This is a genomic window from Streptomyces sp. NPDC014882 (genome assembly GCF_043081325.1).
Taxonomy (GTDB): Bacteria; Actinomycetota; Actinomycetes; order Streptomycetales; family Streptomycetaceae; genus Streptomyces.
On the sequence record NZ_JBIBWL010000006.1, the window covers coordinates 198,473 to 241,366 of the forward strand.

The window sequence follows — 42,894 nt, forward strand, 5'->3', positions numbered from 1 at the left end:
GGTCCGTGGTTCTTCGGTCCGTGGTTCTTCGGTCCGTGGTTCTTCGGTCCGTGGTTCTTCGGTCCGTGGTTCTTCGGTCCGTGGTTCTTCGGTCCGCCGGACCTGGATCCGCCGGACCTCGGTCCGTCGGTCCTGGGTCCGTCGGTCCCGGGACTCGTGCTTCGGTCCGTCGGTCGTCGGCCGACGGACCGTCGCTCCCGGTCCGCCCGGTTCTCAGACGGTGGTGCCCGCGGGGCGGTGGCCGCGGCGGCGGCCGGCGCTCCGCTCCCGCTCGTCGCCGCCCGCGGCCGCGCGGACCTTGGTGAGGGTGTAGACCAGCGCCGCGGCGGCCACGACGGCGAGCAGTGCGAGACCGGCCGCGTAGGTTCCGTACGCGCCGTACAGCGAGCCCATCACCAGCGGCGGCAGGAATCCGCCCAGGCCGCCCGCGGCGCCGACCACGCCGGTGACGGAGCCGACCTGGCTGGCCGGGGTGAGGAGGGCCACCAGGGCGAAGGTCGCGCCGCTGGCCGCGCCGAGCGCGGCGGCCATGGCCAGGAAGGCGATGGTGCCGACCGGCGCCAGTGCCGGGGTGAAGGACTGGGTGACCGCGCCGACCACGACCACGGCCAGCGAGCCGGCCAGGACCCGGACCGGGCCCATGCGGTCCGACAGCCAGCCGCCGATCGGCCGCATCGCCACCGCCAGCAGCACGAACCCGGCCATCCGGTTGGCGGCGTCGGCCTGGGTGAGCCCGTAGCCGGTCTTGAGGTAGGTGGGCAGGTAGACGGAGAAGGCGACGTAACCGCCGAACCCGACCGCGTACAGCGCCGACGCCTGCCAGGTGATGGGCAGCCGGGCGGTGGCGGCCAGCCTGCGGGCCAGCGGCTCGGTCGGCACGGTGCGGCCGGGCGCGTCGCGCAGCAGCAGCGCGGCGGCCACGGCGTACACGGCCAGCACCGCGGCGGTGATCAGGAACGGGGTGGCCATGCTGTTCGCGTCGACCAGCTTCACCGTGGTCAGGGCACTGATGGCGGTGCCGCCCATGCCGGCGCCGAAGATGCCGATGGCGAGCCCCCGCCGCTCGGGCGGGAACCAGGCGTTGACGAGCGGCACGCCGACGGCGAAGGCGGTGCCGCCGATGCCGAGGAAGAACCCGCCGATCAGGAGGGCCGTGAGGGAGGAGTGACCGGCCAGCCCCAGGTAGAGCACCGGCACGATGGTGGCCGCGGACACGATCGGGAACATGACCCGTCCGCCGAACCGGTCGGTCAGGGCGCCGACCGGGATGCGGCCCAGCGATCCGACCACGACGGGGACCGCCACCAGCAGCGACTGTTCGAAGGACGACAGGTCGAGGCTGTCCTTGAACCGCGGGCCGAGGGGGCTGAGCAGCGCCCAGGCCCAGAAGTTCACCGCGAAACCCACGGTGGACAGCGCCAGCATCAGCCATGCCCGGCGGGACACCGGCGCCTGCGACGCTGCGCTGCCGCTCTTCGACTTCGACGGCTGGACCATGTTGTCCGTCCCTTCCCTCTTCAAGGTGGTGCTCGGCCACCGGGAATCGCACACGTCCCGCAGGCCTCTTGCCCGGGAAACGGAATCCCAGGACCACTGTGCGCGCCGGGACGCGCCGGAGGCATGGGCCAAGGGTCCCTGCCGAAGGACGGACGGCCCTCACCTTCCGGGCCGGCCGTCCCCGCACGACTCCGCCTCACCGACTTGCCCGCACGCCTCCCCCGAAACACCGGCCGGGTCCGGCGGTCCGGACGGTGCGGGGAAAGGGCCGGTCGGCCCTACCCCCGCGGTACGGCCCCGGGGACGATGGACGGATGTCCCAGATCGACGCCTTTCGCGCACTCGACCGGCAGGAGTGCCTGCGCCTGCTCTCCAAGGTCCCGGTCGGCCGCGTGGTCTACACACGACAGGCACTGCCCGCGGTCCTCCCCATCAACTTCTCCCTGGCCGCCGACCACTCCGTGCTGCTGCGCACCTCGCCGGACTCCGACCTCGTCCGCGCCATCGACGGCGTCGTGATCGCCTTCGAGGCCGACGAGTTCGACGCGGCGACCCAGTCCGGCTGGAGTGTCGTCGTCACGGGACGGGCCACCGTGGTGACCGACCCCGCCGAGCACGAACGGCTGTCGCAGTCCGGTCCCGTCTCCTGGATGCCCCTGCGCGACGGGGTGTTCGTGCGGATCGACTCCGAGATGATCAGCGGGCGTGAACTGAAGGGGACGCGCGGCACCGGGTGAGCGACGGCCCGTGGGGCCCCTGGAGGCGCCACGGGTGAGAGCCGGGCCGATGGTGGTGCACCGTCGGCCCGGCCCTTTTCATGCCTCGTCCGGCGCCGGGGGATCGCATGCCTCGTCCGGCGCCGGGGGATCGCATGCCCCGTCCGGCGCCGCGGGATCAGGGGTGCGGCGTGCCCGCGCGGGGGGTGCGCCCGCCCTCGGGGCCGTACCCGAAGCGGATCAGCAGCTGCGGGCAGCAGCGCCGCCTCGGGCCGGCGATCGCGGACCGCAGGTCCGGCCACTCCATCGCCTGGTGCAGCATCGACGTGCGCAGCCCGTGCCGGGTCGCCGTGAGCAGGACGCGTTCCAGTGCCTGGCCCGCGCGCACCCAGTCCTCCCGCCGGTCCCAGGACGTCCACAGCAGCGCCACCTGCGCGTGGCGCTCGAACCGCAGGGCCGGCAGCCAGCGGGCGGGCAGCGCCCCGGTGAAGTCCCGCACCGGTATCCGCCCGGAGGCGTCCAGCGGCCCCAGTGCCGTGGCCGGAATGCCGTAGGGGGCCTCGGTTCCCGGAGCGGTGATCCAGCCGCGCGCCTCGGTCACCCGGTCGCGGTGGACGGTGTTGCGCATCTCGGCCGCCTGGGTCAGGCGCAGCAGGCGGCGGGTTCCCAGGATGTCGGGCACCTCCAGGTGCGCGCCCTCGGCGCGGGCGGAGCCGATCATCTCGGCCACGATCGGCTCCGGAACCGGGCGTCCGGTGAACGGCATCCGGCTCGTGTGGCGCCGCTCGACCGCGTCGTACAGGTCGAGCAGGGGCGGCGGCGGGTCCACGCGGTGCTCCGCCAGCTGCACCGTGGCCAGCAGGTCCGGGTCGTCCACCGCGGGCAGCAGCCGGACCAGGGGGTCCCAGCCCAGGTGCGCGGCGGCCACCCGGAGGTTGAGGACGGCCGCGCCCACCGACAGGTGCAGGGCGCGCAGATCGGGGTCGGCCACCGGCAGTCGCCTCCGCCGGTCCACCCGGACCTCGATCGACCGGCTCCGCGGGTCCAGGCCGAACCGCCAGGGCTGCGTGTTGTGGATCGAGGGCGCGGCCACCGCCGCTGCCAGCAGGGCCTGAACGGCTGGGGCGTCGACTTCCTTGGTCTGCATCACGGCTCCTTCACCACGCTTTCCTCTGTGTTGCCGAGCCTGCGTCGCGGTGCCCGGTCCGCGGGAGGGTTGACCGGTCCCGTTCCGGGGGCCGTACGTCCTCGGTTTCCCGCGGCGCCCGAGGACGTACGGCGGCATCCGTGGTCCCCCTCCGTGGTTCTCCTCCCCCGCCATGGCCGCCGCTCAGGTGGCGGGCAGGGCCGTGGCGAGCAGGACGACGCCGAGGGAGCCGACGAGGGAGACGACCGCCAGGGCGCGGGCCAGGTCGGCGCGGCCCCGGGCGTGGGCGATGCCGTGTCCCGCCGCGGCGAGCATCACCACGACGAAGAGGGCGAGCTTGGTCGCCAGGGTGCGGCCGTAGCCCGGCTCGGCGAGCGAGGCCCAGGTGACTCCCCGGTGCCAGGCCATGGCCCAGCCCGTGGCCAGTTGCACGGGCAGGAACACGGCCCCGGTCAGAAGGCCGAACCGGCGGCCCGCCGCGGCGGTGAAACGGTCCTTGGCGTCCGGGGCGAGCAGGTGGCGGGCGAGCGGCAGGACCACCAGGGAGAGGGCCAGCTGGCCCCCGACCCACAGGGCGGCGCCGGCCACGTGCGCGAACCGCACCAGGGACCACAGGCCGACGGTGTCCATCAGCCGCTCACCTCCACCATGCCGTGGGCACCCGCGTCGGCGTGGCGCATGTCGTGGTCGACGAAGGGGTAGTGGCCGGCCTCCGGGAACGTCGTCTCCACGAAGCCGCCCTGCGCGGCGGCCAGGTCCAGTACCTGCGCGCCGCCCGCCCCGCCCGGTTCGAGGAGGTACGCGCCCTCCTTGTACACGGTGTCGAACACGGTGCCGACGACGTGGAAGGCGACGCCGTCGGCGGGCCCCGCGGCGACCACCCAGAAGCGGGCCCGTTCACCGGCCCGCAGCTTCAGCGGCTGCTTCGCGTACTGGTTCGCCATGCCGTTGAACACCCAGGCGTCCGGTGTGTTCTGCCGCATCTTGGCCACCTGGGCGGTGCTGCCGGGGGTGCCGAGGTACAGCGCGGAGGAGACCAGCACGTATGCGTGGTCCACCTTCGCCAGGCCGGGCGGGTCGATGACGACGGCGCCGTACATGCCGTTGCCCATGTGCTGGAGCATCGGCGCGGTGCTGCAGTGGTACAGCCAGGCCCCGGCGCGCTCGGCGCGGAAGCGGTACACCAGGCGTTCGCCGGACCCGATCGTGCGCATGGGCCGGTCGGGGGCGAGGGAGCCGGCGTGGAAGTCGATGCCGTGCCCCATGCCCGGGTCGTCGTTGACGAGGGCGACCTCGAAGACGTCGCCGACCTTGCCGTGCAGGGTGGGGCCGGGGGCGGTGCCGCCGAAGGTCCACATCTGCTGCTTCACCCCCGGCGCCACTTCGACGGTGGTGTGCGCGGCGTGCAGTTCGACCCGGTGGAGGGTCCCGCCGGGCGCGGGGGCCAGGGTCGCGTCGCGTGGCCGCCAGCCGGCGGAGTAGTCGGCGGAGAGGTCGGGGGCGCCGTGGTCGTCGGGGGCGGCGGCCGGGGCGTGGCCCTGGTGGCCGCCGGCGGTGTCCGTCGCCGTGCCGTCCTTCACGACGATGTCCATGGTCATCCCGGCCGCCCGGTGGCCCGGCAGGGTGCACCAGGCCTGGCGGTCGCGGGTGACCGGCCCGAGGTCGAGGACGCGGGTGTCGCCCTTGGCGAGCATCGGTGTGGCGGGACCGTCCTCGACCTTGAGGTCGTGGCGCTGGGCGTCGTCGTTGGTGACCTCCAGCCGCAGCGAGGTGCCCGCCGCGACCTCGACGCGGGCCGGCCGGATGCGCATGTCGGCCATGGTGACGGCGACCGTGCGGGTGGCGCCGTCGCCCGCGCCCGCCGTCCCGGCGGCGTTCGTCCCGCCGGCCGGGTCTCCGCCGCTGTTGGCGGCCAGCACGGCCAGCACGGTGAGGACGACTCCCGCGGCGGTGCCCCACAGCGCCGGGCGCCGGGACGCACCGCCCGGGCCCGCGTCCGCCGGCAGCCCCTTGCCGCTCCGGACGAGCACCGGCGCGACCAGGGCGAGGAACGCGCCTCCGGACAGTGCCGCCAGCAGCAGGCCCGCCGTCGGGACCGGGCCGGGCAGCGGGAGGGCCGCGAGCGCGACGCCGGTGTTGAGCGCCACCGCCCTCGCCTGCCAGCCCCGTTCGAGCCGTGCCCGTACGGCCGCGCGGTCGCGGGGACCGGTGCTGAGGACGACGGGCAGCAGGTAGGTGAGCGCGCCGAACAGGACCTGGGCCACGAAGCCGACGAGCAGGGCGGGGAGCAGGGCGTCGATCGCGGTCTGCGCCGCGGCGAGCGGCCCGGTGGCCAGCCGGACGAGGTCCGCCGCCACCGCGACCGTCAGCCAGCAGGTGGCGGCGGCGAGCGTCCAGGCCGCCGCCGCGGAGACGGGCCGGCTGCGGCGCACGGTACGGGCGAACAGGTGGGCGGCGAGGGCCACTCCCGCCAGGTACAGGGCGAGGCCCGCCACGGCCGGCCAGCGCCGGCCGAGTGCCAGAGCGGTGACGGCCGTCACCAGTCCGCTGCCGGCGAGCCACAGCACCCGTCGGGACACCTTCGTGGTGCGGTCCTTCATCCGTACTCCGAGCACGGTGGGCCACAGCATGAACAGCGTGCCGAGGACGGGCAGCCCGATCCAGCCGAGCAGCGTGACGTGCAGGTGCGCCAGGCGCAGCCCGGCGTACCGGTCGGGCCCGCCGGCCCCGCCGGTGGCCAGCAGCGCGCCGAGGACGGTGCCCGCGATCAGGGCGGCCGTGGCCGCCCGGTAGTAGGAGACGATCGGCTTGAGCCGTCCGCCGAGCGTGCCCCGGCCGAGGCGGACCAGCACGACCAGGTGCGCGGTGGCGGCGGCGGCCAGGGCCACGGCGGCGACGGCGGTCAGCAGCGGCCGGGCGGCCCACACCCCGACGAGCAGCCCGGCCACGGCGAGGTTGGCCGTGACCAGCCGGGCGGTGCTCCAGCGCTCGTCGGGGACCTTCGCGTGCAGCAGGGCGACGGCGAAGTGCTCGCTCCAGATCAGGACGGCGGTGGTGACGGCGCCGAGCAGGAACATGTGCACGGCCAGCCAGCGGGCCACCGGCAGCGCCTCCTGGGCCGCGACCGCGGCCAGGGCGAGGCCCAGCCACGCCACGACCAGGACGTGGGCGCGCAGGTGGCGGGCCTTCACCCCGGACGCCCGGAACCGGCTCGGGTACCTGCCGGCTCCGCTCGCGTCGCCGGCCGGTGCCGGTCCCCCGACGACGGCGGTCATGCCGCTCCCCCGCGGTCGGTCGTGCCCGTGCCCGTTTCCGTCCCTGCTGCCATGCTCGTTCCTGTGCTCGTTCCTGTGCCTGTGCCTGTGCCCGTGCCTGTGCCTGTGCCCGTGCTCGTGCCGCTGTCCTGCCGCGGCGCGGCGCCGCCCGTCGGCCGGTGGGGCCGCCCGCTCTCCGGGCCGGCGCCGGACAGCAGCGCGGCCAGTTCCCGCCGGCGGGGGAAGGAGCCGGGGACGTAGCCGCACCAGGGCTCCTCGGCGTAGGGGTCGCCGGTGACGCCGTAGGCCCGGGACCGCGAGCCGCCGCAGACCCGGCGGAACTCGCACGCGCCGCACCGGCCGCCCAGCCGGTCGGGGTCCCGCAGCCCGGTGAACAGCTCCGAGGTGCGGTAGATCTCCGTCAGCGGTGTCTCGCGGACGCTTCCGGCGCCCAGCGGCAGGAATCCGCTGGGGTGCACGGTGCCGGTGTGCGACACGAACACGAAGCCGCGGCCCGCGTTGACGTCGAGCGGCGGGCGCCGTGTCCGGCGCGCTCCGGCGTCCAGGCCCAGTGCGGCGGCCCGGTCGCGCAGCTCCCGGTACAGCGGGCCCAGTCCGAGCACCGCCACGTGGTCGTCGCCGGCGGCGGCCAGGATCTGGCGCTGCAGGGCGACGCGGCGGAAGTGGTGGGCCTCGGTGGTCTTGGCCGGCACGGTCAGGCCCACGTCGTGGACGAAGTTGAGGACGTCCTCCACCTCGCCCGGGGTGAGCGCGCCGAGGCCGCGGCCCCGGCCGGTGGGGACCAGGAAGAAGGCGCTCCACAGCATCGCGCCGTGCTCGGCGACGAGGCGGACGATGTCGGGCAGGTCGTGCAGGTTGTGCCGGGCGACCGTGGTGTTGATCTGGACCTTCAGGCCGAGGGCGCGGGCGGCGTCCCAGGCGTCCAGGGTCCAGCGGAACACCCCGGGCACCCCGCGGAAGGTGTCGTGGACCTCGGCGGTGGAGCCGTCCAGACTCAGTGAGAGGCCGACCGCACCGGCCGCGTGCAGGTCCCGCAGCCGCTCCGCGGTGAGCGTCGGGGTACCGGACGGGGACACCGCGACCCGGACGCCGGTCTCGCGACCGTGGGCGACGAGTTCGTTCAGGTCCGGGCGCTGGAAGGGGTCGCCGCCGGTGATCACGAACAGCGGGGCGGGCTGCCCGAAGGCGGCCACCTGGCCGAGCAGGTCCTTGGCGGCGGCGGTGTCCAGTTCGCGCGGATCACGGTCGGACACGGCCTCGGCACGGCAGTGCAGGCAGGCCAGCGGGCAGGCCCGGGTGGACTCCCAGATGACGATGAAGGGCCGCTCCCCCGCGTCGTGCCGCTGGTGGCGGATGGCGTGAGCGGGGTGGGCACGGGCGGCGCCGGGCCGGGCGGGAGCGGGGTCGGCGGGTGCGGGGCCGGCATGGGTGGTGCCGGCACGGGCGGCGTCGGCAGGAGCGGAAGCAGCACGGGTGAGGTCGGTCATCGCGCGGTCCTGCCCAGCGCCCTGAGGCTGTGTCCGGCCGCCCTGGAGTCAGGGCAGACGAGGCGGGCGGCCGGACGGTGACCGGGCCGGACCGTGCGCGGCACCCATCGCGGGTGACATCGATGGGCTCGGCCTCGAGGGCGGTCGGCGTGGTCGTGCACGGTGTACCTCCGGATCGGTCGCCGTCAGCATCCACCGGCGGCGGTGGTCGGCGCGGCGGCCGATGGTCTTCTCCACCAGGGCCGACAGTCCCTCTCCGGCGGTCGCGAACAGGGCCGGACGGGCCACCGGGGCGGACGGGCGCGGGTGCGGGTGCGGGACGGCGTGCCACGACGGGCCACGGCACGCCGAGGGGGCAGCCCCGGGCAATGGGCCCGGGGCTGCCCCCTCGGAAGGGATCCGCGGTCCCGTCCGTGCTCGCCGCCGTCGCGGGTCAGGAACGGTGCGGGGAGCTGGACGTCAGGGCGTCCGCGGTGACCACCAGGGTGACGCCCAGGCCGGTCAGGGCGGCGCCGAGGCCGGTGACCAGGGTGGTGAGGTGCCACGCCTGGTACGCGGACATCAGCGAGGCGCGCAGGGACTGGCCCATGAACGCGGTCTGGCGCAGCTCGGCGAGTTTCTCGTCGTCGCCCGCGGCGTGCAGCTCCGCGCTGAGTTCGGCGTAGGTGCGGCCGCCGGTGGCGTGGGCGAGGTTGCCCTTGATGAACTCCGCGTACGCGTGCGCGTCGGGGCCGGTCTCCACCGGGCGGCCGGCATGCGCGGCGAGTTCGGCGGGCAGGCCGCGGTCCGGGAAGGTGATCTTCTGGGCGGCCAGTTCTTCGCGTATCTCCTTCCTGCCGCCGCGGCCGCGCCACAGCATGACCGGTCCGGCGACTGCCAGGGCTGTCCCGACGGTCCCGAGCAGGATGCCGGCCCGGCGTGGTGATCCGTCCATGACGTGTCGTCCTTCTTTCCTCAGGTTTCCTCGGGTCCCGGTTCCTCGGGTTCAGGTACCTCGGGTTCAGGTTCCTCGGGTTGTGGCGGTACGGAGCTGTCCCGCCGGGGAGTCGGGTGGGCGGTCGCGGTTCAGCGGTGGCTGAGCCGCAGCCGCCAGGCCTCGGGGCCGCGTTCCAGGTACTCCACCGAGAAGACCCCCGGCTCGCGCTGTTCGATCTGCGCGAGCAGCGGCAGCGGGTCGTGCGGTGCGACCAGGACCACCGCGGTGCCCGCCGGGACGGCGTCGAGCGCGCCGAAGACCGCCGCGTGCCGCAGCGAGTGCGGAACCTCCCGCACGTCCAGTTCGGGCTCGGCCGCCTCCTCGGCGCCGCCGCAGCCGCAGACCCCGCCGCAGCCGCCGGGCTCGTCGGTCTCTCGTCCTCGCATGTCGTGTCCTTCCTCGTCGTCCTGGGTCTGCGGGGCGTCGTCGGCCGCCGTACCGTCCGCGAGCCGGTGGTGCATGTCCGCGAGCAGCGCCGCCAGGGAGACCTCGGCCGTCGTCGCGAGCAGCGGGAGCACCAGGCCGTTCTCCTTGGCCACGTGCTCCTCGAACAGCACCTGCAGGGCCCGGGCGTCGGCCGCCGCGGCGGCCGGACCGGGGGCGGAACGCAGGGCGTCGACGAGCGCGGTGAGACCGCGGTGTTCGCCGACGAGGCTCTCGATGAGCAGGCGGGCCTCGGGCAGGCGGTGGGCCGCGGGGTAGAGAGCGGCCTCCTCGACGGCGGCGTGCGGCAGCAGCGAGCGGTCGCAGAAGGCGACGAGACCGGCGTGGATCCGCTCGGCGGCGGCCGGGTCCCGGTCCACGGCGGTCAGCAGCATCGTCACCCGTCCGGCCAGCTCACCGGCCAGGCGGGCGTGGTGCGCCTCGGCGCCTTCGAGTGCCGCGGCCTCCTCGGGGGCCGAGGCGAGGGTGAGCATGCTCATGGGGGTCTCCAGCAGGTCGCGGTCGGCTCGGCCGGCCGGTGGCGGTGGCGGTGGGGCAGGTCGTACGGGTCGCACGGGACGTCCGAAGTCGTACGGGCGGTACGAAGTCGTGGGTGGCCGTGCGGGTCGTACGGGTCGTACGTCGCCGTGCGGTACAGCCGTGTCTTCGCGGCTGCCGGCGTCGGTCGGCCCGGGTCGCCCCGGGTCGGCGTCGGCCGGTGCTGCTGCGTCCGGCCGCGAGCGGCGGCCGGACGCACGACCGAACCGGGCCGCGCTCCGTACGCGCCGCGCCCGCGGCGGCCGGGGACGGGGGATGCGGCCGCCCGGCAGGCGCGGAACGCGGTCGTCCGGAGGGGCCTGCGCGGTTCGATCTGTGCCCAGCATGCACCTCGGGTCCCCTCCGCTCCCCGGCCGACCGGGCCCCGTCACCAGGGCCGTTCGGCCCTGGTGCGGCCGACCGGATGGGGCCGGAAGGTCGCCGGGCAGGGACCGCAGGCCCCAGGTGCGCCGTGGTGCGCGCCCCCTAGCGTTCCGGTCATGGAGAACGATCAGAGCGCGCCGCGTCAGGCGCCGCGTACCGGTGAGGGCTGGCCGCTGGCCGCCCGCAGACTGCTCACCCGCCGCGAGGTGTCCGCGGACGGGCGCGCCGTGTTCGGCGAGGGGGACCCGGCCTGGGAGGGCTTTTACCGCGACCGCTGGGCGCACGACAAGGTGGTGCGCTCCACGCACGGGGTCAACTGCACCGGTTCCTGCTCGTGGATGGTGTACGTCAAGGACGGCATCATCACCTGGGAGCACCAGGCCACCGACTACCCCTCGATCGGTACGGACTGCCCCGAGTACGAGCCGCGCGGCTGTCCGCGCGGGGCGTCCTTCTCCTGGTACACGTACTCACCGAGCCGGGTCCGCTACCCGTACGTGCGCGGTGCCCTGCTGAAGCTGTGGCGCGAGGCCCGCAAGCGGCTGGGCGACCCGGTGGCGGCCTGGGCGGAGATCACCGGTGATCCGGCGAAGGCCCGCGCCTACAAGCGTGCGCGCGGCAAGGGCGGTCTGGTGCGGGCCGACTGGGACGAGGTGGCCGAGCTGGTCGCGGCCGCCCATGTGCACACCGTCAAGCAGTACGGCCCGGACCGCGTGGTCGGCTTCTCGCCGATCCCGGCGATGTCGATGGCGTCGTTCGCGGCCGGTTCCCGGTTCATGTCGCTGATCGGCGGCACCCTGCTGTCGTTCTACGACTGGTACGCCGACCTGCCGGTGGCGTCCCCGCAGGTCTTCGGCGACCAGACCGACGTGCCGGAGGCCGCGGACTGGTGGAACGCCGGCTACCTGATCATGTGGGGCTCCAACATCCCCGTCACCCGCACACCCGACGCGCACTTCCTGACCGAGACCCGCTACAACGGCACCAAGGTCGTGGCCGTCAGCCCGGACTACGCCGACAACGTCAAGCACGCCGACGAGTGGGTGTCCCCGCACCCGGGCACCGACGGCGCGCTGGCGATGGCGATGGGCCATGTCATCCTGCGCGAGTTCCTGGTGGACCGCGAGGTGCCGTACTTCCAGGACTATCTGCGCAAGTTCACCGACGCGCCGTTCCTGGTGACCCTTCGGGAGCACGGCGACGACCTCGTGCCCGACGGTTTCCTGACCGCCGCCGACCTCGGGCAGCGGGAGGCGGACGTCGAGAACGCGGATTCCAAGACGGTCCTGCTGGACTCGGTCACGGGCGAGCCCGTCGTCCCCAACGGCTCCCTGGGCTTCCGCTGGGCGAAGAGCGGGGCGGGCAGCTGGAACCTCGACCTCGGCGACGTCGTCCCCGAACTCAGTCTGCTCCAGCGCGCCGAGAAGACCGTCACCGTGGCGCTGCCCCGTTTCGACGAGGGCCCCACCGAGGGCGGTTCGAGCATGGTGCGCGGAGTGCCGGTCCGCCGCGTCGGCGGGCGTCTGGTCACCACCGTCTTCGACCTGATGCTGGCGCAGTACGGCATCGAGCGGCCGGGACTGCCCGGCGACTGGCCGTCCTCGTACGACGACGCCTCGCAGCCGTACACCCCGGCCTGGCAGGAGACGGTCACCTCGGTCCCGGCCGAGCAGGCGGCCCGGATCGCCCGGGAGTTCGCCCGCAACGCGGAGCGCACGAACGGCCGCTCCATGATCGCACTGGGAGCCGGCACCAACCACTGGTTCCACTCCGACACGATCTACCGCGCGTTCCTGGCGCTCACCACGATGACCGGCTGCCAGGGCGTCAACGGCGGTGGCTGGGCGCACTACGTCGGCCAGGAGAAGGTCCGGCCCCTCACCGGCTTCCAGCACCTGGCCTTCGCCTTCGACTGGCAGCGGCCCACCCGGCACATGGCGGGCACCTCGTACTGGTACCTCAACTCCGACCAGTGGCGCTACGAGGCGTTCGGTGCGGACGAGCTGGCCTCCCCGCTGGGCACGGGCAAGCTCGAGGGCAAGACGTTCGCCGACTGCCTGGCGCAGGCCGTGCGGCTGGGCTGGACGCCCGGTCACCCCGCCTTCAACCGCAACCCGCTCGACCTGGCGGACGAGGCGGCGGCGCAGGGCCGCCCCGTCGCCGAGCACATCGTGGACGAACTGAAGTCGGGGCGGTTGCGGTTCGCCGCCGAGGACCCGGACGCCCCCGAGAACTTCCCGCGCGTGCTGACGGTGTGGCGGGCCAACCTGCTGGGATCCTCCGGCAAGGGCAACGAGTACTTCCTGCGGCACCTGCTGGGTGCGGACGCCGCCGTCCGCTCCGAGGAGACACCGCCCGAGGGACGTCCGCAGGAGGTGGTCTGGCACGACGAGGCGCCCGAGGGCAAGCTCGACCTGCTGGTCACGATGGACTTCCGGATGACCTCCACCGGTCTGCTCTCCGACGTCGTCCTGCCGGCCGCGACCTGGTACGAGAAGGACGACCTGTCCAGCACGGACATGCACCCCTTCGTGCACGCCTTCACCCCGGCCATCTCCCCGCCCTGGCAGGCCCGCACCGACTACGACACGTTCCTGACCATCGCCGACAGGTTCAGCGAGCTGGCCGCCGAGCACCTGGGCACGCGGACCGATGTGCTGGCGGTGCCGCTGACGCACGACACGCCCGACGAACTCGCCCAGCCCGGCGGGGTGGTACGGGACTGGAAGACCGGCGAGTGCGAGCCGGTCCCCGGACGCACCATGCCCAAACTGGTCGTCGTCGAGCGGGACTACGCCGCCACCGCGCAGAAGATGCGGGCCATCGGCCCGCTGCTGGACACCCTGGGCACCACCACCAAGGGCGTCACCGTCCACCCGGACCAGGAGATAGAGGAGCTGCGGCACCGCTGCGGGACCGTCCGCGACGGCGTCGCGGCCGGGCGGCCCTCGCTGGCCACCGCCTCCGACATGTGCGAGGCGATCCTCGCCCTGTCCGGCACCACCAACGGGCGGCTGGCCACCGAGGGCTTCCGCGAGCTGGAGCGGCAGACCGGCAGCGAGGGACTGGTCGAACTGGCCTCGGAGCGGGAGGCGGAGCGGATCACCTTCGCCGACACCCGCAACCAGCCGCGCTCGGTGATGACCTCCTACGAGTGGTCGGGCTCGGAGACCGGCGGGCGCCGCTACTCCCCGTTCGTCATCAACACCGAGCACAAGAAGCCCTGGCACACGCTCACCGGCCGGCAGCACTTCTTCGTCCAGCACGACTGGATGACCGAACTCGGCGAGCAACTGCCCGTGTACCGCCCGCCGTTGAACACCCCGCGGCACTACGGCGACGAGCACCTGCACGAGGACGGCCGCGCCGAGGTCACGGTCCGCTACCTGACCCCGCACTCGAAGTGGTCCATCCACTCGAACTACCAGGACAACAAGTACATGCTCGACCTGTCCCGCGGCGGCCCGGTCATCTGGATGTCGCTGGAGGACGCAGAGAGGATCGGCGTCAAGGACAACGAGTGGATCGAGGCGTACAACCGCAACGGCGTCGTCGCCTGCCGGGCCGTGGTCACCCACCGGATGCCGGAGGGAACCGTGTACATGTACCACGCCCAGGACCGCAACGTGAACGTGCCGAAGACCGAGGTCAGCGGCAAGCGCGGCGGCATGCACAACTCGCTGACCCGCCTGCTGCTCAAGCCGACCCATCTCGCGGGCGGCTACGCGCAGTTCACCTACGCCTTCAACTACTACGGCCCGACCGGCAACCAGCGCGACGAGGTCACCGTCATCCGCCGCCGCAGCCAGCAAGTGGAGTACTGACATGCGCGTCATGGCCCAGATCGCGATGGTGATGAACCTCGACAAGTGCATCGGCTGCCACACCTGCTCGGTCACCTGCAAGCAGACGTGGACCAACCGCACCGGAGTCGAGTACGCCTGGTTCAACAACGTCGAGACCAAGCCCGGGGTCGGCTACCCGCGCCGCTACGAGGACCAGGAGCACTGGAAGGGCGGGTGGATGCTCGACAAGCGCGGGCGTCTCGTCCTGCGCTCCGGCGGACGGCTGAAGCGCCTGCTGTCGCTGTTCTCCAACCCCGACCTGCCGTCCATCGAGGACTACTACGAGCCGGTCACCTACGACTACGACAACCTGATCAGCGCCCCGGCCGGACCCGACATGCCGGTCGCCCGGCCCCGCTCGGTCCTCACCGGCAAGCCCACCGCCATCACCTGGGGCGCCAACTGGGAGGACGGCCTCGGCGGTGCCGCCGAGAACGCCGGCGGCGACCCCAACCTCACCGGGGAGTGGGCCGAGAAGGTCAGGTTCGAGTTCGAGCAGACCTTCCTCTTCCACCTGCCCCGGCTGTGCGAGCACTGCCTCAACCCGGCCTGCGTGTCGGCCTGTCCGTCCGGCGCGATGTACAAGCGGGTCGAGGACGGCATCGTCCTGGTCGACCAGGACAGGTGCCGCGGCTGGCGGATGTGCGTGACGGCGTGCCCGTACAAGAAGGTGTACGTCAACCACGCCACCGGCAAGGCCGAGAAGTGCACCTTCTGCTTCCCGCGCATCGAGGCCGGCCAGCCCACCGTCTGCTCCGAGACCTGCGTCGGCCGGCTGCGCTACCTCGGCCTGCTCCTGTACGACGCCGACCGGGTGGGCGAGGCCGCCGCGACCCCGGACGAGAAGGACCTGCTGGACGCCCAGCGCGGCGTCTTCCTCGACCCGTTCGACCCCGAGGTCGTCGCCGCCGCGCGGGAGTCCGGCATCCCCGAGGACTGGCTGGACGCCGCCCGCCGCTCCCCCGTGTACGACCTGGTCACGCGGTACAAGGTGGCCCTCCCGCTGCACCCGGAGTACCGCACGCTGCCCATGGTCTGGTACGTCCCGCCGCTCTCCCCCGTCCTGGACGCCGTGGACGCGGCGGGCGGGAACCAGGACGACCCGGACCACGTCTTCGCCGCCGTCACCCGGCTGCGCATCCCCCTGGAGTACCTGGCGGAGCTGTTCGCCGCCGGCGACACCGACGTCGTCGCCGGGGTGCTGATGAAGCTGACCGCGCTGCGCTCGTACATGCGCGAGCGCTCCCTCGGCGAGGAGGGCGACGAGGCCGTGCTGAAGGCCGTCGGCCTCACCGTCCGGGAGGCCGAGGACATGCACCGGCTGCTCGCCGTCGCCAAGTACTCCGACCGCTACGTCGTGCCCGCCGCGCACAAGGAGGACGCGGCCGCGCTGAGCGCGATGGAGAACCGCTGCCCGGTCGAGTCGTCCGGCGAGCCGGCCGACGCCGGAGGCCGACGGGTGATGCTCGGCATCCCCACCCTGCGCCGCAAGTCCACGGGAGACACCGCATGAGTCCGCTGCCCTCGACGATTCCCGCCCTCGTCCGCACCCGTGTCCGGGCGGCCGTGCGCCGCCCGGCCCGGCTCACCCCCGAAGAGGCCGAGGCGCGCACCCTGCTGCTGCGCATGTGCTCCCTGCTGCTGCAGTACCCGGACGCCGAACTCGTCGCGGCCCGGCCGGTGCTGACGGCCACCGCCGGGGCGCTGCCGGGCACGCCCGCCGCCGGGCACCTGGCCGACTTCACCTCCTGGTTCGCCGGGCAGGAGCCGGAGGACCTGGAGCGGCACTACGTCGAGATGTTCGACCTGCGCCGCAAGAGCAGCCTCTACCTGACGTACTACCTGCACGGCGACACCCGGCGCCGGGGCATGGCGCTGCTCACCCTGAACCAGCGGTACAAGGCCGCGGGCTGGGACACCGACGGCGGCGAGCTGCCCGACCACCTGCCGGTCGTGCTGGAGTTCGCCGCCCTGGCCGGCCCCGGCGGCGGCGAGGCGCCGCTGCGCCAGCACCGCCGCGGCCTGGAGCTGATCCACCGGGCCCTGACCGACGCCGGCTCGCCCTACCGGCATGTCCTGGCCGCGCTGCTCACCCTGCTGCCGCCGCCCACCGAGGCGGACCGCGCGGCGGTGGCCCGGCTCGTCGCCGAGGGCCCCCCGAACGAGGATGTCGGCCTCGACCCCTACGGCACCTACGGCGACGGGGAGTTCGCCCCTCCGGGCGCCTTCGTGCCGCCGGCGCCCGCCGCGCCGACCCGTGTGCCGCCCACCCCGACCAGCCGTACGGAAGGCCCCCGATGAACGCCGCGCTGTCCTTCTCGGCCGCCGCCCCGGTGAGCGGTGCCGACCTCCTGCTGTGGGTCGCCGTTCCCTACGTGTGCCTCGCCGTGTTCGTGGCCGGGCACGTCTGGCGCTACCGCCAGGACCAGTTCGGCTGGACCTCGCGCACCAGCCAGCTCCTCGAACACCGCTGGCTGCGCTGGGGCAGCCCGCTGTTCCACCTCGGTGCCTTCATGGTCATCGCCGGGCACGTGGTGGGGCTCGCCGTCCCCGACGCGTGGACCGAGGCGGTCGGCATCACCGAACACGCCTACCACACCACGGCCGTCTGGGCGGGTTCGGTGGCGGGCGTCGCCATGGTGACCGGGCTGGGCATGCTGTGCGCCCGCCGGCTCCTCACCCGGCAGATCCGCCTGGGCACCGACCGCAGCGACAAGGTCCTCTTCCCGCTGCTGTCCGCGACCGTCCTGCTGGGCATCACGGCCACGGCCGCGCACAACGTCTTCGGCGGCGGCTACGACTACCGCGCGACCGTCTCCGTCTGGTTCCGCGGCCTGTTCGTCCTCCAGCCGGAGCCGGAGGCGATCGCCGGGGCCCCGCTGCTGTTCCAGCTGCACGCCCTGTCCGCCTTCCTGCTCTTCGCGGCCTGGCCGTTCACCCGGCTCGTCCACGTGTGGAGCGCGCCGATCGGGTACCTCGCCCGCCCGTACCTGGTCTACCGGCGGCGCACCGCGCCGGCTCCGGTTCCGGTTCCGGGCGCGAGGGCGGGCGGCCGCGGCCGTCCGGCCGCGGGCTCCCGGCGATCCGCATGAGTCACGGGCCCGCGCTCGCCCCCGACGCCCCCGGCGCGCCGGACGCCCCGGCAGCCCGGCGCCCGTCCGCGGTGGGGGCGAGCCGCCGCACGGGACGGGTGATGGTCCTCACCGGGACCGTCGGCTGGCTGGCCTCCTTCCAGCTCACCGTGGACGACTGGCGGCTGCTGCGCGACCCGTCCTACCGGCCGCCCTGCAACATCAGTCCCGTGGTGAGCTGCGGCAGCGTCATGTCCAGCTCCCAGGGCAGCCTGTTCGGGTTTCCCAACATGCTGCTGGGGCTGGGCGCGTTCGCCGCGGTGACCGCGCTGGGGGTCGCCGTGCTCTCGGGAGCACGCCTGCACCGCCGGCTGTGGCTCGCGCTCACCGCCGGAGCGCTCGCGGGGGTGGTGTTCGTCCACTGGCTGATCGGCCAGTCGCTGTACACGCTCGACAAGCTCTGCCCCTACTGCGCCGTCGTCTGGGTCGTGACCATCGCCCTGTTCTGGTACGCCGCCCTGCACTGCCTGGAACGGGGGATCGTCCGGATCCCCCCGGGAGCGTGGGCGGTCGTCCGGGACACCCACTGGATGCTCCTGGGCGCCTGGTACGGGGTGATCGTGCTGCTCGTGCTCACCCGCTTCTGGCCGTACTGGAGCAGCCTGCTGTGACCGGGCCGCCGGTCCCCCGGGCCGGGACGTTCGGCCCCCGCCCCCCGGCATCCCTTCCGGCCGGGTCTGCCCGGCCCGACCCGCCCGGCCCGACCCGCCCGGCCCGCCGCGATCGGGCCGCCGTCCCGCCCGTACGACCGGCTGGTGGGGCCGCCGTCCCACCCGTGCGGGACGGCGGCCCGATCAGCCGGTCCCGCTCATGCGAACTCCAGCACGTCCCGGACCGGGCGGCGGGGGGTGGCCGGGCCCCGCGGGCCGTAGCCGATGCGCAGCACCATCTGTACGCTGCCGGCGCCCGATCCCGGATCGCGGGTCAGCAGGCGCAGGGTGCGGTCCTCCAGGGCGTGCGAGGTCAGCGAGGTGGCCAGGTCCGCCAGCGTGGCCTCCAGCAGGACGCGTTCCATGGCCTGGCCGCCCCGCAGCCAGTCGGCGGGACCGTCGCCGGGGGTGCTCAGCAGGACGAGCAGCGGGGTGCGCTCGAATTCGGTGGTGCCGCGGTCGGCCACCTGCCGGCGGCCCGAGAAGTCCCGTACCGGGGCCCTGCCGTCCCGGCTGCGCGGCCCGAACGCGTACTCGGGGACACCGTCGACGGCGGTGTCCGCCTCGGTTCCGAGCCGCGTCCAGCGCACCAGGTCCTCGTTGACGTGCGGGGCGAGGACGTCGCGGCTCTCGGCGTCGCGCACCAGGTCGAGCACGGTCTCGACGTGCCACGGGCCGGGGAAGTCCAGCCCGGCCCCCTCCCGCGCGGCGGCGTCCCGCAGCGCGGCCCGCACGTCCTCGGGGATGTCCTTCTCGGCGAAGGGATGGCGGCTGGTGTGCCGCTGCCGGATCGCCGGGTGCAGCCGCGCCAGCCCCGCGACGTCGGCGGCGCCCTCGGCGTCCGTGGCATCCGCGGTCCCGGCCGCGTCGGTCAGGCGGACGGCGGCGAGCAGCAGGGGGTCGTCCGGCTCGGGCAGCAGTGTCGTCCGCGGCACGAGGCCCGCGTGGGCGGCGGCGACCCGCAGGTTGAACAGGGCGGCCCCGCACCCGATGTACAGCGCCCGGTTGTCGGGGTCGGAGCGGGGCATGGCCCGCTCCGGGTCGGCCCGCAGCAGCAGGACGCGCTCGCCGCTCAGCCAGCGGAACCGCCAGGGCTGCGCGTTGTGCATGGACGGTGCCGTGGCGGCCTCGGCCACCAGCGCGCTCACCGTGTTCGCGTCGAGCGGTCGCTCGGCCATGGCTTCCTCCTCGCACGGCGCCGGGGTGACACCGGTCCCGCCCGCCGGGTGCTCCGGCCGGCGGGACCGTGTGCGTTCCGGCGCACGGTCGATGTTCCTTCCCCACCCACCACACACCACGCGGAGGGCGGGGTCCGCAATGTCCCCATGGTCCCCGAGCCGGGGCCGGTCGGCCCTCCCGTCCTCGTCCTGCGGCCACGGGCGCCATGGCCGCCACGGGCGGCGAGGTGCCGGGGCGCGGCCGGGGCGCCGCCGGGGAGGGGAAAAGGGGCGGGGAGGGTGGCGGGACACGGCGGGGCGAGCCGGGAGGCGTACGGCCCCGCGGCTCGCCCGGCGGTCTCAGCGGCCTTCTTGCCGGAGCCGGTCCTGGGCCTGGGTCGCGATCACGGCGGCCTGGATCCGGCGCTCCACCCCGAGCTTGGCCAGCAGCCGGGAGATGTGGTTCTTCACCGTCTTCTCCGCCAGGTACAGCCGCTGGCCGATCTGGCGGTTGGTCAGTCCCTCACCGATGAGGGCCAGGATCTCCCGCTCCCGCTCCGTCAGGCCCGGCAGGGCGTCGGGCTCGGGCTCCGGCTCCTGACCCTGGCGCAGGCGGGCCATCAGCTTGGCGGTGGCGCTGGGGTCGAGCAGGGACTGGCCGGCGGCCACCGTGCGCACCGCCGACACCAGGTCGGAGCCCTGGATCTGCTTCAGCACGTAGCCGGAGGCGCCCGCCATGATCGAGTCCAGCAGCGCCTCCTCGTCGTCGAACGAGGTGAGCATCAGGCAGGCCAGGTCCGGCATCTGGGAGCGCAGCTCCCGGCACACGGACACGCCGTCGCCGTCCGGGAGGCGCACGTCGAGCACGGCGACCTGGGGGCGCAGCGCGGGCACGCGCACCAGGGCCTGCTCGGCGGTGGCGGCCTCGCCGACCACGGTGATGTCCGGCTCGTCGTCGAGCAGGTCGTGCACCCCGCGCCGAACCACCTCGTGATCGTCCAGCAGGAAGACCCGGATCGGGTTGCCGGGTCCGGGCTGCTCGCCGTCCGCCATCAGATACTCCTTGTTCCGCATCGTCATCGTCCGCATTCCGGCCGGGTCTCGTCGCCCGAACGGGTACTGCCGGCCATTGTCCCAGTAGATCCTGCTCGATACCGGGCCGAAGGGCCAGGGCCGACCGGCCCCACTCGCCCCGGTGCCCCGTCCGCCGCCCGGCCGCCCGTCGTGCTGCCGCCCGGCCACCCGATCGTCCCATTCCGGGAAGCGCCCGGTCCGGCCGGGGCACGGACCCGGGACACGGACGACCGGAAGCACCGCCGCCGGTGGGCGGAGGTGCTTCCGGTCCGTGCGCTCACGGGGTCCTCACAGGAGCCAGCGGTTGCGGCTGACGAAGGGGAGCCGCGCCCAGATCCCGCCCAGGCCCCAGGTGGCTCCGGCGCCCGCGGCGGCCAGGGCGATCAGGACGAGGGCGTAGACGAGGTGGTAGTCGGCGAAGGGGTTGGTCGACATGCTCGGCGCGCCGTCGGAGAGGTGCTGGGCCGGCGGCCACTCCGCGACCCACATGAGCGCCATCATCACGGTCCCGGCGGCCGCGGCGAGCCGCAGGCCGATGCCCGCGACCAGGGCGACGCCGATGCCGAGCAGGCCGAGCATGAACAGCCAGTCCGCCCAGACCGCGCCGGCCCAGTCGTGGAAGGTGGACTCCATCGGACCCACGGCGACGGAGCCGAGGAACCCCTTCGTCGGCGAACCGCCGTCGATCCACCCCTTGCCGGAGCCGGTGGCGTAGCCGAGACCGAAGGTCTTGTCGAGGAAGGCCCACAGGAAGACGAAGCCGGTCAGCAGGCGAAGGCCGGCGAACACGTACGCCCGCGTGGCGGTGGCCGCGGCGGTCGCCTCGTCGGCGGAGGCGGAGGCGGGGGCGGGGGCCGTCGAGGTCCGGCCCGGGAAGGAGAGGCGGAATCCCTGGTGCCGGTGCGGGTGGTCGTGGAGTGCCATGATGCTCATCCCTTTCGAGGGGTGGGAGGCGGCGGTGGCGGCGGACTCTCGTTGCACCTTCAATGTCCCGCGTCGCCGACTTCCCCGAGAGGGGCTGCAGGACCCCGGACCACGGGCCGAACGGCCCCTGCGCGCCGGGCTGTTCGGGATCGGGGCCGGTGTTCAGGCGATGAGGTGCAGCCCGTACGGGGAGCGGCCCGCGGCCAGCTCCCGCCCGGTGACCAGTTCGGGTTCGATGCGGACGAGGACCTCCCGCGGCGCGGGCACCCGGGAGTCCGGGCCGGTGCGGGCCAGGCGGTCGAGTTCGGCCGGGTCGGTCACCACCGTGGCCCGCCCGGTGACGACGACGCTCCAGCCGGAGTGCCGGGCGGCGTCGACCTCGTCGGTCTCGAAGGCCACCACCGCGCCGTCGAGCGCGCGGGCCAGTTCCGAGGCCGCGGAGGTGCGCAGCAGGACGGCGCCGTCGCGGTCCAGGGCGAAACCGACCGGCAGCACGGCGGGCAGGGCCCGCCGGGTGTAGACGACGCGGCCGACGGGCGCCCGGGCCATCAGCCGCAGGCAGTCGTGCCGTTCGAGTTCGCGGAAGCCGTCGTCGGAGTACATGGGGCAGCCCGTCCTTCGCCTGGTCCAGCGGTGTCACCTCCTCCCACGGTGAGCCGGACGGGTGCGCGGGAGCGAGGGCCATGGGTCCCGGCCCCGCCGGAGAACGCCCCGTCGTCGCGCGGCCGGCCGGCACGGGTCCCGCTCCTCGCACCGGGAGCGGGCGATTACGTTGGGGGCATCGACGCAGGACATCGGGCGAGGGAGGCGGCATGACCGGCAAGAGGGCGGCGAAGGTGCCCCGCGCGGCGTACGAGCGGGAGCTGCTGCGCCTGCAGACGGAGTTGGTGAAGCTCCAGGAGTGGGTGCGCGCCGAGGGCGCCCGGCTGGTGGTGGTGTTCGAGGGCCGGGACGCGGCGGGCAAGGGCGGCACCATCAAGCGGGTCGCCGAGCACCTCAACCCCCGCGTGGCGCGGATCGCGGCGCTGCCGAAGCCGACCGAGCGCGAGCGGACCCAGTGGTACTTCCAGCGGTACGTGGAGCACCTGCCGGCGGCCGGGGAGATCGTCCTCCTCGACCGTTCCTGGTACAACCGGGCCGGTGTCGAGCACGTGATGGGCTTCTGCACCAAGGAGGAGCACCAGCTGTTCCTGCGGCAGTGCCCGATCTTCGAGCGGATGCTGGTCGAGGACGGCATCCTGCTGCGCAAGTACTGGTTCTCGGTGAGCGACACCGAGCAGCAGGAGCGTTTCCGGCGACGGCTGGAGGACCCCCTGCGCCGCTGGAAGCTGTCCCCCATGGACCTGGAGTCGATCACCCGCTGGGAGGCGTACTCCCGGGCCAAGGACGAGATGATGGTGCACACCGACATCGTCGAGGCGCCGTGGTTCGTGGTGGAGAGCGACGACAAGCGCCGGGCGCGGCTGAACATGATCGCGCATCTCCTGGACTCCGTGCCGTACCACGAGGTGCCGCCGCCGGTGCTCGAGCTGCCGCCCCGGCCGTCGTCGACCGGCTACCAGCGCTCGCCGCGCGATCTGCGGACCTACGTCCCCGACCACGCGGCGGGGCTCTAGGGCGTGTTTCGAAAGTGGCGTCGTCTGCCCGAAGGGCAGGCCCGGCGGCGTCTGGTGCGTGCGATCGCAAGGCGGAGGGTCGCCCCGATACTGGTTGTATCGGGGCGATCCCGACAACGCGGCTGGGGGTGCCCCCTCTGGGGGAGTGCGTGCCAGGCGCCGCCGGGCTGGGGGCACCCCCTCTGGGGGAGGGACTTTCGAAACACGCCCTAGACCGCCCGGTGGCGGTCGTGCCGCCGGTGCGGTACGACCGCCACGGGACGGGCGGCGCGAGGGGCGCCGGGCGGGACCCCACGGGCACGGCCCCCGACGGTGCGCCGGCGCACCTCGGCGTCCGCGGGGGCGGTGCGGAGACCGCAGGTCCCCGGCCGGGGGCCCGGCCGGGCTCGCTGGGCCGCAGCGCGTCGCACCGCCGCGCGCGGCCTGCCGGGGGCGCCGGCGTCCGTGAGATCCTTCGGCGCGAGGAGGATCATGTCCGAGAGTTCCGTCCGCCGCGGCCACGGGTGGCGCCGTCTGCTGCCCGGACTCGGCGCGCTGCGCGGTTACCGGCGCGCGTGGCTGAGGGGCGACGTCCTGGCCGGGCTGACCGTGGCCGCGTACCTCGTGCCGCAGGTGATGGCGTACGCCGGGGTGGCCGGCCTGCCGCCGGTCGCCGGACTGTGGGCGATCCTGCCCGCGCTCGGCCTGTACGCCGTGTTCGGCTCGTCCCGCCTGCTGTCGGTCGGCCCCGAATCGACGACCGCCCTGATGACGGCGACGGTGGTGGGACCGCTCGCCGCGGGGGATCCGGCCCGGTACGCGGCGCTGGCCGCCACCCTGGCGCTCGCGGTCGGCCTGTTGTGCGTGCTGGCGTGGGCGGCGCGGCTCGGCTTCGTCGCGGACCTGCTGTCCCGGCCGGTGCTGATCGGGTACCTGGGCGGCGTGGCCCTGATCATGATCGTGGACCAGCTGCCCAAGCTGACCGGTGTCCCCACGACGGGTTCCGCCTTCTTCCCCCAGCTGTGGTCGTTCGTCACGCACCTGGGACGCGTGCACGTCGCCACGGTGGTGGGTGCCGTCGTGGCGCTCGCGGCCCTGTTCGCCGTGGCCCGTCTCTTCCGTACCGTCCCCGGCCCCCTGCTCGTCGTGGCGGCCGCGACGGCGGCGGTCTCCCTCCTCGGCCTGGACGACCGGTTCGGCATCAAGGTGATCGGCGACGTTCCCTCGGGCCTGCCCGCCGCGACGCTGCCGAGCCTGGCGGAGCTGCCCCGGCTGGTGCTTCCCGCCGTCGGGGTCCTCCTGGTCGGCTACACCGACTTCATCCTCACCGCGCGGGCCTACACCCGGCGCGACGACGAGGGCCCCGAGCTCGACGCCAACCAGGAGTTCCTCGCCCTCGGGGCCGCCAACCTGGGCGCCGGCGCGCTGCACGGCTTCCCGGTCAGCAGCAGCGCCAGCCGCACCGCGCTCGCCGCCTCGGCCGGCGCGCGCAGCCAGGCGTACTCGCTGGTCGCCGGGGCGGCCGTCCTCTCCGTCCTGCTGTTCCTGAGCCCGCTGCTGTCCCGGACCCCCACCGTGGTCCTCGGAGCGCTCGTGGTCTACGCGGCCGTCCGCATGATCGACCTGGCGGGGTTCCGGCGCCTGGCGTCCTTCCGGCGCCGCGAACTCCTGCTGGCGCTCGGCTGTCTGGCCGGGGTCCTCGCCCTGGACATCCTGTACGGCGTGCTGGTCGCCGTCGGCCTGTCCGTGGCCGAGCTGCTCTCCCGGGTGGCCCGCCCGCACGACGCCGTCCAGGGCCTGGTTCCCGGTGTCGCGGGCATGCACGACGTCGACGACTACCCGCAGGCCCGCACGATCCCCGGCCTGGTGGTCTACCGCTACGACTCCCCCCTCTTCTTCGCCAACGCCGAGGACTTCCGCCACCGCGCCCTGGCCGCCGTCGACGAGCAGCCGGACCCGGTCCGCTGGTTCGTCCTCAACGCCGAGGCCAACGTGGAGGTCGACATCACCGCTCTGGACGCGCTGGACGCCCTGCGGCGCGAACTCACCCACCGCGGCATCGTCTTCGCCCTGGCCCGCGTCAAGCAGGACCTGCTGGACGACCTGACGGCGTACGGGCTCACCGGGACCGTGGGCCGTGACCGCGTCTTCCCCACCCTGCCGACGGCCGTGGCCGCGTACCGGACGTGGTGCCGCGACCGGTAGGTCCCCGGTCCCGGCACGCACCCCCGCGGGGCGCACGGGACAGGGCCGGGCGGGAGGCCGTCCCGGTGCCGACCGGTCCCGGGCCGGAGCGGACCGCGGGGGCCGATGTGCCCGGATCCGCAGGGCCGTTCGGCCCTACTTCGGCCGATGGCGTGAAACGGCGCCGAAACACGGCCGGGTGCCTGCTACACAGAAGGTGCCGCCCGACGCGACGCGGCGCACTTCCCCCTCGTCCCCCTGCCCGGGAGGCTCCATGCTGTCCGCAGAATCCGCCGCCGTGATCCGTGCGACCCTGCCCGCCGTGGCCGGCGCGCTCGACGAGATCACCACCCGCTTCTACGGCGCGATGTTCCGCGACCGGCCGGAACTGCTCGACGGAATGTTCAACCGCGGCAACCAGGCCAGCGGGGCGCAGCGCCGCGCCCTCGCCGGTTCGATCGCCGGGTTCGCCACCGCGCTCCTCGAGGACCCGGACACCCGCCCGGACACCCTGCTGGACCGCATCGCCCACAAGCACGCCGCCGTCGGTGTCACCGACGACCAGTACACGATCGTGCACAAGTACCTCTTCGGCGCGATAGCCGAGGTTCTCGGCGACGCCGTCACCGCGGAGGTGGCGGCCGCCTGGGACGAGGTGTACTGGCTGATGGCCGGCGCCCTGATCGGCCGGGAGGCCCGCCTGTACCAGGACGCGGGCGTGGAGCCCGGCAAGGTGTGGCGGCAGTGGACGGTCGTCGAACGCCGTACCGAGACCCCGGACGTGGTGTCCTTCCTGCTCCGTCCCGCCGACGGCCGGCCGGCGCCGCGGGCGCGGGCGGGCCAGTACGTGAGCGTCCGGGTCCGGATGGCCGACGGCGTGCACCAGCTGCGCCAGTACAGCCTGTCCGGCGACCCGGGCGGCGACCTGCGGCGGATCACCGTCAAGCGGGTCGCCGGGACGGCCGGGACGCCGGACGGCGAGGTCTCCGGGCTGCTCCACGAGCAGGTCCGCGAAGGCGGCGAACTGACGCTCTCCGCGCCCTTCGGCGACGTCTTCCTCGACGAACCGGCCGACGCCGGCACCCCGGTCACGCTGGTCTCCGCGGGCATCGGCGGCACCCCCATGACGGGCATCCTGGCCCACCTCGAAGCCCTGGGTGCGACCCGCCCGGTGCTCGTCCTGCACGCCGACCGCTCCCCCGCCGACCACGCCCTGCGCGCCGACACCCGCGCGCTCGTCGAGCGGCTGCCGAACGCGCGCTCCGTGTTCTGGTACGAGCGTCCCGGCACGGAGGAACCCGACGCCCGCGAAGGCCTGATGGACCTCGACGGCATCGACGTGCCCGCCGACTCCACGGTGTTCCTGTGCGGCCCGCTGCCGTTCATGCGCGAGGCGCGCGCGCAGCTGCTGCGCGCCGGGGTCGCGGCCCGGAGCATCCGCTACGAGGTCTTCGGTCCCGACCTGTGGCTGCCCGGCACGGCGGCCTGACGGCGGGGGGAGGACACCGCGGAGTGGGGCCGCGGTGGACACGGGCCCGGTCGGTGGCGGTTCACCGGCCGGGCCCTTCGCATGCCCGGCAGAGGGCTCGGCAGAAGGCGGGGTCCGGGCCGTTCGGACCGCGCCGGTGACCAACGGCCCCTGACGGCACCGGCCCGCGCGGGAGAGGCTGGGGCCGTGGGTCCCCGACCAGGTGACCGGAACGAGGAGTCGTGTGATGGCCAAGGCGTATCTGGTGGGCAGCGGGGTGGCGGCACTCGCCGCGGCCACGTTCCTGATCCGCGAGGGCGGGTTCGACGGTTCGGACATCCACCTCTTCGAGGAGAAGCGCGACATCGGCGGCAGCCTGGACGCGGGCGGCACTCCCGAGGCCGGCTACACCCTGCGCGGCGGGCGGATGTTCGAGGCCGAGTACCGCTGCACGTACGACCTGCTGTCCGGCATTCCCTCCCTCGACGACCCCGCGGTGTCGGTCACGGAGGAAATCCGTTCCGGGCACGAGGAGTTCGCCTGGGACGACATCGCACGGCTCGTCGACGGGGACGGGAAGATCGTCGACACCCGCTCGATGGGGTTCTCCGAACGCGACCGCGTGGACCTGGTGCGCTGTCTGGCCGCGCCCGAGGGGCACTTCGAGGGCAAGCGGATCAGCGACTGCTTCGGCGAGCACTTCTTCACCACGAACTTCTGGTTCCTGTGGTGCACCACGTTCGCCTTCCAGCCCTGGCACAGCGCGATCGAGTTCCGCCGCTACCTCAGGCGCTTCGTCCACCTCCTCCCCGGGCTCGCCTCCCTGTCGGGCGTCCAGCGCACCCGCTACAACCAGTACGACTCCCTCGTGCGTCCGCTGAGCGCGTGGCTGCGCGAACGGGGCGTCACCGTGCACACCGGCTGCCACGTCACCGACCTCGGGCTCGCGCCGGGGCACCGGAGCACCACGGTCGAGACCGTCCACCTCTCCCGGCACGGACGGGAGGAGAGGATCGCCGTGGCCCCCGAGGACCTGGTCCTGGTGACCAACGGGTCCATGACCGACGCCTCCAGCCTCGGCTCCCACACCGCCGCGCCGCCCGAGCACCCGCACCGCTCGGACGCCTGGCTGCTGTGGCACCGGCTGTCGCGCGGCCGTGCCGACTTCGGGAACCCGGCCGCCTTCGACAAGCGCGTCAAGGAGTCCCGCTGGGAGTCGTTCACGGTCACCGCCGGGGACCCGGCCTTCCTGGACGCGCTCGCGGAGTTCAGCGGCCGCGAGACCGGCCGGGGCGGCCTGATGACCTTCACCGGCTCCAACTGGCTGCTCACGATCGTCGCCCAGCGCCAGCCGGTCTACCGCGACCAGCCCGACGGCGTCTCGGTGTGGTGGGGCTACGGCCTGTTCCCGGGCCGCGCGGGCAACCACACGCCGAAGCCGATGACGATGTGCTCCGGGCGGGAGATCCTCGAAGAGGTGCTGTACCACCTGCCGTTCGACGAGGCGGTGCGGGACCGGGTCCGCAGGACGTCCACCGTCGTGCCGTGCCTCATGCCGTACGTCACCAGTCAGTTCCTGGCCCGCCGCCGCCACGACCGCCCGAAGGTCGTGCCGGACGGCTCGGTCAACCTCGCCTTCATCGGCCAGTTCGCGGAGGTGCCCGACGACGTCGTCTTCACCGTCGAGTACTCCGTGCGCACCGCGTGGACGGCCGTGGCGCAGCTCCTCGGCCTGCCCTCGGGGCCGCCCGAGGTGTACAGGGGCCACCACGATCCGCACGTGCTGGCCGCCGCGCTGGAGACCGTGCACCGCCGGTGAGACCGGGGCGCGGCCGGTCGCCGCGCACCCGGCCACGGCAACCGGCAACGGCCCGGGCGGTGTCACCAGGATTGCTGGTGACACCGCCCGGGCCGTTCGTCACCGGTCCCGGTGCCGCTGCCCCGGAAGGTGCCGCGCGCCGCGGCGGGCCAGGCCCGCCCAGCCGATCGCGACGGCCAGGGACAGGACCGTCACTCCGGCGGGGGCGGCGATCGCCGCCCAGGTCCGGCCGGAGCCGGTGCCGCCGGCCGTCACGAGTACCGCCGAGGCCGACGCGGCGGCCAGGCCGACGCCCAGGAGAGCGACGAAGAGGGTGGCGAGGCGGCGGGCGGGCCGGGGCGGGGCCTGGCCCAGCAGCGCCCAGTCGCGCAGGGTCTCGCGCACCTCACGCCGGCGTTGCGCGGCCGCGCGGATCCGGAGGCAGGCCGTGACGGCCGCGCCCGCTCCGGCCAGGGCCACGGGCAGCCGCCACGTCTCGGCGACCAGCAGCAGGACAGTGAGGCCCGCGACCGTGGCCCACCCGCTCAGGCAGGCCGCCGCCGCGTTGCGGCGGGAGTCGGGACGGTCGGCCCCCGCCCGCACCTCCGCGAGGGCGGGCAGGTACCAGACGCAGCCGGAGGCGGTCACCAGGGCGGTGCCCAGGGCCAGGACGGGCTGTGCCACGGCTCACGCCGCCGTTTCGGTCTCGGCGATCTCCGGGTGGTGCAGGTCGAACGCCGGCGACTCGGAGCGGATCCGCGGGAGCGAGGTGAAGTTGTGGCGCGGCGGCGGGCAGGAGGTCGCCCACTCCAGGGAGCGGCCGTAGCCCCACGGGTCGTCGACCTGGACCGGCTTGCCGTACCTGGCGGTCTTCCACACGTTGTAGAAGAACGGCAGGATCGACAGGCCCAGCAGGAACGAGCCGATCGTGGACAGGGTGTTGAGGGCGGTGAACCCGTCGGCGGCGAGGTAGTCGGCGTAGCGGCGCGGCATGCCCTCGGTGCCGAGCCAGTGCTGGACCAGGAAGGTGAGGTGGAAGCCGACCGTGAGGGTCCAGAAGGTGATCTTGCCGAGGCGCTCGTCGAGCATCTTGCCGGTGAACTTCGGCCACCAGAAGTGGAAGCCGGCGAACATGGCGTACACGACGGTGCCGAACACCGTGTAGTGGAAGTGCGCCACCACGAAGTACGAGTCGGACAGGTGGAAGTCCATGGGCGGCGAGGCGAGGATGACGCCGGTCAGTCCGCCGAAGACGAACGTGATCAGGAAGCCCGTCGTCCACAGCATCGGGGTCTCGAAACTCAGCGACCCCTTCCACATCGTGCCGATCCAGTTGAAGAACTTCACCCCGGTGGGCACCGCGATCAGGAACGTCATGAAGGAGAAGAACGGCAGCAGCACACCGCCGGTGACGTACATGTGGTGCGCCCAGACCGTCACCGACAGGCCCGCGATGGCGATGGTGGCGCCGATCAGGCCCATGTAGCCGAACATCGGCTTGCGGGAGAAGACCGGGATCACCTCGGAGACGATGCCGAAGAACGGCAGCGCCAGGATGTACACCTCGGGGTGGCCGAAGAACCAGAACAGGTGCTGCCACAGCAGCGCGCCGCCGTTGGCCGGGTCGAAGACGTGGCTGCCGAACTTGCGGTCGCACTCCAGGGCGAACAGGGCCGCCGCCAGGACCGGGAAGACGAGCAGGATCAGTACGGCGGTCAGCAGGACGTTCCAGGTGAAGATCGGCATGCGGAACATGGTCATGCCGGGCGCGCGCATGCAGATGATGGTGGTGATGAAGTTGACCGCGCCCAGGATCGAGCCGAAGCCCGAGAGCGCGACGCCCATGATCCACATGTCGGACCCGATCCCGGGCGAGTGGACGGCGTCGGACAGCGGGGCGTACAGGAACCATCCGAAGTCGGCCGCGCCCTCGGGGGTGAGGAAGCCGAACGCCGCGATCGACGACCCGAACAGGAACAGCCAGTAGGCCAGCATGTTCAGCCGGGGGAAGGCCACGTCCGGGGCGCCGATCTGCAACGGCATGATCCAGTTGGCGAAGCCGGTGAACAGCGGCATGGCGAACATCAGCAGCATGATCGAGCCGTGCATCGTGAACGCCTGGTTGAACTGCTCGTTCGACATGATCTGCAGCCCGGGGCGGGCGAGTTCGGCGCGCATCATCAAGGCCATCACGCCGCCGACGACGAAGAACACGAACGCGGTGACCAGGTACAGCGTCCCGATCTTCTTGTGGTCGGTGGTCGTCAGCCACTCCGCCCAGGACGGCCGGGCCGGCCGGGCCGCCGCCCGCACGGCCGGGGCGGCCTCGCGGGGCGCGGGACGCCTCGGGGCGTCTCCCGCGTGTGTCACCTGGTCCAACTGCGCCTCGTCCATCGGACGGCGTCCTCCCCATCTGTTCATGTGGCTCGAGGGCCGGGAAGCACGCACGGGTCGCAGCACTGCAGGGCCGGGCCCTGTGCACGGTGGATGGCGCGGCACTCCCGGCCGCTGCCACATGATCGCTGGCGGGCACCCCCCTGCGACTAGGGTCGAACGGCCCCGGCATCGGCCCGCGCTTGGGCCCAACGGCCCCTCTCGCCTCCCGCGCCGGACCGCACCCTGGTCCGGCCGAGGCGCCGGGCCGGCCGAGGCGCCGGGCCGGCCGAGGCGCCGGGCCGGCCGAGGCGCCGGTCAGTGGGCCGTCAGCCCGTGCGCGCGGAACTGGCCGCGGACCCGGTCCACCAGGGCCGCGTCGGGGACGGGGGTGTCCCGCAGCGGGAAGGGGATGCCCAGGGCGTCGTACTTGGCCGCCCCGAGCTTGTGGAAGGGCAGCACGTCGACCCGCTCCACGCTGTCGAGGCCGGACAGGAAACGGGCCAGCCCGTCGACGGCCTCGGGGTCGTCGGTCCAGCCGGGGACCAGCACGTACCGGACCCACATCCGCTTGCCCAGCCGGTCGAGGCGGGTGGCGAAGTTGAGGGTGGGGACCACCTCGCCGCCGGTCAGCTTCCGGTAGGTGGGGACGTCGAAGGACTTGACGTCCAGCAGCACCAGGTCGACGTCGGCGAGCAGTTCGTCCGTCGCGCGGACGCCCAGGAACCCGGAGGTGTCCAGCGCCGTGTGCAGTCCGGCCTCCTTGCAGCGGCGCAGCACGGCGCCGGTCAGGGCGGGCTGGAGCAGGGGCTCCCCGCCGGTGAGGGTGACTCCGCCGCCGGCCGCGGTGAGGAACGCCCGGTACTTGTCGATCTCCGCCATCACCTCGTCGACGGTCGCCTCCCGCCCGTCCCGCATGTGCCAGGTGTCCGGGTTGGCGCAGTACAGGCAGCGCAGCGGGCAGCCGCTGACGAAGAGGACGAACCGGGTCCCGGGACCGTCCACGCCGGTGGACAGGTCCCAGGAGTGGATCCGGCCCTTCGTGCGGCCGACGGCGGTGTTCACAGCGCCCCGTGGAAGGTGCGGCTGATCACGTCGAGCTGCTGCTCGCGGGTCAGGCGGACGAAGTTGACGGCGTATCCGGAGACCCGGATCGTCAGCTCCGGGTACTTCTCGGGGTGGGCCATCGCGTCCTCGAGCGTGGCCCGGTTCAGGACGTTGACGTTCATGTGGAACCCTCCGGCGGACATGTAGCCGTCGAGGATGCCGACCAGGTGCCCGGCGCGCTCCTCGGGGACGTGCCCCAGTCCCTCCGGGGTGATGGTCGTCGTCAGCGAGATGCCGTCCCGCGCCGCCTCGTACGGCAGCTTGGCCACCGACAGGGCCGAGGCGGCCACGCCGTGCCGGTCCCGTCCGTTCATCGGGTTCGCGCCCGGCGCGAAGGGCTGTCCGGCCCGCCGGCCGTCGGGGGTGTTGCCGGTGTGCTTGCCGTAGACGACGTTGGAGGTGATGGTCAGGACCGACTGGGTGTGCTCGGCGTCCCGGTAGGTGGGGTGCTTGCGCACCTTCGCCATGAACGACTCCACCAGGTCGACGGCGAGGACGTCGGCGCGGTCGTCGTTGTTGCCGTAGGCCGGGAACTCGCCCTCGGTGCGGAAGTCCACGGCCAGCCCGGTGGCGTCCCGGACGACCCGCACCCGGGCGTGCTTCACGGCGGACAGGCTGTCGGCGGCGACCGAGAGGCCGGCGATGCCGCAGGCCATGAAGCGGTGGACCGGGTAGTCGTGGAGGGCCATCTCGATGCGCTCGTAGGCGTACTTGTCGTGCATGTAGTGGATGACGTTGAGCGCGTCGACGTAGGTCTGCGCCAGCCAGTCCAGGACCTTGTCGTAGGCGGCGGTCAGTTCGTCGTAGTCCAGGTACTCGCCGGTCAGCGGGGGCATCTCGGGGGTGATCTGGTCTCCGGTCATCTCGTCCCGGCCGCCGTTGACGGCGTACAGCAGTGCCTTGGCGAGGTTGACGCGGGCGCCGAAGAACTGCATCTGCCGGCCCACCGCCATCGCGGAGACGCAGCAGGCGATCGCCGTGTCGTCGCCGGTGCGCGGGCGCATCAGCTCGTCCGACTCGTACTGGACGGCGCTGGTGTCGATGGAGACCTGGGCGCAGAACTCCTTGAAGCCCGCCGGCAGCCCCGGCGACCACAGCACGGTCAGGTTCGGCTCGGGAGCGGGTCCGAGGTTGTACAGGGTCTGCAGGAAGCGGAAGGAGGTGCGGGTGACCAGGGGGCGGCCGTCCGCGCCGATGCCGCCGATCGACTCCGTCACCCACGTCGGGTCGCCGGAGAACAGGGCGTCGTACTCGGGGGTGCGCAGGAAGCGGACGATCCGCAGCTTGATGACGAAGTCGTCGATCAGCTCCTGGGCGCGTGCCTCGTCGAGGACGCCTTCGTCCAGGTCCCGCTGGAGGTAGACGTCCAGGAAGGTGGAGGTGCGTCCGAGCGACATCGCCGCGCCGTTCTGCTCCTTCACCGCCGCCAGGTAGCCGAGGTACAGCCACTGCACGGCCTCGTGGGCGGTGGCCGCCGGCCGGGAGACGTCGCAGCCGTAGGTCGCCGCCATGCGGGTCAGCTCGGCCAGCGCCCGGACCTGCTCGGCCAGTTCCTCGCGGTCCCGGATGACGTGTTCGCTCGAAGGCCGGGCGTCGAGTCCCGCGCGTTCGGCGCGCTTGGCCTCGATCAGCCGGTCGGTGCCGTACAGCGCGACGCGCCGGTAGTCGCCGATGATGCGGCCGCGGCCGTACGCGTCGGGGAGTCCGGTGATGATGCCGACCCTGCGGGCCGCCTTCATGGCGGGGGTGTAGGCGTCGAAGACACCGTCGTTGTGGGTCTTGCGGTAGGTCCCGAAGACCTTGTCCACGAACGGGTCGGCCTCGTAGCCGTACGCCTTCAGGCCGTTCTGCACCATGCGCAGGCCGCCGTTCGGCATGATCGCGCGCTTGAGCGGGGCGTCGGTCTGCAGGCCGACGATCAGCTCGCGGTCGCGGTCGATCCAGCCGGGGGCGTGCGAGGTGATCGTCGAGGGGGTCGCGGTGTCCACGTCGAGGATGCCGCGCTCACGCTCCTCGGGGAACAGCGCGCTGACCTTCTCCCAGACGGCCCGCGTACGGTCCGTGGGACCGCTCAGGAAGGCCGCGTCACCCTCGTACGGGGTGTAGTTGGACTGGATGAAGTCGCGCACGTCGATGCGTTCGCGCCAGGTGCCGCCGCGGAACTCCCGCCAGGCGTCGGCGGTGCGGGGGCCGGCTGTCATCGTCGTGGTCATCACGGGTCCTCTCGGTGAGCCGTTGTCTCGCTGACGATGTTGCTCGTTCCGGCCGGCGGCGGGCAGTGCCGGTCAGTGCACGCGCGGGTCCCGCCCGGCCCCGCTGTCCCGGGACCTTCGGCCCGCGCGCCGCCGGCTCCTCGGCCGGTCGGGCGGGCCGTCGGGCGAGCGGGCCGCCGGGCGGTGATCGGGCGCGGGGCGGGGTGGAGCGGGAGGACGGCCGGGGCGGGTGCCGTCGGGCTCCCCGCGGGCGGGCCCGGCGCTGTCCGGCACCGCCCGTCGCCGTTCGGCCCGTCGCCACCCGGCCCGGCGTCGGTCGTCGGCCTGAGCGAGGAACGGCGGAGGGCCGGCCGGGCAGCGGACAACCGTGCACCACCCGTCACCGCTCGCCCCGGCGACGGCCGACGCCACCCGGCGCGACGACGCTCGGCCCAACGCCACCCGGCCCGGCGTCGGTCGTCGCCCTGGACGGGGGACGGTGATGGGCCGGCCGGACTGCGGGCAACCGTGCGCCGCCTGCCGCGGGAGTCGCAGCCGGCGGGAGCCGCAGCCGGCAGCAGGGGACGGCCTGCGGCAAGGGGACGACCGGTCCGGGGTCCGTCGAGCGCCGTGCCGGGCCGGTCGGTCAGGGGCGGTCGGGCCGGGCAGGGGCGGTCGGGCCGGGCAGGGGCGGTCCTGTTCGGCCGGGCCGCACGAGCGCCGCGGGTGGTCGCCGCACGAGCGCCGCGGGCGGTCCCCCGGCCAACCGGTCGGGGGACCGCCCGCGGACGGGCTCAGTCGTGCGGGACCACGGCGACGGGACAGCCGACGTGGTGCAGGGCCGCGTGCGCCACCGGCCCGGTGTGGGCCCCGAGGCGGTGGCCGCTCGCGCGGCGGCCCACCACGAGGAGCCCGGCGTCCTTCGCGGCGTGCACCAGCGCGACGGCGGCCCGTCCCTCGCGCACCGACCCGGTCACCCGGACGGTCGGGTACTTCTCCCGCCAGGGGCGCAGCACGGCGGCCACGGCGCTCTCCTCGGCCGCCAGCGCCTCCGGGCCCGGCGCCGGGTCGGCGACGGCGGCCGGCGCCGCGGTCTCCGCCGGGTCGAAGGCGGGGCGGTTCGGCACGCGGAAGGCGTGCACCACGCGCAGGCCGGTGCCGCGGCGGTGGGCGGCGTCGAAGGCGAACTCGAGGAGTTCGTCGCAGGGGTGGCCGACGTCCAGTCCGAGGACGACCGGGCGGAAGGGGGTCTCGGGGATCTCCTCCGGTGCGATGCCGTCCACGGCCGGCAGGTGGTCGCCCGCCTCGCCCCGGCCCGCCCGCACCAGTACCACGGGCTTCGGGGACCGGGCGACCACGCGCTGGGACACCGACCCCGTCACGAACCCGCCCACGGCGCCCAGGCCCAGCGAGCCGAGGACCAGCAGGTCGGTCTCGGCGGCGGTGGCGATCAGGGCGGCCACCGCGGCGTCGCACACGAGGCGCTCGGTGATCCGCAGATCCGGATGTGCCGCGCGGACGGCTTCGGCCGCCTCCCGCAGCACCTGTTCGGCCCACTGGTGCTCGGTGCGGTCCAGCGGTACGTCCGGTGCGGGTCGCGGGTGGCGGTGCCACGCGTGCACGATCCTGAGCCCGGTGCCCCGGCGTGCGGCCTCCCGGGCGGCCCAGTGTGCGGCCGCGAGACCCGCGGGCGAGCCGTCGACCCCTACGGCGATGTCGTGAAGCATGACGTATCCCTCCCGGTCCGGGGGACCTGCTGACACCCCCAGCCTGCACCGGGCGGAGGCCGACGGCCCCCCGGCCGAACAGCCCGGACAGCGGTCCTTTCGGCCCTGAACGGGCCGGGACGCGGGCCGAGGCGCGGGCCGAGGCGCGATCCCGGGGCGCGGGCCGGGGCCGACCGGCCCCCGCGGGCGGGACCGCCGGCATCTCGCGTGCGGCGGGTCGCGGTCCGACGCTGGAAGCATCACGTCCCCCACCTGAGGAGCACAGCGTCATGGCGCGTTACGTGTACGACTTCACCGAGGGCGGCCGTGACCTGGCCGGCCTGCTCGGCGGCAAGGGGGCGAACCTGGCCGAGATGACCCGTCTCGGACTGCCGGTGCCCCCGGGATTCACCATCACCACCGAGGCCTGCCGGGCCTTCCTGGACTTCGGCGGCGAGCCCGAGGGCATGTGGGAGGAGGTCTCCGCGCACCTGTCGGACGTCGAGGCCGCCGCGGGCCGGCTGCTGGGCGGGCCGGACGATCCGCTGCTGCTGTCCGTCCGCTCCGGGGCGCGGTTCTCCATGCCCGGCATGATGGAGACGATCCTCGACATCGGGCTCAACGACGAGTCCGTCCTCGGTCTGGCCAAGGTGTCCGGCAGCGCGCGCTTCGCCTGGGACTCCTACCGCCGTCTCGTCCAGATGTTCGGCAGCACGGTCATGGGGGTCGGCGCCGCGCACTTCGAGCGGGCCCTCGCCGAGCTGAAGGACGTGCGTGGGGTCCCGGACGACGTCCACCTGGACGCCGGCGACCTCGCCCAGCTGGTGGAGACGTACAAGGCGGTCATCCACCTGGAGGCCGGCGAGGACTTCCCGCAGTCCCCCGCCGAGCAGCTGCGCCGCGCGATCCTGGCCGTCTTCGAGTCGTGGAACGGCGAACGCGCCCGCGTCTACCGGCGCCGCGAGCACATCGCCGACGACCTCGGCACCGCGGTCAACGTGCAGCGCATGGTCTTCGGCAACCTCGGCGCCGACTCCGGCAGCGGGGTCGCCTTCACCCGCGACCCGGCCACCGGACGCCCCGGCCTGTACGGCGACTACCTGTCCAACGCCCAGGGCGAGGACGTCGTCGCCGGCATCCGCAACACCGTCCCCCTCGACGAACTGGGCCGGCTGAACCCGGACGCGTTCGCCCGGCTGCGCGACCACATGGAAACGCTGGAGCGTCACTACCGGGACCTGTGCGACATCGAGTTCACCGTCGAGCGCGGCACGCTGTGGATGCTCCAGACCCGCGTGGGCAAGCGCACCGCGGAGGCCGCCTTCGCCATCGCCGCCGCCCTGGCCGACGAGGGGCTCATCACCGCGGACGACGGCCTCGCCCGGGTGAACGGCGAGGGTCTCGCCCGGCTGATGTTCCCGCGCTTCGACGCCTCGGCGAACGGTGAGCCGCTCGCCCACGGCATCGCGGCCTCGCCCGGTGCCGCGGTCGGCGCGGCGGTCTTCTCCTCCGCGGAGGCCGTGCGGCGCGCCGCGGCCGGCGAGAAGGTGGTGCTCGTCCGGCAGGAGACCAACCCCGACGACCTGCCCGGCATGATCGCCGCCCAGGCGGTGCTCACCAGCCGCGGCGGCAAGACGAGCCACGCGGCCGTCGTCGCCCGCGGCATGGGGAAGGTCTGCGTGTGCGGCGCCGAGGAACTCTCCGTCGACCTCGAGGAGCGGCGCTTCACCACGCCCGACGGCACGGTCGTGGAGGAGGGCACGGTCGTCTCCGTGGACGGTTCCGCCGGAGCCGTGTACGCGGGCGCGGTGCCGCTGGTCGACTCGGAGGTCATGCGCTTCCTGGAGGACGGCCGTTCGGACGGGCACGCGGCCGACGTGGTCGGCGGGGTGGCCCGCGCCCTGGACCGGGCCGACGCCGTCCGGCGACTGGAGGTGCGCGCCAACGCCGACACCCCCGAGGACGCCGCCCGCGCACGCCGGTTCGGCGCGCAGGGCATCGGCCTGTGCCGCACCGAGCACATGTTCCTCGGCGAGCGCCGCAAGCTGGTCGAGGAGATGATCCTGGCCCGCACGGAGGTCGAGCGCGACCGGGCCCTGGCGGCGCTCCTGCCGCTCCAGCGGGAGGACTTCACCCGCATCCTGGAGGCGATGGACGGCCTGCCGGTCACCATCCGGCTGCTGGACCCGCCGCTGCACGAGTTCCTGCCCGACCACACCGAACTCGCCGTCCGCATCGCCGCCGACGAGGCCCGCGGCGACCTGCCCGACGCGCACGACGTCGAGCTGCTCACGGCGGTCAGCCGCATGCACGAGGAGAACCCGATGCTCGGGCTGCGGGGCGTGCGCCTCGGCCTGGTGGTGCCCGGGCTGGTCGCCATGCAGGTGCGGGCGATCGGCGAGGCCGTCGCCCGGCGGGTGTCGGCCGGCGGCGACCCGCGGGCGGAGATCATGGTCCCGCTCGTGGGGGACGTCCGTGAGCTGCGGATCGTGCGCGAGGAGGTGCGGCGCGTGCTCGACGAGGTCTCCGCGGCGTCGGGCGTCCGCGTCGACTGCCCCGTCGGGACGATGATCGAGCTGCCCAGGGCGGCGCTGACGGCCGGCCTGATCGCCGGCGAGGCGGAGTTCTTCTCCTTCGGCACCAACGACCTGACCCAGACCACCTGGGGCTTCTCCCGGGACGACGTGGAGGCGGAGTTCTTCTCGGCCTACCTCGACAAGGGCGTCTTCCCCGTCTCCCCGTTCGAGACGCTCGACCGGGACGGGGTGGGGCGGCTGATCGGGATCGCCGTCGCCGAGGGCCGTGCCGCCCGGCCCGGGCTGAAGATCGGGGTGTGCGGCGAGCACGGCGGGGACCCCGACTCGGTGCACTTCTTCCACGCCGCGGGCCTGGACTACGTCTCCTGCTCGCCCTTCCGGGTGCCGGTGGCGCGTCTGGAGGCCGGACGGGCGGCGCTGGAGGCGGCCGACGTCAGCGACAGCAGGTGAGCGGGACCCTCGGCCCCGGTACCGGGGTCGGCCGACCCTGGGACCGGGGCGCCGCGCGCAGCAGGCTTGAGGTGTACCGGAACGATCACGAGGAGCGGATCACATGACTGCCAAGGACACGGTCACGGGCGAGGTCGTCACCACCGTGGTGGTGCGCGCCGAGGGCGACGTCGACGAGGAGTCCCTCGCGTACCTGCGGGAGAAGACGGGTGCCGCGCTCGACCGGCGCGGGCTCCCGGCCGTCAGCGGCGAGGTGCGCGTGACCAGGGCCGTGGCCCACCACGTCGAACTGCCCTGGTCCGCCGCCGCCGAGATCCGGGTGGGGAGGGAACTCGTGGTCGTCCACGCCCGCGAGGCCACCGCCCACGAGCTCGCCGACCGGCTCCACGACCGGCTGCGCGACGGAACCGAACGCGTCGCGCACCGCGGGGACGTGACCCGCAGGACGGCCACGCCGCCGCCGTGGCGCGGCGGACCGCAGCAGTAGGGCCCGCGGGCCCGTGCCCGAACCGGCGGGGGGCGGGGGACCGATGCGGCTCCCGTCTCCCGCCCACGCCCGTGAGGAGAACCACCGTGACACACCGCACCGTCGGCGAAGTGATGACCAGGGACGTCGTCGAGGCACGCCGGACGACGCCGTTCAAGGAGGTCGTACGGCTGCTCGACCACCACCGGATCAGCGGCCTGCCGGTGCTCGACGACGACGACAAGGTGCTCGGGGTGGTCTCCGGGACCGACCTGGTGCGCGCGCAGGCGAACCGGTCCGGGCACGGCCGGGCCGGCGCCGTCACCGCCGCCGACCTGATGTCGAGCCCCGCGATCACCGTGCACCCCGAACAGAGCGTCCCGGACGCGGCCCGGCTGATGGAGCGCCGCGGCGTCGAGCGCCTGCCCGTCGTCGACGAGGAGGACCGCCTCATCGGCATCGCCACCCGCCGGGATCTGCTCCGGGTCTTCCTGCGGACGGACGAGGACCTGAGCCGCCAGGTCGGCGAGGAGGTCGTCGGCAGGACCCTGGGACTGCCGCCGGACGCCGTCCGCGTCTCCGTCCGCGACGGCGTCGTCACCCTCGACGGCCGGGTGGAGGCGCGCAGCCAGGTCCCGGAGGCCGTGCGCGCGGCGTGGCGGCTCGAAGGCGTCGTGGGCGTGGTGAACGCGCTGACGTTCCGCGTCGACGACTGCGCGCCGGCCGCGTCCGGCCCCTCGGGGTCCCGTTGAGGCGCCCTGACCGAACGGGCCGACAGGCCCTGCGAGTTCGGGCCGGACGGTCTCGGACGGGGACCTTCGGCGACTGCGAAGAAACCCCGGTCCGCAGCACAGTGGAGTCAGGAAGCGGCGCCGCCCACCGCGGCGCCGGTCCCGCTCCTGCCACCGCCGTGCTCGCACGGCGCCCCTGAGCCGTGGGTCCACGGCACCCCTGACACTGGAGGCTCTTCCATGACCCGCCACGCATCCCGGACCAGGGCCACGGCCGGCACCGAGGCCCCCTCCGGCACCACGGTCGGCACCGAGGCCCCCTCCGACACCGCGGTCGCCGTGGACCGGCTGGTCACGGCCGGTCTCAAGGCCCTCGCCGACTACGAGGACCTCACCCAGGAGCAGGTGGACCACATCGTGAAGAAGGCCTCGGTCGCCGCCCTGGACCAGCACACCGCACTGGCCCGCCTGGCGGTGGAGGAGACCGGACGGGGGGTCTTCGAGGACAAGGCGGCCAAGAACATGTTCGCCTGCGAGCACGTCACGCACAGCATGGGCCCCATGAAGACCGTCGGTGTCATCGCCCGCGACGACATCGAGGACATGGTCGAGATAGCCGAGCCGGTCGGTGTGGTGTGCGCGATCACGCCCGTCACCAACCCGACCTCCACCACGATCTTCAAGGCGCTGATGGCGCTCAAGACCCGCAACCCGGTCGTGTTCGCCTTCCACCCCTCCGCCCAGCGGTGCAGCGCCGAGGCGGCCCGGATCGTGCGCGACGCCGCCGTCGCCGCCGGTGCCCCCGAACACTGCGTGCAGTGGATCGAGGCGCCCTCGGTCGAGGCGACGAACACGCTGATGCGGCACCCGGGCGTCTCCCTGATCCTCGCCACCGGAGGCAACGCCATGGTCAAGGCCGCCTACTCGGCGGGCAAGCCGGCCCTGGGCGTGGGCGCGGGCAACGTCCCCGCCTACGTGCACCGGAGCGCCAAGCTGCGCCGCGCCGTCAACGACCTCGTGCTGTCGAAGTCCTTCGACAACGGCATGATCTGCGCCTCCGAGCAGGCCGTCATCCTGGACACCGGGATCTACGACGCGGCACTGGCCGAGTTCCGCACCCTGCACGCCCACCTGGCCACCGCGCAGGAGAAGGCGAAGCTGGAGGCGTTCCTCTTCCCCGTCGACCACGAGGCGGGGGCCGGCTGCGAGCCCAAGGTCAACGCGGCGGCCGTCGGGCAGAGTCCGGCGTGGATCGCCGAGCAGGCCGGGTTCGCCGTGCCGGAGCACACCTCGCTGATCCTCGTGGAGGCCTCCCGGGTGGGACCGGACGAGCCGCTGACCCGGGAGAAGCTGTGCCCGGTGCTGGCGGTGCTGCGCGCCGAGGACGAGCGCCACGGCTTCGACCTGGCCGCCGACATGGTCGCGTTCCACGGCCAGGGCCACAGCGCCGTCGTCCACACCGAGGACCGCGCCGTGGCGGAGGCCTACGGCATGCGCATGAAGACCGTGCGGATCATCGTCAACGCCCCGTCCTCGCAGGGGGCGATCGGCGGCATCTACAACGGCCTGCTGCCGTCGCTGACGCTCGGCTGCGGCTCGTGGGGCAGCACGTCGGTGTCGAACAACGTCTCCGCCGCCCAGCTGCTCAACGTCAAGCGGGTCTCCACCCGCCGCAACAACCTGCAGTGGTTCAAGGTCCCGCCGAAGATCTACTTCGAGCCGCAGGCCATCCGCTACCTCACCTCCATGCCGGACGTGCACCGCGTCACGATCGTCACCGACGCGACCATGACCCGTCTCGGCTTCGTCGACCGGATCACCGGTGTCCTGCAGCGGCGCCGCGAGCCGGTCACCCTCCAGATCATCGACAACGTCGAGCCCGAACCCAGCATCGACTCCGTGCGGCGCGGCGCCCGCCTGATGGAGGACTTCCGCCCGGACACGATCATCGCGCTCGGCGGCGGCTCGCCCATGGACGCGGCGAAGGTGATGTGGCTGCTGTACGAGCAGCCGGACATCGACTTCGCCGACATGCGGCAGAAGTTCTCCGACATCCGCAAGCGCGCCTTCCGCTTCCCGACGCTCGGCAGGCTCGCCCGCCTGGTGTGCGTGCCGACCACCTCGGGGACCGGCGCCGAGGTCACGCCGTTCGCCGTCATCTCCGACCCGGCGACCGGCAAGAAGTACCCGCTGGCCGACTACGCGCTCACCCCCAGCGTGGCCATCGTCGACCCGCTGCTGACCACCGCGCTGCCGCCGGCCCTGGCGGCCGACAGCGGCTTCGACGCCCTCACCCACGCCATCGAGGCGTACGTCTCCGTCTACGCCAACGACTTCACCGACGGCCTCGCGCTGCACGCGATCCGCCTGATCTTCGACAACATCGGGGCCGCGGTGAACGAGCGCGACGCCTCGCCCGAGGCCCGCGAGAAGATGCACAACGCCGGCACCATCGCGGGCATGGCCTTCGGCAACGCGTTCCTGGGCATCGTCCACGCGATGTCCCACACGCTGGGCGCCACCTTCCACATCGCCCACGGCCGCACCAACGCGGTCCTGCTGCCGCACGTCATCCGCTACAACGGCAGCGTCCCGACCAAGCTGACCGGCTGGCCCAAGTACGAGAACTACCGGGCCCCCGAACGCTTCCAGGACATCGCCCGCGCCCTGGGGCTGCCTGCCGCCACCCCCGCCGAGGGCGTGGAGTCCCTCGCCGTGGCCGTCGAGCGGCTGCGCGAGACCGTCGGCATCGAGCCGGCGTTCCAGGCCCTCGGCGTCGACGAGAAGGCCTTCGTCGACGCCCTGCCCCAGCAGGCGCTCAACGCCTACGAGGACCAGTGCGCGCCCGCGAACCCCCGCATGCCGATGCTGGACGACATGCAGGAGATCATGCGCGCGGCCTACTACGGCTGAGCGCGGTCGCCGGGCGGCGAGCGCGGGAGAGCCGGCCGGGCCGGGGTCCCATGACCCCGGCCCGGCCGGCTTCGGCGCGCCGGTGCGGGCGGCCGGACCGGCGACGGACGTGGGGAAGGGCCGGGCGAGACCTCCGAGAGGTCTCGCCCGG

At 73.8% G+C, this 42,894-nt stretch carries 30 protein-coding genes; 14 read left to right on the forward strand and 16 right to left on the reverse strand.

From position 1 onward, the window contains the following. Positions 1–213: 213 nt before the first annotated feature. Positions 214–1,497: an MFS transporter gene (locus ACF09K_RS16870; protein WP_392244243.1), complete on the reverse strand. Its 1,284-nt coding sequence runs from the start codon at positions 1,495–1,497 to the stop codon at positions 214–216. 314 nt (positions 1,498–1,811) lie between these two features. On the opposite strand from ACF09K_RS16870, the gene ACF09K_RS16875 reads away from it, so the two are divergent. Then, the gene (locus tag ACF09K_RS16875) at positions 1,812–2,234 is read left to right on the forward strand and encodes a pyridoxamine 5'-phosphate oxidase family protein (protein ID WP_392244245.1); all 423 of its coding nucleotides are present in this window, start codon (positions 1,812–1,814) and stop codon (positions 2,232–2,234) included. 157 nt (positions 2,235–2,391) lie between these two features. Here ACF09K_RS16875 and ACF09K_RS16880 read toward each other — a convergent pair whose 3' ends face one another. The 6 genes from ACF09K_RS16880 to ACF09K_RS16905 all read right to left on the reverse strand — a co-directional run bounded on the left by ACF09K_RS16880 (position 2,392) and on the right by ACF09K_RS16905 (position 10,021). Continuing rightward, positions 2,392–3,360 carry an Acg family FMN-binding oxidoreductase gene (locus ACF09K_RS16880; RefSeq protein WP_392244247.1) on the reverse strand — a complete coding sequence of 323 codons (969 nt, stop codon included), beginning with the start codon at positions 3,358–3,360 and terminating at the stop codon, positions 2,392–2,394. A gap of 183 nt (positions 3,361–3,543) precedes the next feature. Next, a complete protein-coding gene (locus tag ACF09K_RS16885) occupies positions 3,544–3,990 on the reverse strand; it encodes a hypothetical protein (protein WP_392244249.1) in 447 nt (148 codons plus the stop codon). Beyond that, positions 3,990–6,635 carry a multicopper oxidase domain-containing protein gene (locus ACF09K_RS16890; protein ID WP_392244250.1) on the reverse strand — a complete coding sequence of 882 codons (2,646 nt, stop codon included), beginning with the start codon at positions 6,633–6,635 and terminating at the stop codon, positions 3,990–3,992. The genes ACF09K_RS16885 and ACF09K_RS16890 overlap by 1 nt, the downstream gene beginning before the upstream one ends. Beyond that, complete coding sequence (locus tag ACF09K_RS16895) at positions 6,632–8,122, reverse strand: TIGR04053 family radical SAM/SPASM domain-containing protein (RefSeq protein WP_392244252.1); 1,491 nt, start codon at positions 8,120–8,122, stop codon at positions 6,632–6,634. The genes ACF09K_RS16890 and ACF09K_RS16895 overlap by 4 nt, the downstream gene beginning before the upstream one ends. 433 nt (positions 8,123–8,555) lie before the next feature. Further along, complete coding sequence (locus tag ACF09K_RS16900; RefSeq protein ID WP_392244254.1) at positions 8,556–9,056, reverse strand: hypothetical protein; 501 nt, start codon at positions 9,054–9,056, stop codon at positions 8,556–8,558. A 131-nt stretch (positions 9,057–9,187) separates the two neighbouring features. Then, the gene (locus ACF09K_RS16905; RefSeq protein ID WP_392244256.1) at positions 9,188–10,021 is read right to left on the reverse strand and encodes a DUF2249 domain-containing protein; all 834 of its coding nucleotides are present in this window, start codon (positions 10,019–10,021) and stop codon (positions 9,188–9,190) included. Between the two features lie 537 nt (positions 10,022–10,558). On the opposite strand from ACF09K_RS16905, the gene ACF09K_RS16910 reads away from it, so the two are divergent. Genes ACF09K_RS16910 through ACF09K_RS16930 form a run of 5 tightly spaced genes read left to right on the forward strand, consistent with a single transcriptional unit; the run spans position 10,559 to position 18,029 of the window. After that, a complete protein-coding gene (locus ACF09K_RS16910) occupies positions 10,559–14,266 on the forward strand; it encodes a nitrate reductase subunit alpha (protein ID WP_392244257.1) in 3,708 nt (1,235 codons plus the stop codon). A 1-nt stretch (position 14,267) separates the two neighbouring features. After that, a complete protein-coding gene (narH, locus tag ACF09K_RS16915; RefSeq protein WP_392244259.1) occupies positions 14,268–15,800 on the forward strand; it encodes a nitrate reductase subunit beta in 1,533 nt (510 codons plus the stop codon). Next, a complete protein-coding gene (narJ, locus tag ACF09K_RS16920) occupies positions 15,797–16,588 on the forward strand; it encodes a nitrate reductase molybdenum cofactor assembly chaperone (RefSeq protein ID WP_392244261.1) in 792 nt (263 codons plus the stop codon). The genes narH and narJ overlap by 4 nt, the downstream gene beginning before the upstream one ends. After that, entirely contained in the window at positions 16,585–17,379 is a 795-nt protein-coding gene (narI, locus tag ACF09K_RS16925) for a respiratory nitrate reductase subunit gamma (RefSeq protein WP_392244263.1), read from the forward strand. Before narJ ends, narI begins: the two co-directional genes overlap by 4 nt. Next, positions 17,376–18,029, forward strand: coding sequence for a vitamin K epoxide reductase family protein (locus tag ACF09K_RS16930; RefSeq protein WP_392244264.1), 654 nt, complete (start codon positions 17,376–17,378; stop codon positions 18,027–18,029). Before narI ends, ACF09K_RS16930 begins: the two co-directional genes overlap by 4 nt. Before the next feature lie 197 nt (positions 18,030–18,226). On the opposite strand, the gene ACF09K_RS16935 is transcribed toward ACF09K_RS16930, so the two are convergent. From ACF09K_RS16935 to ACF09K_RS16950, 4 genes are all read right to left on the reverse strand, one after another. Continuing rightward, the gene (locus ACF09K_RS16935) at positions 18,227–19,246 is read right to left on the reverse strand and encodes an Acg family FMN-binding oxidoreductase (protein ID WP_392244266.1); all 1,020 of its coding nucleotides are present in this window, start codon (positions 19,244–19,246) and stop codon (positions 18,227–18,229) included. A 339-nt stretch (positions 19,247–19,585) separates the two neighbouring features. Further along, on the reverse strand, positions 19,586–20,278 hold the full coding sequence (locus ACF09K_RS16940) for a response regulator (RefSeq protein ID WP_392244541.1): 693 nt from the start codon (positions 20,276–20,278) through the stop codon (positions 19,586–19,588). Positions 20,279–20,587: 309 nt separating this feature from the next. After that, complete coding sequence (locus ACF09K_RS16945) at positions 20,588–21,223, reverse strand: hypothetical protein (RefSeq protein WP_392244268.1); 636 nt, start codon at positions 21,221–21,223, stop codon at positions 20,588–20,590. Between the two features lie 162 nt (positions 21,224–21,385). Further along, positions 21,386–21,826, reverse strand: coding sequence for a pyridoxamine 5'-phosphate oxidase family protein (locus tag ACF09K_RS16950; protein ID WP_392244269.1), 441 nt, complete (start codon positions 21,824–21,826; stop codon positions 21,386–21,388). Between the two features lie 209 nt (positions 21,827–22,035). On the opposite strand from ACF09K_RS16950, the gene ppk2 reads away from it, so the two are divergent. The 4 genes from ppk2 to ACF09K_RS16970 all read left to right on the forward strand — a co-directional run bounded on the left by ppk2 (position 22,036) and on the right by ACF09K_RS16970 (position 28,289). Beyond that, positions 22,036–22,839, forward strand: coding sequence for a polyphosphate kinase 2 (gene ppk2 / locus ACF09K_RS16955; protein ID WP_392244270.1), 804 nt, complete (start codon positions 22,036–22,038; stop codon positions 22,837–22,839). 471 nt (positions 22,840–23,310) lie between these two features. After that, positions 23,311–25,023 carry a SulP family inorganic anion transporter gene (locus ACF09K_RS16960; RefSeq protein ID WP_392244272.1) on the forward strand — a complete coding sequence of 571 codons (1,713 nt, stop codon included), beginning with the start codon at positions 23,311–23,313 and terminating at the stop codon, positions 25,021–25,023. A gap of 253 nt (positions 25,024–25,276) precedes the next feature. Continuing rightward, complete coding sequence (locus ACF09K_RS16965) at positions 25,277–26,491, forward strand: globin domain-containing protein (RefSeq protein ID WP_392244274.1); 1,215 nt, start codon at positions 25,277–25,279, stop codon at positions 26,489–26,491. A gap of 226 nt (positions 26,492–26,717) precedes the next feature. Next, complete coding sequence (locus tag ACF09K_RS16970; RefSeq protein WP_392244276.1) at positions 26,718–28,289, forward strand: oleate hydratase; 1,572 nt, start codon at positions 26,718–26,720, stop codon at positions 28,287–28,289. Between the two features lie 99 nt (positions 28,290–28,388). Here ACF09K_RS16970 and ACF09K_RS16975 read toward each other — a convergent pair whose 3' ends face one another. From ACF09K_RS16975 to ACF09K_RS16995, 5 genes are all read right to left on the reverse strand, one after another. Further along, positions 28,389–28,952, reverse strand: a complete 564-nt coding sequence (locus ACF09K_RS16975; RefSeq protein WP_392244277.1) for a hypothetical protein — start codon at positions 28,950–28,952, stop codon at positions 28,389–28,391. Between the two features lie 3 nt (positions 28,953–28,955). Next, entirely contained in the window at positions 28,956–30,662 is a 1,707-nt protein-coding gene (gene ctaD, locus ACF09K_RS16980) for a cytochrome c oxidase subunit I (RefSeq protein ID WP_392244278.1), read from the reverse strand. Between the two features lie 297 nt (positions 30,663–30,959). Beyond that, complete coding sequence (pflA, locus tag ACF09K_RS16985; RefSeq protein WP_392244280.1) at positions 30,960–31,706, reverse strand: pyruvate formate-lyase-activating protein; 747 nt, start codon at positions 31,704–31,706, stop codon at positions 30,960–30,962. Continuing rightward, complete coding sequence (gene pflB, locus ACF09K_RS16990; protein ID WP_392244282.1) at positions 31,703–33,961, reverse strand: formate C-acetyltransferase; 2,259 nt, start codon at positions 33,959–33,961, stop codon at positions 31,703–31,705. The genes pflA and pflB overlap by 4 nt, the downstream gene beginning before the upstream one ends. Before the next feature lie 773 nt (positions 33,962–34,734). Next, positions 34,735–35,667, reverse strand: a complete 933-nt coding sequence (locus ACF09K_RS16995; protein ID WP_392244284.1) for a universal stress protein — start codon at positions 35,665–35,667, stop codon at positions 34,735–34,737. Between the two features lie 269 nt (positions 35,668–35,936). Here ACF09K_RS16995 and ppdK point away from each other — a divergent pair, with 269 nt between their 5' ends. The 4 genes from ppdK (at position 35,937) to adhE (ending at position 42,743) form a co-directional block, all read left to right on the forward strand. Beyond that, positions 35,937–38,633: a pyruvate, phosphate dikinase gene (ppdK, locus tag ACF09K_RS17000; RefSeq protein WP_392244286.1), complete on the forward strand. Its 2,697-nt coding sequence runs from the start codon at positions 35,937–35,939 to the stop codon at positions 38,631–38,633. A 103-nt stretch (positions 38,634–38,736) separates the two neighbouring features. Further along, positions 38,737–39,120: a hypothetical protein gene (locus ACF09K_RS17005; protein ID WP_392244288.1), complete on the forward strand. Its 384-nt coding sequence runs from the start codon at positions 38,737–38,739 to the stop codon at positions 39,118–39,120. Positions 39,121–39,206: 86 nt separating this feature from the next. After that, on the forward strand, positions 39,207–39,851 hold the full coding sequence (locus tag ACF09K_RS17010; RefSeq protein ID WP_392244289.1) for a CBS domain-containing protein: 645 nt from the start codon (positions 39,207–39,209) through the stop codon (positions 39,849–39,851). A gap of 219 nt (positions 39,852–40,070) precedes the next feature. After that, a complete protein-coding gene (adhE, locus tag ACF09K_RS17015) occupies positions 40,071–42,743 on the forward strand; it encodes a bifunctional acetaldehyde-CoA/alcohol dehydrogenase (protein ID WP_392244291.1) in 2,673 nt (890 codons plus the stop codon). The last annotated feature ends 151 nt before the right edge of the window (positions 42,744–42,894 follow it).

Bases quoted from the DNA above. Each gene is read 5' to 3' on its own strand.
- pflB (WP_392244282.1), bottom strand. From the start codon at position 33,961: ATGACCACGACGATGACAGCCGGCCCCCGCACCGCCGACGCCTGGCGG.
- ACF09K_RS16930 (WP_392244264.1), top strand. From the start codon at position 17,376: ATGAGTCACGGGCCCGCGCTCGCCCCCGACGCCCCCGGCGCGCCGGAC.
- ppk2 (WP_392244270.1), top strand. From the start codon at position 22,036: ATGACCGGCAAGAGGGCGGCGAAGGTGCCCCGCGCGGCGTACGAGCGG.
- ACF09K_RS16885 (WP_392244249.1), bottom strand. From the start codon at position 3,990: ATGGACACCGTCGGCCTGTGGTCCCTGGTGCGGTTCGCGCACGTGGCC.
- ACF09K_RS16995 (WP_392244284.1), bottom strand. From the start codon at position 35,667: ATGCTTCACGACATCGCCGTAGGGGTCGACGGCTCGCCCGCGGGTCTC.
- narH (WP_392244259.1), top strand. From the start codon at position 14,268: ATGCGCGTCATGGCCCAGATCGCGATGGTGATGAACCTCGACAAGTGC.
- ACF09K_RS16940 (WP_392244541.1), bottom strand. From the start codon at position 20,278: ATGGCGGACGGCGAGCAGCCCGGACCCGGCAACCCGATCCGGGTCTTC.
- ACF09K_RS16880 (WP_392244247.1), bottom strand. From the start codon at position 3,360: ATGCAGACCAAGGAAGTCGACGCCCCAGCCGTTCAGGCCCTGCTGGCA.
- ACF09K_RS16870 (WP_392244243.1), bottom strand. From the start codon at position 1,497: ATGGTCCAGCCGTCGAAGTCGAAGAGCGGCAGCGCAGCGTCGCAGGCG.
- ACF09K_RS16950 (WP_392244269.1), bottom strand. From the start codon at position 21,826: ATGTACTCCGACGACGGCTTCCGCGAACTCGAACGGCACGACTGCCTG.
- ACF09K_RS17005 (WP_392244288.1), top strand. From the start codon at position 38,737: ATGACTGCCAAGGACACGGTCACGGGCGAGGTCGTCACCACCGTGGTG.
- ACF09K_RS16970 (WP_392244276.1), top strand. From the start codon at position 26,718: ATGGCCAAGGCGTATCTGGTGGGCAGCGGGGTGGCGGCACTCGCCGCG.
- ACF09K_RS16960 (WP_392244272.1), top strand. From the start codon at position 23,311: ATGTCCGAGAGTTCCGTCCGCCGCGGCCACGGGTGGCGCCGTCTGCTG.
- ACF09K_RS16910 (WP_392244257.1), top strand. From the start codon at position 10,559: ATGGAGAACGATCAGAGCGCGCCGCGTCAGGCGCCGCGTACCGGTGAG.
- ACF09K_RS16875 (WP_392244245.1), top strand. From the start codon at position 1,812: ATGTCCCAGATCGACGCCTTTCGCGCACTCGACCGGCAGGAGTGCCTG.
- ACF09K_RS16905 (WP_392244256.1), bottom strand. From the start codon at position 10,021: ATGAGCATGCTCACCCTCGCCTCGGCCCCCGAGGAGGCCGCGGCACTC.
- ACF09K_RS16895 (WP_392244252.1), bottom strand. From the start codon at position 8,122: ATGACCGACCTCACCCGTGCTGCTTCCGCTCCTGCCGACGCCGCCCGT.
- ACF09K_RS16935 (WP_392244266.1), bottom strand. From the start codon at position 19,246: ATGGCCGAGCGACCGCTCGACGCGAACACGGTGAGCGCGCTGGTGGCC.
- ACF09K_RS16900 (WP_392244254.1), bottom strand. From the start codon at position 9,056: ATGGACGGATCACCACGCCGGGCCGGCATCCTGCTCGGGACCGTCGGG.
- ctaD (WP_392244278.1), bottom strand. From the start codon at position 30,662: ATGGACGAGGCGCAGTTGGACCAGGTGACACACGCGGGAGACGCCCCG.
- ACF09K_RS16965 (WP_392244274.1), top strand. From the start codon at position 25,277: ATGCTGTCCGCAGAATCCGCCGCCGTGATCCGTGCGACCCTGCCCGCC.
- narJ (WP_392244261.1), top strand. From the start codon at position 15,797: ATGAGTCCGCTGCCCTCGACGATTCCCGCCCTCGTCCGCACCCGTGTC.
- ACF09K_RS16890 (WP_392244250.1), bottom strand. From the start codon at position 6,635: ATGACCGCCGTCGTCGGGGGACCGGCACCGGCCGGCGACGCGAGCGGA.
- adhE (WP_392244291.1), top strand. From the start codon at position 40,071: ATGACCCGCCACGCATCCCGGACCAGGGCCACGGCCGGCACCGAGGCC.
- ppdK (WP_392244286.1), top strand. From the start codon at position 35,937: ATGGCGCGTTACGTGTACGACTTCACCGAGGGCGGCCGTGACCTGGCC.
- ACF09K_RS16945 (WP_392244268.1), bottom strand. From the start codon at position 21,223: ATGGCACTCCACGACCACCCGCACCGGCACCAGGGATTCCGCCTCTCC.
- narI (WP_392244263.1), top strand. From the start codon at position 16,585: ATGAACGCCGCGCTGTCCTTCTCGGCCGCCGCCCCGGTGAGCGGTGCC.